At 62.6% G+C, this 53,004-nt stretch carries 62 protein-coding genes and 1 tRNA gene (1 of these 63 only partly in view); 24 read left to right on the plus strand and 39 right to left on the minus strand.

Annotated elements, in window-relative coordinates:
* The 4 genes from AC1D05_RS32855 to AC1D05_RS32870 form a co-directional block, all read left to right on the plus strand.
* A partial coding sequence (locus tag AC1D05_RS32855; protein WP_477446747.1) for a transposase occupies window positions 1-211 on the plus strand: 211 nt, incomplete at its 5' end.
* 88 nt (window positions 212-299) lie between these two features.
* On the plus strand, window positions 300-986 hold the full coding sequence (locus AC1D05_RS32860; protein WP_477446749.1) for a helix-turn-helix transcriptional regulator: 687 nt from the start codon (window positions 300-302) through the stop codon (window positions 984-986).
* 77 nt (window positions 987-1,063) lie between these two features.
* Window positions 1,064-1,459 (plus strand): VOC family protein, encoded by a 396-nt coding sequence (locus AC1D05_RS32865; RefSeq protein ID WP_477446751.1) that lies wholly within the window; start codon window positions 1,064-1,066, stop codon window positions 1,457-1,459.
* On the plus strand, window positions 1,456-1,899 hold the full coding sequence (locus AC1D05_RS32870) for an EVE domain-containing protein (RefSeq protein WP_477446753.1): 444 nt from the start codon (window positions 1,456-1,458) through the stop codon (window positions 1,897-1,899). The genes AC1D05_RS32865 and AC1D05_RS32870 overlap by 4 nt, the downstream gene beginning before the upstream one ends.
* Here the strand turns inward: AC1D05_RS32870 and lhpI are convergent.
* From lhpI to sppA, 4 genes are all read right to left on the minus strand, one after another.
* On the minus strand, window positions 1,889-2,854 hold the full coding sequence (gene lhpI / locus AC1D05_RS32875) for a bifunctional Delta(1)-pyrroline-2-carboxylate/Delta(1)-piperideine-2-carboxylate reductase (protein WP_477446755.1): 966 nt from the start codon (window positions 2,852-2,854) through the stop codon (window positions 1,889-1,891). The two genes, AC1D05_RS32870 and lhpI, sit on opposite strands and share 11 nt — an antisense overlap.
* Before the next feature lie 37 nt (window positions 2,855-2,891).
* Window positions 2,892-3,236, minus strand: coding sequence for a DUF1049 domain-containing protein (locus AC1D05_RS32880; protein ID WP_477446756.1), 345 nt, complete (start codon window positions 3,234-3,236; stop codon window positions 2,892-2,894).
* Window positions 3,237-3,272: 36 nt separating this feature from the next.
* Window positions 3,273-3,557 carry an integration host factor subunit beta gene (locus tag AC1D05_RS32885; RefSeq protein WP_006200394.1) on the minus strand — a complete coding sequence of 95 codons (285 nt, stop codon included), beginning with the start codon at window positions 3,555-3,557 and terminating at the stop codon, window positions 3,273-3,275.
* Between the two features lie 80 nt (window positions 3,558-3,637).
* Entirely contained in the window at window positions 3,638-4,594 is a 957-nt protein-coding gene (gene sppA, locus AC1D05_RS32890; RefSeq protein WP_477446758.1) for a signal peptide peptidase SppA, read from the minus strand.
* A gap of 359 nt (window positions 4,595-4,953) precedes the next feature.
* Between sppA and lptC the strand changes: the two genes are divergently transcribed.
* The 6 genes from lptC to ptsN all read left to right on the plus strand — a co-directional run bounded on the left by lptC (window position 4,954) and on the right by ptsN (window position 10,327).
* Window positions 4,954-5,667 (plus strand): LPS export ABC transporter periplasmic protein LptC, encoded by a 714-nt coding sequence (gene lptC / locus AC1D05_RS32895; protein WP_477446760.1) that lies wholly within the window; start codon window positions 4,954-4,956, stop codon window positions 5,665-5,667.
* Complete coding sequence (locus tag AC1D05_RS32900) at window positions 5,654-6,256, plus strand: LptA/OstA family protein (RefSeq protein ID WP_477446762.1); 603 nt, start codon at window positions 5,654-5,656, stop codon at window positions 6,254-6,256. Before lptC ends, AC1D05_RS32900 begins: the two co-directional genes overlap by 14 nt.
* Window positions 6,256-7,074, plus strand: coding sequence for an LPS export ABC transporter ATP-binding protein (gene lptB / locus AC1D05_RS32905; RefSeq protein ID WP_477446764.1), 819 nt, complete (start codon window positions 6,256-6,258; stop codon window positions 7,072-7,074). The genes AC1D05_RS32900 and lptB overlap by 1 nt, the downstream gene beginning before the upstream one ends.
* 253 nt (window positions 7,075-7,327) lie before the next feature.
* Complete coding sequence (gene rpoN, locus AC1D05_RS32910; RefSeq protein WP_477446766.1) at window positions 7,328-8,854, plus strand: RNA polymerase factor sigma-54; 1,527 nt, start codon at window positions 7,328-7,330, stop codon at window positions 8,852-8,854.
* A 364-nt stretch (window positions 8,855-9,218) separates the two neighbouring features.
* Complete coding sequence (gene hpf / locus AC1D05_RS32915) at window positions 9,219-9,803, plus strand: ribosome hibernation-promoting factor, HPF/YfiA family (protein ID WP_027043252.1); 585 nt, start codon at window positions 9,219-9,221, stop codon at window positions 9,801-9,803.
* Window positions 9,804-9,862: 59 nt separating this feature from the next.
* Entirely contained in the window at window positions 9,863-10,327 is a 465-nt protein-coding gene (gene ptsN, locus AC1D05_RS32920; protein WP_027031063.1) for a PTS IIA-like nitrogen regulatory protein PtsN, read from the plus strand.
* A gap of 125 nt (window positions 10,328-10,452) precedes the next feature.
* Here ptsN and AC1D05_RS32925 read toward each other — a convergent pair whose 3' ends face one another.
* Both AC1D05_RS32925 and AC1D05_RS32930 read right to left on the minus strand, forming a co-directional pair.
* Window positions 10,453-10,707: a BQ00720 family protein gene (locus tag AC1D05_RS32925; protein WP_013529590.1), complete on the minus strand. Its 255-nt coding sequence runs from the start codon at window positions 10,705-10,707 to the stop codon at window positions 10,453-10,455.
* A gap of 64 nt (window positions 10,708-10,771) precedes the next feature.
* Window positions 10,772-11,197 (minus strand): Hsp20 family protein, encoded by a 426-nt coding sequence (locus tag AC1D05_RS32930; RefSeq protein ID WP_013893014.1) that lies wholly within the window; start codon window positions 11,195-11,197, stop codon window positions 10,772-10,774.
* Between the two features lie 256 nt (window positions 11,198-11,453).
* Between AC1D05_RS32930 and AC1D05_RS32935 the strand changes: the two genes are divergently transcribed.
* Window positions 11,454-12,395 carry a nucleoside hydrolase gene (locus AC1D05_RS32935; RefSeq protein ID WP_477220147.1) on the plus strand — a complete coding sequence of 314 codons (942 nt, stop codon included), beginning with the start codon at window positions 11,454-11,456 and terminating at the stop codon, window positions 12,393-12,395.
* Window positions 12,396-12,551: 156 nt separating this feature from the next.
* Here the strand turns inward: AC1D05_RS32935 and AC1D05_RS32940 are convergent, their stop codons facing one another.
* From AC1D05_RS32940 to AC1D05_RS32975, 8 genes are all read right to left on the minus strand, one after another.
* Entirely contained in the window at window positions 12,552-13,166 is a 615-nt protein-coding gene (locus tag AC1D05_RS32940; RefSeq protein WP_477446768.1) for a LysE family translocator, read from the minus strand.
* Window positions 13,167-13,268: 102 nt separating this feature from the next.
* On the minus strand, window positions 13,269-14,717 hold the full coding sequence (locus tag AC1D05_RS32945) for an amidase (RefSeq protein ID WP_477446770.1): 1,449 nt from the start codon (window positions 14,715-14,717) through the stop codon (window positions 13,269-13,271).
* A 1-nt stretch (window position 14,718) separates the two neighbouring features.
* Complete coding sequence (locus AC1D05_RS32950) at window positions 14,719-15,624, minus strand: ribokinase (RefSeq protein ID WP_477446772.1); 906 nt, start codon at window positions 15,622-15,624, stop codon at window positions 14,719-14,721.
* Window positions 15,625-15,830: 206 nt separating this feature from the next.
* Window positions 15,831-16,271: a hypothetical protein gene (locus tag AC1D05_RS32955; protein ID WP_477446774.1), complete on the minus strand. Its 441-nt coding sequence runs from the start codon at window positions 16,269-16,271 to the stop codon at window positions 15,831-15,833.
* A gap of 16 nt (window positions 16,272-16,287) precedes the next feature.
* Entirely contained in the window at window positions 16,288-16,806 is a 519-nt protein-coding gene (locus AC1D05_RS32960) for a hypothetical protein (protein ID WP_477446775.1), read from the minus strand.
* On the minus strand, window positions 16,773-17,093 hold the full coding sequence (locus AC1D05_RS32965; protein ID WP_477446876.1) for a hypothetical protein: 321 nt from the start codon (window positions 17,091-17,093) through the stop codon (window positions 16,773-16,775). Before AC1D05_RS32965 ends, AC1D05_RS32960 begins: the two co-directional genes overlap by 34 nt.
* 92 nt (window positions 17,094-17,185) lie before the next feature.
* Window positions 17,186-17,656: a hypothetical protein gene (locus tag AC1D05_RS32970; RefSeq protein WP_477446777.1), complete on the minus strand. Its 471-nt coding sequence runs from the start codon at window positions 17,654-17,656 to the stop codon at window positions 17,186-17,188.
* A 221-nt stretch (window positions 17,657-17,877) separates the two neighbouring features.
* Window positions 17,878-18,756, minus strand: coding sequence for a methylated-DNA--[protein]-cysteine S-methyltransferase (locus AC1D05_RS32975; protein WP_477446779.1), 879 nt, complete (start codon window positions 18,754-18,756; stop codon window positions 17,878-17,880).
* A 115-nt stretch (window positions 18,757-18,871) separates the two neighbouring features.
* Between AC1D05_RS32975 and AC1D05_RS32980 the strand changes: the two genes are divergently transcribed.
* Complete coding sequence (locus AC1D05_RS32980; RefSeq protein ID WP_477446781.1) at window positions 18,872-19,714, plus strand: class I SAM-dependent methyltransferase; 843 nt, start codon at window positions 18,872-18,874, stop codon at window positions 19,712-19,714.
* Between the two features lie 58 nt (window positions 19,715-19,772).
* Here the strand turns inward: AC1D05_RS32980 and AC1D05_RS32985 are convergent, their stop codons facing one another.
* Entirely contained in the window at window positions 19,773-20,267 is a 495-nt protein-coding gene (locus tag AC1D05_RS32985; RefSeq protein ID WP_477446783.1) for a DUF2244 domain-containing protein, read from the minus strand.
* A 22-nt stretch (window positions 20,268-20,289) separates the two neighbouring features.
* Between AC1D05_RS32985 and nth the strand changes: the two genes are divergently transcribed.
* Complete coding sequence (nth, locus tag AC1D05_RS32990) at window positions 20,290-21,072, plus strand: endonuclease III (protein ID WP_477446785.1); 783 nt, start codon at window positions 20,290-20,292, stop codon at window positions 21,070-21,072.
* Between the two features lie 19 nt (window positions 21,073-21,091).
* Here the strand turns inward: nth and AC1D05_RS32995 are convergent, their stop codons facing one another.
* Window positions 21,092-21,547 (minus strand): DUF2214 family protein, encoded by a 456-nt coding sequence (locus AC1D05_RS32995; protein WP_477446787.1) that lies wholly within the window; start codon window positions 21,545-21,547, stop codon window positions 21,092-21,094.
* A gap of 210 nt (window positions 21,548-21,757) precedes the next feature.
* Between AC1D05_RS32995 and AC1D05_RS33000 the strand changes: the two genes are divergently transcribed.
* Together AC1D05_RS33000 and AC1D05_RS33005 are read left to right on the plus strand one after the other, a co-directional pair.
* The gene (locus AC1D05_RS33000) at window positions 21,758-22,297 is read left to right on the plus strand and encodes a GNAT family N-acetyltransferase (RefSeq protein WP_477446789.1); all 540 of its coding nucleotides are present in this window, start codon (window positions 21,758-21,760) and stop codon (window positions 22,295-22,297) included.
* An 88-nt stretch (window positions 22,298-22,385) separates the two neighbouring features.
* The gene (locus tag AC1D05_RS33005) at window positions 22,386-23,462 is read left to right on the plus strand and encodes an OmpA family protein (protein ID WP_477446791.1); all 1,077 of its coding nucleotides are present in this window, start codon (window positions 22,386-22,388) and stop codon (window positions 23,460-23,462) included.
* A gap of 26 nt (window positions 23,463-23,488) precedes the next feature.
* Here the strand turns inward: AC1D05_RS33005 and AC1D05_RS33010 are convergent, their stop codons facing one another.
* Both AC1D05_RS33010 and AC1D05_RS33015 read right to left on the minus strand, forming a co-directional pair.
* On the minus strand, window positions 23,489-25,981 hold the full coding sequence (locus tag AC1D05_RS33010) for an EAL domain-containing protein (RefSeq protein WP_477446793.1): 2,493 nt from the start codon (window positions 25,979-25,981) through the stop codon (window positions 23,489-23,491).
* 273 nt (window positions 25,982-26,254) lie between these two features.
* A complete protein-coding gene (locus AC1D05_RS33015; protein WP_477446795.1) occupies window positions 26,255-26,977 on the minus strand; it encodes an IclR family transcriptional regulator in 723 nt (240 codons plus the stop codon).
* On the opposite strand from AC1D05_RS33015, the gene AC1D05_RS33020 reads away from it, so the two are divergent.
* Entirely contained in the window at window positions 26,933-27,715 is a 783-nt protein-coding gene (locus AC1D05_RS33020) for a citryl-CoA lyase (protein ID WP_477446878.1), read from the plus strand. The genes AC1D05_RS33015 and AC1D05_RS33020 overlap by 45 nt on opposite strands.
* 8 nt (window positions 27,716-27,723) lie before the next feature.
* Here the strand turns inward: AC1D05_RS33020 and AC1D05_RS33025 are convergent, their stop codons facing one another.
* A complete protein-coding gene (locus AC1D05_RS33025; protein WP_477446797.1) occupies window positions 27,724-28,200 on the minus strand; it encodes an NUDIX hydrolase in 477 nt (158 codons plus the stop codon).
* A 127-nt stretch (window positions 28,201-28,327) separates the two neighbouring features.
* On the minus strand, window positions 28,328-28,636 hold the full coding sequence (locus AC1D05_RS33030) for a hypothetical protein (protein ID WP_477446799.1): 309 nt from the start codon (window positions 28,634-28,636) through the stop codon (window positions 28,328-28,330).
* 159 nt (window positions 28,637-28,795) lie between these two features.
* Between AC1D05_RS33030 and AC1D05_RS33035 the strand changes: the two genes are divergently transcribed.
* Entirely contained in the window at window positions 28,796-28,951 is a 156-nt protein-coding gene (locus tag AC1D05_RS33035) for a hypothetical protein (RefSeq protein WP_475457414.1), read from the plus strand.
* A 36-nt stretch (window positions 28,952-28,987) separates the two neighbouring features.
* Window positions 28,988-29,569 carry an invasion associated locus B family protein gene (locus AC1D05_RS33040; protein ID WP_477446801.1) on the plus strand — a complete coding sequence of 194 codons (582 nt, stop codon included), beginning with the start codon at window positions 28,988-28,990 and terminating at the stop codon, window positions 29,567-29,569.
* 58 nt (window positions 29,570-29,627) lie between these two features.
* Here the strand turns inward: AC1D05_RS33040 and coaBC are convergent, their stop codons facing one another.
* From coaBC to ubiE, 3 genes are all read right to left on the minus strand, one after another.
* Complete coding sequence (coaBC, locus tag AC1D05_RS33045; RefSeq protein WP_477446803.1) at window positions 29,628-31,097, minus strand: bifunctional phosphopantothenoylcysteine decarboxylase/phosphopantothenate--cysteine ligase CoaBC; 1,470 nt, start codon at window positions 31,095-31,097, stop codon at window positions 29,628-29,630.
* A gap of 94 nt (window positions 31,098-31,191) precedes the next feature.
* Window positions 31,192-32,766, minus strand: coding sequence for a 2-polyprenylphenol 6-hydroxylase (gene ubiB / locus AC1D05_RS33050; protein ID WP_477446805.1), 1,575 nt, complete (start codon window positions 32,764-32,766; stop codon window positions 31,192-31,194).
* A 67-nt stretch (window positions 32,767-32,833) separates the two neighbouring features.
* Window positions 32,834-33,610, minus strand: a complete 777-nt coding sequence (gene ubiE / locus AC1D05_RS33055) for a bifunctional demethylmenaquinone methyltransferase/2-methoxy-6-polyprenyl-1,4-benzoquinol methylase UbiE (RefSeq protein WP_477446807.1) — start codon at window positions 33,608-33,610, stop codon at window positions 32,834-32,836.
* Between the two features lie 134 nt (window positions 33,611-33,744).
* Here ubiE and AC1D05_RS33060 point away from each other — a divergent pair, with 134 nt between their 5' ends.
* The 3 genes from AC1D05_RS33060 (at window position 33,745) to AC1D05_RS33070 (ending at window position 36,181) form a co-directional block, all read left to right on the plus strand.
* Complete coding sequence (locus AC1D05_RS33060) at window positions 33,745-34,719, plus strand: adenosine deaminase (protein WP_477446809.1); 975 nt, start codon at window positions 33,745-33,747, stop codon at window positions 34,717-34,719.
* 152 nt (window positions 34,720-34,871) lie between these two features.
* Window positions 34,872-35,501, plus strand: coding sequence for a uracil phosphoribosyltransferase (gene upp / locus AC1D05_RS33065; protein WP_172234653.1), 630 nt, complete (start codon window positions 34,872-34,874; stop codon window positions 35,499-35,501).
* A gap of 116 nt (window positions 35,502-35,617) precedes the next feature.
* The gene (locus tag AC1D05_RS33070; RefSeq protein ID WP_477446811.1) at window positions 35,618-36,181 is read left to right on the plus strand and encodes a TIGR02281 family clan AA aspartic protease; all 564 of its coding nucleotides are present in this window, start codon (window positions 35,618-35,620) and stop codon (window positions 36,179-36,181) included.
* A 12-nt stretch (window positions 36,182-36,193) separates the two neighbouring features.
* Here the strand turns inward: AC1D05_RS33070 and deoA are convergent, their stop codons facing one another.
* The 6 genes from deoA to AC1D05_RS33100 form a co-directional block, all read right to left on the minus strand.
* A complete protein-coding gene (gene deoA / locus AC1D05_RS33075; RefSeq protein WP_477446813.1) occupies window positions 36,194-37,513 on the minus strand; it encodes a thymidine phosphorylase in 1,320 nt (439 codons plus the stop codon).
* Entirely contained in the window at window positions 37,513-38,322 is an 810-nt protein-coding gene (locus AC1D05_RS33080; protein WP_477446815.1) for a purine-nucleoside phosphorylase, read from the minus strand. Before AC1D05_RS33080 ends, deoA begins: the two co-directional genes overlap by 1 nt.
* A gap of 30 nt (window positions 38,323-38,352) precedes the next feature.
* Window positions 38,353-38,745 (minus strand): cytidine deaminase, encoded by a 393-nt coding sequence (gene cdd / locus AC1D05_RS33085; protein WP_477446817.1) that lies wholly within the window; start codon window positions 38,743-38,745, stop codon window positions 38,353-38,355.
* A 63-nt stretch (window positions 38,746-38,808) separates the two neighbouring features.
* Window positions 38,809-39,780 carry an ABC transporter permease gene (locus AC1D05_RS33090; RefSeq protein WP_477446819.1) on the minus strand — a complete coding sequence of 324 codons (972 nt, stop codon included), beginning with the start codon at window positions 39,778-39,780 and terminating at the stop codon, window positions 38,809-38,811.
* Between the two features lies 1 nt (window position 39,781).
* Entirely contained in the window at window positions 39,782-40,921 is a 1,140-nt protein-coding gene (locus tag AC1D05_RS33095) for an ABC transporter permease (protein ID WP_477446821.1), read from the minus strand.
* Window positions 40,918-42,450: an ABC transporter ATP-binding protein gene (locus AC1D05_RS33100; RefSeq protein WP_477446823.1), complete on the minus strand. Its 1,533-nt coding sequence runs from the start codon at window positions 42,448-42,450 to the stop codon at window positions 40,918-40,920. Before AC1D05_RS33100 ends, AC1D05_RS33095 begins: the two co-directional genes overlap by 4 nt.
* A 214-nt stretch (window positions 42,451-42,664) precedes the next feature.
* Between AC1D05_RS33100 and AC1D05_RS33105 the strand changes: the two genes are divergently transcribed.
* Complete coding sequence (locus AC1D05_RS33105; RefSeq protein WP_477446825.1) at window positions 42,665-42,874, plus strand: SlyX family protein; 210 nt, start codon at window positions 42,665-42,667, stop codon at window positions 42,872-42,874.
* Window positions 42,875-42,896: 22 nt separating this feature from the next.
* Window positions 42,897-43,292, plus strand: coding sequence for a hypothetical protein (locus tag AC1D05_RS33110; protein WP_477446826.1), 396 nt, complete (start codon window positions 42,897-42,899; stop codon window positions 43,290-43,292).
* Here AC1D05_RS33110 and AC1D05_RS33115 read toward each other — a convergent pair.
* The 5 genes from AC1D05_RS33115 to AC1D05_RS33135 form a co-directional block, all read right to left on the minus strand.
* Entirely contained in the window at window positions 43,287-43,727 is a 441-nt protein-coding gene (locus tag AC1D05_RS33115; RefSeq protein WP_477446828.1) for a GNAT family N-acetyltransferase, read from the minus strand. The genes AC1D05_RS33110 and AC1D05_RS33115 overlap by 6 nt on opposite strands.
* A 108-nt stretch (window positions 43,728-43,835) precedes the next feature.
* The gene (locus tag AC1D05_RS33120; RefSeq protein WP_477446830.1) at window positions 43,836-44,825 is read right to left on the minus strand and encodes a BMP family lipoprotein; all 990 of its coding nucleotides are present in this window, start codon (window positions 44,823-44,825) and stop codon (window positions 43,836-43,838) included.
* 212 nt (window positions 44,826-45,037) lie between these two features.
* On the minus strand, window positions 45,038-45,700 hold the full coding sequence (msrA, locus tag AC1D05_RS33125; protein ID WP_477446832.1) for a peptide-methionine (S)-S-oxide reductase MsrA: 663 nt from the start codon (window positions 45,698-45,700) through the stop codon (window positions 45,038-45,040).
* A gap of 38 nt (window positions 45,701-45,738) precedes the next feature.
* Entirely contained in the window at window positions 45,739-46,062 is a 324-nt protein-coding gene (locus AC1D05_RS33130) for a hypothetical protein (RefSeq protein ID WP_172224260.1), read from the minus strand.
* Window positions 46,063-46,171: 109 nt separating this feature from the next.
* The gene (locus tag AC1D05_RS33135) at window positions 46,172-46,891 is read right to left on the minus strand and encodes a hypothetical protein (RefSeq protein WP_477446834.1); all 720 of its coding nucleotides are present in this window, start codon (window positions 46,889-46,891) and stop codon (window positions 46,172-46,174) included.
* A gap of 372 nt (window positions 46,892-47,263) precedes the next feature.
* On the opposite strand from AC1D05_RS33135, the gene AC1D05_RS33140 reads away from it, so the two are divergent.
* Window positions 47,264-47,353: transfer RNA gene (locus tag AC1D05_RS33140), tRNA-Ser, on the plus strand.
* A 94-nt stretch (window positions 47,354-47,447) separates the two neighbouring features.
* On the opposite strand, the gene AC1D05_RS33145 is transcribed toward AC1D05_RS33140, so the two are convergent.
* From AC1D05_RS33145 to AC1D05_RS33165, 5 genes are all read right to left on the minus strand, one after another.
* The gene (locus AC1D05_RS33145) at window positions 47,448-48,359 is read right to left on the minus strand and encodes a DUF2806 domain-containing protein (protein ID WP_477446836.1); all 912 of its coding nucleotides are present in this window, start codon (window positions 48,357-48,359) and stop codon (window positions 47,448-47,450) included.
* Window positions 48,360-48,433: 74 nt separating this feature from the next.
* A complete protein-coding gene (locus tag AC1D05_RS33150) occupies window positions 48,434-49,582 on the minus strand; it encodes a hypothetical protein (RefSeq protein WP_477446838.1) in 1,149 nt (382 codons plus the stop codon).
* Window positions 49,583-50,606: 1,024 nt separating this feature from the next.
* Window positions 50,607-51,188 (minus strand): hypothetical protein, encoded by a 582-nt coding sequence (locus AC1D05_RS33155; protein ID WP_477446840.1) that lies wholly within the window; start codon window positions 51,186-51,188, stop codon window positions 50,607-50,609.
* A gap of 1,310 nt (window positions 51,189-52,498) precedes the next feature.
* Window positions 52,499-52,762 carry a hypothetical protein gene (locus AC1D05_RS33160; protein ID WP_477446842.1) on the minus strand — a complete coding sequence of 88 codons (264 nt, stop codon included), beginning with the start codon at window positions 52,760-52,762 and terminating at the stop codon, window positions 52,499-52,501.
* On the minus strand, window positions 52,752-53,004 hold the 3' portion of the coding sequence (locus tag AC1D05_RS33165) for a hypothetical protein (protein WP_141700863.1). 68 nt of this gene lie beyond the right edge of the window; 253 of the gene's 321 nt are visible here — the last part of the coding sequence; its start codon lies off the right edge, out of view — the gene reads right to left on this strand; it ends in the stop codon at window positions 52,752-52,754. The genes AC1D05_RS33160 and AC1D05_RS33165 overlap by 11 nt, the downstream gene beginning before the upstream one ends.

The following is a 53,004-nucleotide window of genomic DNA, read 5'->3' on the forward strand; positions in this document are numbered from 1 at the left end:
CGTCGAGAACAGCCTCCATTGGGTGCTGGACATGGTCTTCCGAGACGATGAATGCCGCCTGCGTACCGATCATGCTCCCGCAAACTTCACAACCATAAAGCACATCGCTCTCAACCTGATACGAAAAGCCCCCGGAAAGGATTCCTTGCGGCTGAAACGAAAGGTCGCCGCATGGGACGATGACTTTCTGGCAACCCTCATCACACGATAATTAACTCACCCGATTCCCCTGCCACTACCCCTCCTGTTCATGTCGGCCAGTGATGGACCAATGTCAAAGAAACAGGCAAATCTGCTTGATGTCCCGCTCCGAACGCCTGCTCGACCTCATCCAGTGCCTGCGCCGGCATCGCCGGCCGGTGAGCGGACATGTGTTGGCCGACGAGCTTGGGATTTCGATCCGCACACTCTACCGCGACATTGCCACGCTGCAGGGGCAAGGCGCGCCGATCGAGGGCGAGGCGGGTCTGGGCTATGTGCTGAAGCCCGGCTTCATGCTGCCGCCGCTGATGTTCACCGATGAGGAGATCGAGGCCATCGTGCTCGGATCGCGCTGGGTCGCCAAGCAGCCCGACCAGCGCCTGTCGGCCGCTGCCACCAACGCGCTGGCCAAGATCGCAGCCGTGCTGCCGGACGATCTGCGCGAGGATCTCGATGCCTCGACGCTGCTGGTCGGGCCACCGGCGCATGCCATCGAGGGCATCGATCTCGGCACGGTGCGGCAGGCCATCCGCAACGAGCGCAAGCTCGGCTTTCTTTATCGCGACGCCGGGGGTGCTACTTCGCAACGTGTGGTCTGGCCGTTCGCGCTCGGCTTCTTCGACAAGGTGCGGGTGGTGGTGGCGTGGTGCGAGATGCGGCAGGATTTCCGGCATTTTCGCGCCGATCGCATGTCCGGCCTCAACGCCATCGATGCGCGCTATCCGCGTCGCCGCCAGGCGCTGCTCAAGGAATGGCGGGCGACACTCGACAAGCCGCGTGGGTGATGACGGCTACTGCCAGAATCTGACAGTAATCTATTCTAAGTTCAGTACATCGAAACGCTGAACTTTGGAGAACAGATATGACCACGCCGAATTTCGTCATCCTCTACGTCGACCAACCGCTGGAGAGCGGCGCCTTCTACAGTGCGCTGTTGGGGCGCGAGCCGGTCGAAAGCGCGCCGACCTTCGTGCTGTTCGTGCTCGACAACGGCTTCAAGCTTGGCCTCTGGTCGCGCCATACGGTCGAGCCGACGGCTGCCGCGGCAGGTGGCGGCGCCGAGATCGTGTTTGCCCTGGAGACGCCTGACGCGGTCGATGCCACCCATGCCGACTGGTCGGGGCGCGGATTGAAGATCCTGCAGACGCCGACCGACATGGATTTCGGCCGCACTTTCGTTGCGCTCGATCCCGACAATCACCGCCTGCGTGTCTACTGGCTGTCTGACGGGCAACAGGCCAATGGGGAACAGAAATGAGCGCGTATTGGATCGCCGTGGCGTCGGCGCAACATGTCCGGCGCGGCCGGGAGGGCGGCTTCATGCAGGTCAACCACGGCAAGGCGGCCCCTCTGCGCCGTGTCAAACCTGGCGACGGCATCATCTATTATTCACCGACCACAATTTTGGGCGAAAGGGATGGCCTGCAGGCTTTCACGGCAATCGGCACGGTGCGGGAAGGCGAGCCCTATCAAGGCGAAATGGGCGGCGGCTTCACGCCGTTTCGCCGCGATGTCGAGTGGATGGCGGCCGAGGAAGCGCCGATCAAGCCATTGCTCGACCGGCTGGACTTCACCGCCGGCAAGTCGAACTGGGGGTATCAGCTTCGCTTCGGCCTGTCCGAAATCACCGATCACGATTTTCGTCTGATCGCAGAGGCAATGGGCGTCGCGAAGAAGCCTGCAGAGGCTACGGCTTGAGCGCCCTGTAGACGGCGATGCCTGCGGCAAGGTCCTCGAGTGCCGCGCCAACCGACTTGAACAGCGTGATCTCATCAGTGCTCGCGCGGCCCTTCTTCTGGCCGCGCGCCAGTTCATGCAGGTCGGCGAGGATGGCTTCCGGCTTCAGCACGCCCGACGCAAGCGGGATGACGATGTCGCCGGCCTCCTTGGTGGCGCCGGCGCGGGTGTCGACATAGACGCTGGCGCGTGCGATCGCATCGTCGTCGCTTTCGCGCATAGTCGGCGTGAAACCACCGACCATGTCGACATGGGCTCCCGGCTTCAGCAGCGCGCCTTTGATCAGCGGCGTGGTGGCGATCGTTGCCGAGGAGATGATGTCGGCCTCGCCAAGTTCGGCATCGAGATCGGTCGCGGCACTTGCCGCGAAGCCATCGGCGCGCAGATCGGCCGCGACCTTCTCGGCATTGGCCAGCGTCCGGTTCCAGATGCGGATGGTCTTGATCGGGCGCACGGCTGAATGTGCTTTGGCGAGAAAGGGTGACAGTGCGCCGGCGCCGATCACCAGCAGCCTGGAGGCGTCCTCGCGTGCCAGATAGGAAGCCGCCAGCGCCGAGGCGCAGGCGGTGCGCCACTGCGTCAGCCGCTGGCCGTCGATCAGGGCTTCCGGTTCGCCGGTGGCGCCGTTGAGCAGGAGATAGAGCCCCATCACCGCCGGCTTGCCGATGGCGTTGTTGTCTGGCGAGACGGTGACGATCTTGACGCCGATATAGCCGCCGGAAGACGTGCCGGCAGCGTTGAAATCGGTCCAGGCCGGCATCAGCAGCAAGGTCGAGGCCGCACCGTCCGGCCTCTCGACCGCGTGGTGATGCCTGACCGGCTGCACCGCGCCGTCGCGGAAAGCCGTGCGCAGCGTCTCGACCAGTCCAGGAAAGGTCAGCGCATGATCGACCTCGGCGGCCGAAATGGTCAGCATGAAAAGCTCCGTGGAAAGAAAGCCGGCGGCCGGCGGCTCAATTGGTCGGCTTTGGCAATGCTGATCCCTGGGCCGACCCCTGCGGTGCCGATGGCGCGCGGCTGACGGCCTGGCGCAGGTTGTCCGCCTCGACGCCGCGTTGGCGCGCCAGCTTGCGGTAGCGGCCTTGCTTGACCCAGGTCGCCAGGCTGCCGACGACCATGCCGATGGCGAGCGCCAGGAACAGGAAGATGAACAGCGGCAAGGTGAGCGTCAGCTTCGGATTGCCGGGATTGAACGGGTCCAGCGTGAAGGCGACGAGTTCGCGGTTGGCAACGGCCAAGGCAATCAGAATGATCGCCAGGGGCACGAAGACCACGATGAGCATGAAACGATTGAGCATTATGTTTTCCGTCGGAAGCTGGCGCTGAAGCCGCGCTTACTTGCCGCCGTTCAGCCTTTCGCGCAGTTCCTTGCCGGTTTTGAAGAACGGCACCCATTTCTCCTCGACCTCGACGGACTCGCCGGTGCGCGGGTTGCGGCCGGTGCGGGCGGGGCGGTTTTTTACCGAAAAAGCACCGAAGCCGCGCAGCTCGACCCGGTTGCCTTCAGCAAGGGCGTCGGTGATCTCGTCGAAGATCGCGCCGACAATGTTTTCGACGTCGCGCAGGAAAAGATGCGGATTGCGCGTGGCAATAATCTGCACAAGTTCGGACTTGATCATCAGACGGGTCCCCGTGAAAGCAGTGCGGTCGAAATTATGAGGATGATTTTATTGGTTTTTTTAGCTGTCCCAAACGGCGCTCAAGGGTGCCAGACGGAAACGAGGCCGTCAAGAAACAAGCGGTCGGCGCCAAGTTCGTGGATGACATCGCTGCTGGAGTCCGGCAGGCCGAGCGCGCTGCCGGCCATTTTCACCATGGCTTTTGACCACAGGAAGCTGCCGCGCCGGTCCGTGTCCTTCCATTCGACCACCTTGAGCTTGGCATCGACCCCCTTGGTCGCGAGCCAGTCGATCGCTTCGGTCTCCCCGCCGACGGCATCGATCAGGCCGTTGGCGACACCCTGGCGGCCGGTGAAGATCGACCCGTCGGCAAGCGCCAGTGCCTGTTCGTGGGTCATCTTGCGGCGTTCAGCGACGATGCCGACGAACCAGTCGTAGCTGTCGAGGATAAGCTTGCGGACCATGGCGCGCTCGTCGTCATTGGTCGGCTTGAAGGGAGACGGCGAGGCCTTGAGCGGCGAGGATTTCACCTCCTCCAGCTTGACGCCGAGCTTGTCCATCAGGCCGCTGACGTCAGGATACTGGATCAGCACGCCGATCGAGCCGACGATCGAGGTCTTGCGGGCGACAATGTGGTCGGCCGCACTGGCAATCATGTAGCCCGCCGATGCGGCGAGCGTGCCGACTTCGGCCACGACCGGCTTGTCGGCGGCCACCTTGCGCACTTCCTCGTAGATCGATTCACCGCCGACAGTGGTGCCGCCGGGTGAATCGATCGCCAGGATGACGCCTTTCACCTTCGACGACTTGCGGATGTCCTCCAGCCGCTTGATCAGTTCCTCGTCCTCGGTGATCGTGCCTTCGATCCTGACCTTGGCGATGTGGTCGACAGTCGAGCCGCCGAGATCGTCGCGATAAAACCAGGCCGACAGTGCAATCACCCCGAGGGCGACAATGCCGATGGCCGCAACACGCCAGAATGTCAGCTTGCGCCGCAAACGGCGGCGGTCGATCAGGTCGTCGGCTCTCAATGCCATGGTCAGCCTCACAGTCGGCGGGAACGGACGCTTTTAGACCATGATGTCCTTATCGGGAAGCAGTTCCGTCTTCCATATGGCGCGGCAATCCGCCCAAGGCGATCCCAACACTGTCAGTTTTGTGACTGGCCTGCGCAAGGGACGCAAGGTAAGGGGAGAAACGGCGGCGATGAAAAAACGGCGCAGGCGCGTCCATTTCTGCTATGAAGTACCGGCTGTTGTGCTGACCTCGTTTTCGTTTGTACAACGTCTGTTGTCACATTTTTGCGGTTTTCGTGGGCTTGTGCTTGCTTGAGGGCACCGGCCCCCCACCTATAGGCGGTGCTCCCTGGCGGGCAGGGGTTTAGAAGAAAGCAGTCATGTTAGCGCGATCGAATGAACCGACCAGCCCCGAGACGGAGTTGGCTCCCCCGGCGGATGGCTGGACGCGTGGCGATGCGTTCGACCGCGCCCAGCGTCATTCGCGCCGCGTGCGCGTGCTCAAATTCGCCGTGCCCCTGGCTGCGGCGCTGATCGCCGTCGCCTTCCCGGTCTATTCCTATCTCGCCGCACCCGTCTCCGTCGCGGTGCAGGCGGAAGGCGCCGCTTTTTCCAACGGTAAGCTGGTGATGGCCAATCCCAAGCTCAACGGTTTCACCAAGCAGAAGCAGCCCTATTCGATGACAGCCCTACGGGCGATACAGGATGTCGCCACGCAAGGCATCATCGAGCTTGAAGGCATAGACGCCAAGGTGCCGGTCGGGCCGGACAATGTCGCTGCGATCAAAGCCTCGCGCGGGACCTACGATCGCGACGGCAACACGATGAAAATGACCAGTGACGTCACGATAACCACGACCGATGGCATGCAAGCCAAGTTCAAATCGGTCTTCCTCGACATGGGCAAAGGCACTATGAAGACGGATGATCCGGTCGATGTCAGCCGTGGCGGGTCGCAGATCACAGCGAATTCCCTGTCGGTCCAGGACAATGGCAAGGTCCTGGTGTTCGAGAACAGGGTGCGCGTCAATATCGATCCCGCCGCTCTGAAGGCGGCTGAGGCAAAGGGCGAAGAAGCGAATGTGGCTCAATAGTTCAACACGGCTTGCGGCCGCAACTTCCACGCTGCTCCTGCTGGGGATGGCGCCCTCGCTGGCACAGTCCGGTGCCAGTGGCCAGATGTCCGGGCTCAAACTGTCCGGCGACCAGCCGATCCAGATCGAAAGCGACAAGCTGGAGGTCCGGCAAGCTGAGAGTCTCGCCGTGTTCACCGGCAACGTCACCGTCGTCCAGGGGCCAACCCTGCTCAAGGCCGGCAAGATGATGGTCTATTACGTCAAGGATCCCAAAGCGGCGGCCAAGGGCACCGAAGCCGCGGGCGCCGCGATGACCGGCTCCGCCAACATCGACCACCTCGAAGTCAGTGGCAAGGTCTACATCAAGTCGAACGACCAGGTTGCGACCGGCGACAACGGCACTTTCGACATGAAGACGCAGGTGCTGGTCCTGTCCGGCAAGGAAGTGGTGCTGTCGCAAGGCCCCAACGTGCTCAAGGGCTGCAAGTTGACCGTGCAGATGAAAACTGGCCTCGCTAATGTCGATGGTTGCGGGGGACGTGTCATCATGTCGATGACGCCCCCGCCGAAATCGGATGCGCCGAAATCTGGAGCGACGAACCCCTGATGGTCAGCCTGTCATCGCTGACGGCGCGTCTTCCGGGACGAGCCGCAAGCAAGATTTCGGCCCCGGCCACGATCACCGTCGACAAGGCGAAGTTCAAGGGAACCTTGATCGCCAAGGGCCTGACCAAGAGCTACAAGGGCCGCAAGGTGGTCAGTGGCGTCACGTTGGGCGTGCGTGCCGGCGAGGCCGTCGGGCTGCTCGGCCCCAACGGCGCCGGCAAGACGACCTGTTTCTACATGGTCACCGGCCTGGTGCCGGTGGATGAAGGCACGATCGAGATCGACGGCTTCGACGTCACCTCGATGCCGATGTATCGTCGCGCGCGCCTCGGCATCGGCTATCTGCCGCAGGAGGCGTCGATCTTCCGCGGCCTCAACGTCGAGCAGAATATCCGCGCCGTGCTCGAAGTGGTCGAAAAGGACCGCAAGGTGCGCGAGCGCAATCTCGACGAACTGCTCGAGGAATTCCACATCAGCCATCTGCGCAAGGCGCCATCCATGTCGCTCTCCGGCGGCGAGCGACGGCGCCTGGAAATTGCGCGCGCGCTGGCGACGCGCCCGGCCTACATGCTGCTCGACGAGCCCTTTGCCGGCATCGATCCGATCGCCGTCGCCGACATCCAGCAACTGGTGCGCCATCTGACGGCACGCGGCATCGGCGTCCTCATCACCGACCACAATGTGCGCGAGACGCTCGGGCTGATCGACCGCGCCTACATCATCCATGCCGGCCAGGTGCTGACCCATGGCCGCGCCGACGAAGTGGTGGCAAACCCGGATGTGCGGCGGCTTTACCTCGGCGAGGGTTTTACGCTCTGAGCGGTTCACCGTTTCACGGAAATGCCAAATCGCTCGATCGTCCTGGAATCGCTCTGAGCGTGAAATTTGTTTCCTGACACGATTTTTTACGCTTTGCGGCCTGATTTTCGGCGATTTTGCTCCGGGATAACGCTCCGGTAAGCGGCTTTTGCTAGGCTTTGCCTTGACAAGCAAAAGCCGGGCCAGTTTCTATGGCCGGCCGCGAAATTCATTTCCGGTAAGTCTGCGTAGAGGAGGCGTTTGAAACCGAACCATGGCGTTGGCGGCGAAACTACAACTCCGACAGTCGCAGTCGCTGGTGATGACGCCGCAGCTGATGCAGTCGATTCGGCTGCTGCAGTTCACCCATGTCGAACTCGAGCACTTCATCGACGAGGAGATCGAGCGCAACCCGCTTCTGGAGCGCGCCGAGCCGCAGGACGACGCCGCGAGCGACCAGGCGCAGAAGACCGAGGCCGAGCCGCAAGCGGCCGCCGACGGCGACTGGTTCGAGAACGAGGCCGGCTGGAGCGCCGAAGCGATCTCGGACAAACTCGATACGTCACTGGAGAACCTGTTTCCCGACGATCCCGGCACCAGCGAGCGGCTCGGACCCGACCTGACGGCGCAATGGAAATCGGCTTCCGGCAATGGCGGTGGCTCCTCGTCCGAGGGGCTTGACGCCGGCGACATGGCGGCGGGCGCCATCACCTTGCGCGACCATGTCGGCGAGCAGGTCGCGCTCGCCTTCGCCGATCCCGTGGCGCGGCTGATCGCGGCCGACCTCGCCGACGGGCTCGACGAGACCGGTTATCTACGCGCGGACCTGGCCGAGGTCGCCGCGCGCCTGGGCACCGACGCTGCCACGGTGGCCAAGGTGCTGGCGGTGTGCCAGGCCTTCGAGCCGGCCGGGCTGTTCGCCCGCGATCTTGCTGAATGTCTGTCACTGCAGCTTGCGGTACGAGACCGTCTCGATCCGGCGATGAAGGCCCTGGTTGCCAATCTCGAACTCCTGGCGCGGCGCGATTTCCAGGCGCTGAAGCGGATTTGCGGCGTCGACGAGGAGGATTTGCTCGACATGCTGGCCGAGATCCGGGCCCTCGATCCGCGCCCGGGCATGGCGTTTTCGGGCGGCGCCAGCGACGCCATCGTTGCCGATGTCGAGGTGCGTGCGGCCAATGACGGAAGCTGGACCGTCGAACTCAACGCCGAAACGCTGCCGCGTGTGCTGGTCGACCATATCTATTTCGCCCAGGTCTCGCCGCACGCGAAGAACCAGGCGGAAAAGGATTTCCTGGCCGAGTGCCTGCAAAACGCCAACTGGCTGACGCGCAGCCTCGACCAGCGGGCAAAGACGATCCTCAAAGTGGCCTCGGAGATCGTGCGTCAGCAGGATGCGTTCCTGGTCCATGGCGTGCGCCAGTTGAAGCCGCTCAATTTGCGCACGGTGGCGGACGCCATCGGCATGCACGAATCGACTGTCAGCCGCGTCACGGCCAACAAATACATGCTGACCCCGCGCGGCGTGTTCGAATTGCGCTATTTCTTCACCGCTTCGATCGCCGCGTCGGGCGGCGGCGACGCGCATTCCTCCGAAGCGGTGCGGGATCGCATCAAGCAGCTGATCGACGAGGAGAAACCCGTCGATGTGCTGTCCGATGACGCGATCGTCGACATGCTCAAGGAGAGCGGCGTCGATATCGCACGGCGCACGGTCGCCAAGTACCGGGAAGGCATGAATATTCCGTCTTCCGTGCAGCGCCGGCGCGAGAAGCGCGCGTTGGCCAGCGCCGGCCGCTAGAGGAATTCCAGGAAAAGTGTGGTTTTCCATGCGGAATTGCGTCAAGACAAAGAGATGGAGCGGTTCGGCGTTTTCCGTGAAACGATGAACTGCTCCACGAGCTTGCGATTTTCCACAGCTTTCGAGCTTCATTGACAAGCCGTGGGGAAGTGGCTAGAAGCCCGCCCGCATGAGACGGGCCCGATGCCCGCTAGCGGATGGTCCGTCACGACAATGGCCTCGGGACGGTCAAAAGGGCGGCTTGTGATCAACCGGAAAGTTCGGATTTAAATCGGCGCGAGTGACGCCGCAAAGCTTGTGCGCACGGATCACGAGTATAAACTCAGGCCAGTTTGAAGCCTGAGCAAGGAAGGTCAGTTTTCAGATGAATCTGCGCATATCGGGAAAACACATGGATATCGGCGATGCGTTCCGCACACGCATCAACGATCGTGTCGGCGAAGCGATCGGCAAATATTTCGATCGCGGCTTTGCGGGACACGTCACCGTCATCAAATCGGGCTCGCGCTATTCGGCGGACTGCATGATCCGGCTGGATTCCGGTGCCTCGCTGCAGGCTACTGGTGATGCCCAGGATCCGACGCTTGCCTTCGAGGCCGCAGCCGATCGGCTGGAGACCCGGCTTAGGCGCTACAAGCGCCGTCTCAAATCGCACAATTCGGGCAATGGCAATGGCGAGTTGACCGACATCGCCTATACGGTGATGGCGCCACTTGCCGATGACGACGAGGAGATCCCGGAGGATTTCGCGCCGGCCATCGTCGCCGAATCGACCATGACGCTGAAGACCATGTCGGTGGCCTCGGCGGTCATCGAACTCGATACCAAGGACAGTCCGGTGTTCGTTTTCCGCAACGCCGGAACCGACCATCTCAATATCGTCTATCGCCGGCCCGACGGAAACATTGGCTGGATCGACCCGTCCACGACCAAGGTCGCACAGGGATAAAAGCCAGCCGCACGAGGGGTGGGGACTGGTGACGGCAGGCGAACAAGGGATTTTCAAGCATGGATCTGAGCGATCTTATCAGCGTTCCGGCGATTTTGCCGGCGTTGAAGGCGAACTCCAAGAAGCAGCTTCTGCAATTGCTGTCCGAACGGGCAGCGGCGATTTCGGGCATTCCGGAGAGGGAAGTGTTCGACACCATCCTGCAGCGTGAGCGGCTGGGCTCGACCGGCGTCGGCAATGGCATCGCCATTCCGCATGGCAAACTCGCCGGCGTGAAGCGGATCGCCGGGGTTTTCGCCCGGCTGGAAACGCCGGTCGATTTCGAATCGCTGGACGACCAGCCTGTCGATCTGGTGTTTCTGCTGTTGGCGCCGGAAGGGGCGGGCGCCGATCATCTCAAGGCGCTGTCGCGCATCGCGCGCGTGCTGCGCGACGCCGACACGGTGGCCAAGGTCAGGGGAACGCGCGACGCCACGGCGATCCACGCGCTGTTGTCGGACACGCAGGCCTCGCACGCCGCCTGAAGCCGGATTTTTGGATGAGATCGCCAAGGGCCGCCGTGAGCGGCCCTTTTCGTTTCAGCCAACCGATCGCCAATTTTGACGCAATTCCGAACGGAAAACCGCCAAACACTTTTCCTGGAATTGCTTTAGTGAATAGCGACCGTGGTCAAGTCGTTTTCCATGGCGCCGGCCAGAGCGCGGTCACGCGCATCGGACAGCAGGATCGGCTGGCCATTGGCGGCAAACAGCGCCCACAGCTCCATGCCGGGCGCGATTTCACCGAGATTGGGGAAACGGCCGAGCAATTCGTCGCTCGAGACCTTGCGCAGATAAGCGACCGAGCCCTCGCCGAGATGGGCGAATTCGCCATTGGTCATGGTGATCGTTTCAGTTCTGGTCATTTCAAGCCTCCTTGGCGCGAGGACGCCGCTCAAGGCCATCCCGCATGAGAGCCATCGGTAAAGATCAGTCTTTCACCGATATGTTTATTTTCCGTACCAGCCGTTCGGACTCCGGCCGATCGAGGTCGATCGACAAAAGGCCGTTTTTCAACTCCGCCGCGATCACCCGCATGCCGTCGGCCAGCACGAAACAGCGCTGGAACTGCCGCGCGGCGATGCCGCGATGAAGAAATTCGCGCTCGGTGTCGTCGGTCTGACGGCCGCGCACGACCAGCTGGTTCTCCTCCGTTGTGACATCGAGATCGCTTTCGGCGAAGCCGGCGACGGCGAGCGTGATGCGCAGCCTTTCGGCCTTGCCGTCGGCACCGCTGAGCCGTTCGATGTTGTAGGGAGGGTAGCTGTCACCGGATTTCGCCAAGCGCTCCAGGGTCTTTTCCATGGCGTCGAAACCAAGGAGAAGCGGGCTGGAGAAAGGCGTCATTCGGCTCATGTTACACTGTCCTCTCAAGAGCGACATAAAGTGGAAAAACCCAAGTGGCATTTTTCCCGATGCTCTTGATATGGTCCGCCCCGCGACCAAGTTCAAGCCATCAGAAGACCCGCCCAAAAAGACCAGGCCTTGGACTCACAGGAATAATCGACATGGCGCTTGAAACGACGCGCGGATGCAAGGAGAAGCGCTGGGGTCGTCCTTCAGGCGTGCTCTCGATCCGGTGAGCTCACGGCCAGCCAAACAAGGAATTGAAATGCCCCAACCACGCAAGATCATCATCGACACCGATCCCGGCCAGGACGATGCCGTCGCCATTCTGCTGGCGCTCGGCAGCAGCGAGCTGGAGATCGTCGGCATCACCGCCGTTGCCGGCAACGTGCCGCTGAAATTAACCGAAAAGAATGCCCGCAAGATCTGCGAACTGGCCGGCCGGCCGGAAATCAAGGTCTATGCCGGTGCCATCCGTCCCCTGGCACGCACGCTGGTCACCGCCGAGGAAGTGCATGGCAAGACCGGCCTCAACGGGCCGCAACTGCCCGAACCGACGATGAAGCTGCAGGAGCAGTATGCGGTCGACTTCATCGTCGAGACGCTGATGAAGGAAGAGAGCGGCACCATCACGCTTTGCCCGCTCGGGCCGCTGACCAACATTGCGCTGGCGCTGATCCGCGAACCGCGCATCGCGCCGCGCATAAAGGAAATCGTGCTGATGGGCGGCGGCTTCTTCGAGGGCGGCAACGTCACCCCTGCGGCCGAATTCAACATCTATGTCGATCCGCAGGCCGCCGATCTGGTGTTCAAGGCCGGCATTCCGATCGTGATGATGCCGCTCGACGTCACCCACAAGGCGCTGACCACCACCAAGCGCACGCAAGCCTTCCGCGCGCTCGGCACCAAGGTCGGCATCGCGACCGCCGACATGCTGGAGTTCTTCGAGCGTTACGACGAAGGCAAATACGGCACCGATGGCGGGCCGCTGCACGACCCCTGCGTCATTGCCTATCTGCTGAAGCCTGAGTTGTTCAAGGGCCGCAACTGCAATGTCAGCGTGGAGACCGCCTCGGAACTGACCATGGGCATGACCGTGATCGACTGGTGGGGCGTGACCAAACGTCCGAAGAACGCAATGGTGATGCGCGACATCGACCATGACGGCTTCTTCGCGCTGCTGGTGGAGAGGCTGGCGCGGCTGTGAAAACTCCCTTCTCCCCGTTTACGGGGAGAAGGCCCCGGCAGGGGGATGAGGAGCGGCACAAACGTTGATACCTTGCCTGCATCCTCGGCGCTGCCCCTCACCCGATCGCTTCGCGACCACCCTCCCCCCGTAAACGGGGCGAGGGAAGGGGCGATGTTACTTCGACCTTGAAAAGGCCAGCCACAGGCCGCCGCCGACCAGGAAGCTGCCGCTGATCCTCGACATGAGCTTGATACGGCTGGCCGACAGCAGGCGACCGGCGCGGCTGGCGGCGAGCGCGTAGGTCGAATCCGACAGGGCGGCGAAGATCATGGCGGTCAGGCCCATGACGACGATCTGCAGTGTATAATTGCCCTGCGGCGCGATGAACTGCGGAAAGAAGGCGCCGAAGAACACCAGCGTCTTGGGATTGCTCAGCGCCACAGCCAAGCCCTGCAGGAAGAAGCCGCCGCGCGGCTTCCTCGCGGTGCCATCGGCGTTCAACGTGCCCTTGGAGCGGAACATCTGTACGCCCATCCAGATCAGATAGGCGGCGCCGATCAGCCGCACCCATTCGAACCAATGGCCCATGCCCGCGATCAGCGTGTTGAGGCCGATGCCGACAATGGCGATCATGACGGCAAGGCCTGCCTGTGTGCCGGCGACATTGGCGAGACCGGCGCGGGCGCCATGGCGAATGCTGTTGGCGATGATCAGCGTGACCGTCGGACCGGGCACAAGGATGATGACGATGCAGGCGAGGACATAAGCGGCGTAGAGTTCCAGCGACATGACTTTTCCCTTGGAATGCTGTCGATCCAGCAGGCGACAATCAATGCATGGCGACAGCCTCCGCGCAAGCCATACGCGAAGCGCCGGGCCGTTACACGCGCGTCAAGCGCCGGTTTGCCAGGGCAGCGTCGCCTCATAGGCGGCGGCCGCCCTCAGCACGGCGAGGTCGCCGCGCGGCCGGCCGATCAGCTGCATGCCCATTGGCCGCCCTTTGTCGTCGAAGCCGACCGGCACATTGGCCGCCGGGCAGCCGCCCAGCGTAGCAAAGGCTGAGACCTGCATCCAGCGGTGATAGCTGTCCATTGCCCGTCCGGCGACCTCGCTTGGCCAGTGCATGCCGACATCGAAGGGGAAGACCTGCGCGGTGGGCAGGGCAATGAGGTCGAAGCGGTCGAAGATCGACAGCAGCGTGCGGTGCCAGGAGGTGCGGATGACCGAGGCCGCGCGGATCTGCGGCGCCGTCAGCCGCATGGCGTTCTCGACTTCCCAGATGGCTTCCGGCTTCAGCAAGCGGCGCCTGTAAGGGTCATCGTAGTGGACCTTGAGGGCGCAGCCGCTACTCGCCTGGCGCAGCGTCACGAAGGCTTGCCACAGCGCTTCGAAATCGAAATCCGGCAGCAAGGGTTCGGCTGGGAAGGATGCATCCGCAAACCGGCCAAGTGCCGCCTCGCAGAGATCGAGGATGCCCGGTTCGACCGGCAGATGGCCGCCGAGATCGCCGAGCCAGGCGACGCGGCCGCCCGTTGCCGGCGTTGCAAGCCCTTCGAGGAATGAGCCTGGTTTGTCATAGGACAGGGGCGCCTGCGGATGGTAGCCGGCCTGCACGTCGAGCAGCAGGGCCATGTCGGCGACGTTGCGGCCCATCGGCCCCTCGACGCCCATCTGCGCATGAAAGACCTCGAAGTCCGGGCCGCCGGGCACAAGCCCCTGCGACGGGCGGAAACCGTAGATATTGTTCCAGGCGGCGGGATTGCGCAGCGAACCACCAAAGTCGCTGCCGTCGGCGACAGGCACCATGTCGAGCGCCAGCGCCACCGCCGCACCGCCGCTCGAACCGCCGGCGGTGAGTGCCGGATCGAAAGCGTTCAGCGTCGGGCCGAAGACGTTGTTGTAGGTGTTGGATCCCAACCCGAATTCGGGAACATTGGTCTTGCCGATGATGATGGCGCCGGCGTTGCGGATGCGCTCGACGAAGAAATCGTCTTCCTGCGGCACGAAATCGGCAAAGATCGGCGAGCCGAAGGAGGTCCTCAGCCCCGTGGTCGAGGCAAGATCCTTGATGGCGATCGGCAGGCCGAAGAGCGTGCCGGCGTCGCCATCGGCCCGCCTGATATCGACCGCATCGGCTTCGCGCAGGATGTCGCCGCGGTCGCGCAACGAGACGATGGCGTTGACCAGCGGGTTGACCGCCTCGATGCGGTCGAGGAAGGCCGTCACCACCTCGCGCACGGACAGTGTCTTGCGACGGATCGCGTCGGCAAGCTCGATGGCCGACAGGCGGCAGATATCGCCAGCCGGCTGCACGGCATGTTTCGTCCGGGGGCGCGTCATTTCAGCTGGCTTCCTGCAAGGCCTGATCGACATCCTTGGCCAGCGGGATCGCTGGTTGAGCACCGGGCTTCAGGCAGGCCAGCGAGCCGGCCGCACCGGCGCGCGCCAGTGCCTTGTCGAGCGCAAGGCCGGACGACAGGCCGGCAGCGAAGTAGCCGCAAAAGGTGTCGCCTGCGCCGACCGTGTCGACAGGCGTGATCTTCATGGCCGCAACGGTCAGGAAATCACTCGGCGTCGCCGCCATAACGCCGTCGCCACCGAGCGTGACGACGATGGTGCTGCCTGTTTTCGCGGCGAAGTCGCGCATGCGTGCCGCCCGGTCGCGGCCCTTCAACGCCAGCGCCTCGCCATAGAGGTCGAACTCGGTCTCGTTGGCGACGGCATAATCGGCCTTGCCCAGGAAAGCCGCCGCATCGCCCTGGAAAGGAGCGGTGTTGAGCACAGTGATGGCGCCGGCAGCCCGTGCCTGGTCGAGTGCGGCTTCTACGGTTGCCAGCGGGATCTCGTGCTGGAGCAGCACGACATCGCCCTTTTTCAGAAAGGCCTTGGAGAGGTCGCCGGGCACCACGGAAGCATTGGCGCCGGGAACCACGGCGATGATGTTCTCGCCGTCGTCGCCGACCATGATCAGTGCCGTGCCGGTCGAGGCGAAGGTTTCTCCCACGCCTGATAGGTCGACCTTGGCCTCGCGCAGCAATGACAGCGCCTCGGCGGCGAAACTGTCCTTGCCGACGGCGCCGACCATGCGCACAGGGACACCGGCGCGCGCGGCAGCCAGCGCCTGGTTGGCGCCCTTGCCGCCCGGCGCCGTGGCGAAACCGGAGCCGCTCACCGTTTCGCCGGGGCTCGGCAAGCGGTCGACGTTGGCGATAAGGTCGAGGTTGATCGAGCCGATGACGACTATCAAGAAAGTGCCTCCCTGCCAGCGCTGGCCGGAAATCAGGATCGACTTTCGGAAAGCACGATGTGGATCGAGATCCACGATGTGGATCGAGATGGCGAGGTGCGCCGGTGCATCAGTATGAATGCACCGTCACCCCGGTTGCCCGGGAAGCTAGCGCGTCATGCGATGACTTGCCAGACCATGTGGATATCAAAAGGTGATTTGTCGCCTCACTCGCAGCGCACGGTGACGATGCCCTGATAGGTGCCGGCGGGAAAGATACCGCTCGACTTGGTGGCGGTGAGATCGACCTGCATGGGGTGGGTGCCGTTGACGACCCTTTGCGGTACGCTGCCGTTGACATCGACCCCCGAGCCATCGAGGCGGAAGACCGAGGCGAAAGTGACATTGGTGCTGCCGCCGCTCGGCGCGGACGAGAATGCGGCAGGTGCCGGCGCTGAAACAGAATAACAGTCAAGCAAGTTAAGTAGCGAGCACAGCAGCGAGTTTGCCACCACGGTGGCGCTGGCGCTTGATCCGCCTGCCTGCTTGGAGCCCAGTATGCCGATGGCGGGATTTGCGGTCATTGTTCCCGATGCCCCGACCATGATGGTGCAGGTGCCGATGATCGCCGCTTGCACCGGAAGGCAGAAGCCGGCAAATGCTGCCATCGCAAGCAGCGCGCGGTTATTTCTTCTTCTTCTTTTTCTTGCCATCGCTATTTCCGGTCCTGAGGCTCCAGCCTTCGTTGGCCCATCCGGGTGATGCGGCCGTGGGAGCAGTGGTGGCAACGCTTGCCGTCGTGCCGCCGTCGACATTGACGCCCATCTTCAACAGCTTCAGTTCCATTTGCAGGCGCTGCACCTCGAGTTCATAGAGTCGGCTGCAGTCGAGACGCTTTGGTGTGCGGCCGATCGGGATCACCACGCGGCCGTAGGTGGCGACGTCGTTGTTGGACTGGCTGTTGCCCCTGATGACGCCGAGATCGAGATAGGCGCCCGATCCGGAGACCGCGGAACGGCAAGTGGTGCCGTCGGCAGCGTGGACCTCGTCCTGGCCCTGGGGCAAGGTGACGCCGGGCAGATTGAATCCGGTCTCGTTCTGGTTGAGGTTGTAGACATCTTGGGCCAGAGCCGGCGCAGCGCTTGCCACGGCAACCGCGAGTGCCAGCGTCAGGACTTGCGATGTCCAAAGAACTTTCCGCATATCTGTGCCTTTATCTGGGTCTGCTGATTGGGAAAGGGGATGCTTTCGGTACAGATACGCACTTTACGGTCCGGGGCGCCGTCGAAGGGCACGACCACAAGGACGGGACGGGACGCCTGCGAAGCCAGCTGGAAGACACTGGGAGAGATTTTGGCTTCCACCGGCTGAAAGTCCTGATCATAGACGTGAACTTCGATCTTGATCTTCTGGTCGTAGGGATTGGCCGGGAAAACGCGGACCGCGAAGACGTCGGTGAAACTGTTGACCTCGCCGCGCATCGGCGACATCGACTGAGCCGCCGCGGCAACAGGGATCAGGCCGACGACCAGCGCCGTCGCCAAGGTTCCAGAAAATGTCAAGGATGCCTCCTTCCCGAGGGCTATTCGCAGCGCACCGTCACGGTTGCCTGATAGTTTCCGGAGGCGAAGCGGTTGCTGCCGCCCTTGGTGCCGGCGAGGTGGACCGTGACGAGATCGGCGCCGGGCGCGGTCAGGCTGGTGGCCGAGCCTGTCTCCGCGATCGTGTGGGCACCGCTCGCCGAATAGGTTGGTGTCCAGGTGATGGCCGTGGTGTCGGCGGCCGGCACTGTGGTCGTGGTGACCGGATCGACGCTCAGCGACACACCGCCGGTGGTGGTGAGCGTGACCGTCCCCGCCGAGCCACCGCTGTTATGCGAGCTCAGTGATTGGAGATCGGGACTCACCGTCATCGTGCCGTTGGTGACGACCACCAGCGTGCAGGTCGCGGTGATCGTGCCGTTGAAAATGACATTCTGCGTCGTGGCCAACGCCGCCTGATTCACACAGACGACCAGCATGGCTGCACCGACGACAGTGCGAAACAACCTCATCGAGACCTCCTATTAAGCCGGATTGCCCGAATTAATATGGGTCATCATCGCTTTATCGTGGTTAATTTAGGGTAAACTAAAATGGTTAGTTGAAGTAGCTGTTGCGCAACCCGTGGGTTGTCGTTGGTTGCAATAAAGAAAAACGACACAGAATTATTATAAATACTTCCAGTTTATAAGGGATATATAGATTTATACGGCAATAACTGGAAAATCGATATTCACGACGACACTTGCCCCGCCTCCCAACCCAGGATGGCGCGCTTGCGGGTCAGGCCCCAGTGGTAGCCGGTGAGGTCGCCGGACTTGCCGATGGCGCGATGGCAAGGCACCACGAAGGAGAGCGGGTTGGCGCCATTGGCGGCACCGACCGCGCGGCTGGCGCTTGGCGCGCCGATGCTGGCGGCGATCGAGGAATAGGTGCGGGCCTTGCCCATCGGAATCTGCAGCAGCGCCTCCCAGACACGAACCTGGAAGTCGGTGCCGATCATGACGACATGCAGCGGCTGGTCGGGGCGCCACAGTGACTGGTCGAAGATGCGCGCGGCGTAGGGCCCGGTGGCAGTCATGTCCTCGACATAGGTGGCGTTCGGCCAGCGGCTGGACATGTCGGCGAACGACGCACGTTCTTCGCCGGGGTCGCTGAAGGCGAGGCCGGCAAGGCCGCGGTCGGTGGCCATGATCAGGGCGGTGCCGAAAGGCGAGGGGTGATAGCCGTAGCGGATGGTCAGCCCGGCACCGCGCGTCTTGTAGTCGCCCGGCGACATCGCCTCATGGGTGACGAACAGGTCATGCAGCCGGCCGGGACCGGACATGCCCAGTTCGAACGAGGTTTCGAGCAGCGGCATGCCGGAATCGAGCAGCCGGCGCGCATGGTCGAGCGTCACCGCCTGCAGGAAGGCTTTTGGCGACAGGCCAGCCCAGCGGGTGAAGAGCTTTTGCAGGCCGGTCGGCGTTTCGCCGACCTCCTCTGCAAGCTCCTCGAGCGAAGGCTGGTCGCGATAATCGAGGCTGATCTTCTCGATGGCGCGGCGCACGATCTCATAGTCGCTGCCTTGCGGCGTGATGTCCTTTTTGAGGACTGCTGTCTGTGTGCTCATCGAACTGTCTCCTTGCCCAGGAATATCGCCCCTTGGGGCGCCGTTCGCCACCCGAAACTTGCCTTCTTGCCGCGCATACCCAGATAGACTCGGGTTTCGTGCCCAGGAGATGCCGATGGCTGGCGAGAAAGTGCATCTGACCGGGGCAAAGGAAACCTTGCTGATGACGCTCTACGGCAAGGCGCTGGAGAGCCGGCTGCCGCATTCGCTGCTTGGGGATCACTTCGCCGACGAGGCGGTGCGCAAGATCGACTATGATTTTGCGAGGCTCAAAGTCGACGAGAATCTCGGCATTGGCCTGGCGATCCGAGCCAAGACACTGGACGTTCGTGTTGAGGATTTTCTGGCCAGAAATCCCGGCGCCATCGTCCTGCATCTGGGTTGCGGGCTCGATACGCGCATCTTCCGTGTCGATCCGCCACCAGGCGTGGACTGGTTCGACGTCGACTATCCCGAGGTCATCGACCTCAGGCGCAAACTCTACCCGTCCCGCGACCATTACCACCTCATTGCTTCGTCGGTGACCGAGCCCGGCTGGCTGGCCGAAGTGCCCCGCAACCGCCCGGCCATCGTGGTGGCGGAGGGGCTGACGCCTTATCTGCCTGCCGACGAAGGGCTACGCCTGGTTTCGCGGCTTGTCGCGCATCTTGCCGGCGGCGAGCTGATGTTCGACGCCTACAGCCGTTTCGGCCTGACGCTGCTTCGCCTCAATCCGACCATCAAGGCGACGGGCGCCGCGGTTCACTGGGCGATCGACGATCCGCATGAGTTGGAACTGGCGATCCCGAAGCTGCGCTTCGTCGAGGATATTTCCGCCTACAAGCCGGAACATGCCGCTCGCATGGGCTGGTCGGCCAAACTGTTCGTCCGGCTGTGGAAACACATTCCGGCGCTGCGAAAGGTCGGCAGGCTTTTGCGGTATCGTTTCTGGGGCATTTTGTTTGCCGCAATTCCCTAGGGAAAGCGCTAAGCGCTTTTCCCGGGAAAACCGCTTCACACTTTTCCTGGAATTGCTTTCAACGCGCCTTGGCGGTCGCCAAGGCGCGCGAGAAGGCGGTGGCAAAGCTCTCGCGGGATTCAGGATCGAGAAAGCCGCCGATCGGCACGTTCTGGCCTTGTCCTTCCACCGTCATTTTGGTGATGCCGATCTCGGCGTGACGGGCGACCGAAAATCGCGTCCAGAACGGGTTGAAGCGATGCGCTTCCGATTTCCCCGAAGGGGTCGTCTTGCGGATGTCGAGGCTGGTGCGGGAGACCGAAACTTCCTCGCGGGCGCGGGCGGCGCGATAGTTGGCGCGGAAGGCGATGTAGACGGCGATCACGTCGAGGCCGAAGAAGCCGAACACCGGCCAGGCGCCACGCGACAGGAAAAACCCACCGGTCACCAGCCAGCCAAACAGCAGCGCGCCCATCAGGACCAGGAAGCCCGTCCTGCCCAGCGACCGGTGTGGGGTCAGCAATGCGTGAAAGAAGGGTTCGTCAGCCTGAAACGAGGCGTTTGTGTCGCTCATGACAGGATATTATAGGAGGGAAATGGCGAGCCCCAAGTCCAAAGATTCTTCCAAGCCCGAAAAAGAGCTGCCGCCCGGACGGCGCGATGGTTCGAATGCCAAGCCGCGCCCCCGGCCGGTGCGGCGGACTTCGCGCTACAGTCGGGCCGAAGTGCACGAGATTTTCCGGCGCTTTTCGGTGCAGCGGCCGGAGCCGAAGGGCGAGCTCGAACATGTCAACGCCTTCACGCTGCTGGTGGCGGTGGTGCTTTCGGCGCAAGCGACCGACGCCGGCGTCAACAAGGCGACGCGGGCGCTGTTCAAGGTCGCCGATACGCCGCAGAAGATGTTGGCGCTGGGTGAGGCCAAGGTCGGTGATTACATCAGGACCATCGGACTGTGGCGCAACAAGGCCAAGAACGTGGTCGCACTATCCGAGGCGCTGATGCGCGACCATGGCGGCGAGGTGCCCGACGACCGCGATGAACTGGTCAAGCTGCCGGGGGTCGGGCGCAAGACCGCCAATGTCGTGCTCAACATGGCTTTCGGCCAGCAAACGATGGCGGTCGACACACATATTTTCCGCATCGGTAACCGGCTTGGCCTGGCGCCCGGCAAGACGCCTGAACAGGTCGAGCAGGGGCTGCTGAGGATCATCCCGGACGAATATATGCGCCACGCGCATCACTGGCTGATCCTGCATGGCCGCTATGTCTGCAAGGCGCGCAAGCCGGATTGCCCGGCCTGCGTCATCGCCGACATCTGCAAGGCGGAGGAGAAGACGACCAGCGTTCCAGCGCCCCTGGTGGAGATTGCGGGGCGCTAGAGACGTCCGCCGCTGACGGTCAATAGCCGTAACCGCGCGCCATCGCCGCCGCGAAGACCGGGATCAGCAGGAAGACGAAGGCCTCGGCGCGGATATAGGTCTTCACCGAGGCCAGTTCGCTCGCGGGTACAGTGAAGGAGGGATTGGCGCTTGCCTGCCGGTTCCAGGAAATGAAGCGCACCGTCGGGATGATCGACAGTAGGCCGACAACGCCGAATGCCGCCATCTTGGCCCAGAACACCCAGTTGTAGACGTAGAACTCCCAGCCTTTGAGGCCCCAGACGACACGGCCAATGCCGACGATGATGATCAGCGTGGCGATGATGCCGTAGTGACGGTCGATGCCGGCGAGCCGCTTGAGTGTCATGGCGGGCAGGTCGCCACGGATCAGCACGAATTCGGCGCCGATGATCCCTGCCAGGGAAAACACCAGCAGATGATGGACAATGGCAAGCACAAGGTCGGTCGTGTCCATGTTTTTCCCTTGGGTTTGAGCACCAGCCGCGTCCGAAAAAGGCGCGTCGCGAGGTGCTGAATCAGCCTGCCGGGAAGATAACATCGCCGAACGGATTTCTCACTGCAGAACATTGCACATTGCGGTTCTGGATGATGGCGCATCTTCTGCTGGCCCTTGCACCGCGGGGGCGATTTGCTAAGCGCGGACACCATCAGCGAGGCAAGTCCCATGAACAACCGCCAAGTGACCGTTGCCCCCGTCATCGAGACGCAGCGAACTATCCTGCGGGCGCACCGGATGGAGGATTTCGACGCCTACGCCACGATGTGGGCCGACCCGGTCGTCACCCGCTTCATCGGTGGCAAGCCGCGCACGCGCGAGGAAAGCTGGATGCGCTTCCTGCGTCATGCCGGCCTGTGGTCGCTGCTCAGCTACGGCTTCTGGGCGATTGAGGAGAAGGCAACGGGCCGCTTCGTCGGAGAGGCCGGTTTTCACGACCTCAAGCGCGACATGGAACCGTCGATCGAAGGCATTCCCGAAGCCGGATGGGCGCTGGCTCCGGCCGTGCACGGTGCCGGCCTTGCCACCGAGATCGTCAGCCGCGTGCACGTCTGGGGCGACGAGACCTTCGGACGTACCAAAACCGTCTGCATCATCGATCCCGAAAATACGGCTTCACAGAATGTCGCCAGAAAGTGCGGCTACAGCGAGGTGACGCGGACCCTCTATCACGATGCCCCGACCATCCTGCTGGAGCGGCGGCCCTGAACGGCGTCATCGACTGGACATACCCGCTCTGTTAGCATCGATCATCAAATGAGGGGGATGATCGATGCATGCATTCAAGACGACAGTCATGAGGTTTTTCTGGGCGGGGCTCGTGCTTGCGCTGACATTGCGGCTCGCGGCGGCCGACGCAACGGTGCCGACCGCCGATATCAAGGGGGCCGCCGACAATCAGCTGGCCAAGCGCTACGAAGGCTCGTTCATCGTCTCCTATGTGAAATTGGCCTTCACCGATTTCAGTGTGCCGCTATCGCCGCTGAAGCCGAGCGCTGACCCGGACGCGCGTGATGCGATGAACAACCGCGTCTTCGCACCCGACAAGAAGGCCGAGGTCGAGGGTGCCTTGACCCGCATCGCCTATGTGCTGCCGGCCGAGCGCTCGCCGCTTGAAGTTCTGCGCAACTATCAGGATGTGATCAAGGCAGCCGGTGGCGAAGTCCTGTTCGAGTGCAAGAAGGAGGAGTGCGGCGGCGCTGCCGACCGTTCGTCGAGCGGCGGTGGCGGCGACATGAGCCTGACGATGTATTCTTTCCACGAGAGCGATCTCAAGGACGCGGCATTCTCCAATGGCGCTTGCGCGCTGGCCACCGGCATCAACGACCAGCGCTATTTCTCCGCCAAGGTGCCGCAGGACGGCGGCGATGCCTATGTCACGGTGCAGACCTATTCGCTGACCGACGATCTCTATTGCAAGGCGCTCAACGGCCGCACCGTCGCCGTCGTCCAGGTGCTGGAACCGAAGGCGCGCGACAAGAAGATGGTGGTCGTGGAGGCCGCCAAGATGGCGGATTCGCTCTCCGCCACCGGCAGCATTTCGCTTTACGGCATCTTCTTCGACACCGACAAGGCCGACATCAAGCCGGAGTCTGAGCCGACACTGAAGGAGATTTCGACACTGCTGGCCAACGAGCCGAAGATGGCTGTGATCGTCGTCGGCCACACCGACAATCAAGGCGCCTTCGATTACAATCTCGACCTGTCGTCGCGGCGGGCGCAAGCGGTCAAGGCGGCGCTGGTGGGGAAATACGGCATCGATGGTTCGCGGCTGACGGCAGCCGGCGCCGGCATGATGGCGCCCGTCGCCAGCAATGACGACGAGGCGGGCCGCGCCAAGAACCGCCGCGTGGTTCTGGTCAAGCTGAACTAGCGGGTCTCGCCGACAAGGGCATAGTTCTAGCCAGCCTTGCGGCGCAGCTTGCGCGCAAGGTCGGTCCAGGGATCGGCGGCATCGCCCGCGGCCGGCGTGACGTTCGGGCCAAGCAGCACCGTCGAAGCATCGAAGGGCTGCGGCATGGCGATCCCATAGCCCTGGGCGTAGTCGACGCCGATCGTCTTCAGGGCGGCGATGATGCCGTCGCTTTCGACGAACTCGGCGATGGTGCGCTTGCCCATGACCTTGCCGATGTGGTGGATCATCTCGACCATGGCGCGGTCGATGCGATCCTCCACCATGTCCTTGACGAAGCTGCCGTCGATCTTGAGGTAGTCGACCGGCAGGTGCTTGAGATAGGCGAAGGATGACATGCCGGAGCCGAAATCGTCGAGTGCGAAACGGCAGCCAAGCCCGCGCAGATCGGCAATGAAGCGCATGGCATTGGTGAGATTGGCGATGGCGCTGGTTTCGGTGATCTCCAGGCAGATCATGGCCGGCGAAATGCCATGGATGAGGAACTGCTCGCGCAGGAAGCCTAGAAAGGTCTCGTCGCCGAAAGTCGCGCCGGAAAGATTGATGGCGCATGTCGTGATCGGCGGCGTGCGCGGATCGGCTTGCCGTGCGGCCAGGACGCGGAAGGTGCTGCGCACTACCCAGCGGTCGATCGACGGCATCAGGCCGTAACGCTCGGCCGCGGGAATGAAGCTCTGCGGGGTGACGAAGCCGCCGTCTTCGTCGGTCAGCCGCAACAGGATTTCGATATGCGCTCCCGCCTCGGCGGCGGCGTCGTTGAGCGGCCAGATTTCCTGGGCATGAAGCCTGAAGCGGTTTTGCTCCAATGCGGCGTGCAGGCGCTGCACCCAGGCCATCTCGCCGAAACGCTCGCGCAAGGCCATGTCGCCGTCGCTGTGGATCTGGACGCGGTTGCGGCCCTTTTCCTTGGCCATGTAGCAGGCGACATCGGCGGCCCGCAGCGCTTCCTCGATCGTCACTTGCGCATCGGCGATCTGCACCATGCCAACACTGACGCTGGTGTTGAAAGGCCTGCTATCCCAGGCGAAATGCAGGTCCTGCACGGCCGCGCGCAGCCGTTCGGCGATGTCGGCCGCCTTGCCGGCTTCACAATCGATCAGCAGCACGCCGAATTCGTCGCCGCCCAATCGTGCCAGCACATCGCCGGGCCGCAATTCGCGGGTCAGCAGCGCGGAGATCTGGCGCAGCAGCTGGTCGCCCGCGGCATGGCCGCAGGTATCGTTGACCAGTTTGAACTGGTCGAGATCGAGATACATCAAGGCGTGTTGCCGGGGCTGGCCCTGCAATTCGACGATCGTCCTTTCCAGCCGGCTTTCGAAATCGCGCCGGTTGGCGAGCCCGGTCAATGCGTCATGCGACGCCTGCCATGAAAGCCGCTCGATATAGTCCTCTTCGCGCGTCATGTCGTGGAAGGCGAGCACCGCGCCGACGACCTCGCCGGAAACGAGCAGCGGCGCGCCGGTCAGCGCGACGGGAACAACAGAGCCGTCCGGCCGCTGCAGCAATTGCGGACGGGCGCTGGAACGGCGCGGCTCGCCAGCCAGCAGGCATTCAATCAGTCGGGGTTCTTCAACGCTGGTGTCTTTGTCCACCAGCCGGAACAACGAAGCGATCGGTTTGCCCTTGGCGCCGCTGAACGGGCAGGCCAACAATTTCTCGGCGACCGGGTTCATATAGTCCAGCCGTCCGTCAGCCCCGGTGCTGATCACGGCCTGGCCGATCGAAGCCAGCGTGATCTGGGCGCGCTCGCGCTCGGTATTGAGCGCCAGCTGGAAGGCTTGCCGCTGCGCCAGGAGCTTGCGGGTGCGCCACACGGCAAGCAGGATCAACAAGGCCGCGGTGACGAGATTGGCAAAGGTGAGCAGCACGCGGATGAAGCGCGATCCCTCGCCGAGACTGTCCGAGAAGGCCTTGGAAAGAGGGCTGATCTGACGATCCAGCTGATGGATATCCGTCTTCCAGGCGTTGATCTCAGCCGGTGACGCCTTCCCCTTGCTCAATGTCGCGTGCATCGCGTCGCCGAGCTGCTGGATGGCGAGGATCATCGTGTCGGCGGCGGTCCAGTGGCGGATGGCTGTGTCGAGATAGATGAAGCTGCGGAAATTCTGGAACAGCCAGATCATTCCGGCAACGTCGTCCGGATGGTTTCTGCCCTGCAGAAAGCCGGCGCGCGCCGCTTCAGTGTCGGGCTCGGGCTGCTCAAGTGCCAGGCGGGCCGAGCGGTCGGCCAGAGGAACGGCGATCGCTGCACGATACTCGCTGAAGAACTCCTCCTTGCCGGTGTCGGCATAAAGGCTGAGGAAATAGATGGCGTGCTTTTGCCCCTTCGACCATTGGCTCTCGCCGCCGACATAGGCGCGAACCGCCGACAGGGTGTAGAGACTGAGGCTGGCGACCAGCGCCTGGATGAGGACGACGGCAATGAACGGCCAGACCAACCCGAGAAGACGGGGGCTCGCGTTCCTCGATGACAGCTTCATCGAACTTCCATGGACTTGCCATGATCCTGTCAGCGCGTCCATCCGACTGTTTCATCCGTCGGTTCAGGACGCTGTTCTTCCCTCATGTCACTCAGACGGCGACAACAATCCGGTTATCACGGGCGGGCTTAACAGCGAATAAATAATTCCTTTTTTACAAAACCGATTCTTGTTACGAGAGAGTCGAATATTACGCTACGTCAAGCAATTGCTTCAAGTTTGATCAATTTGTATTTGAAACTTATCGAGCCTTCCGGGCCGCAAACTCGGGAGCTAGGATAGAGCCTCCGCCGCGAGACTGGCTTGCTCCAGCAAGGAGGCGTCTTCGCCGAAGGCACGCGTGGCGCGAGCCGCCGCCTCGAGCAGCGGACGTTTCATGCGCTGAAGGAAGGCAGCGTCGACGCGCGAGCTCGGGCCAGCCAGCGTCAAGGCGCCAAGCAGCACGCGTCCCGGCCCGAATACCGGCGCCGAGACGCCTGCCGTGTCGGGGTCGCGGTCACCGACGGCGAGGCAATTGCAGGTCCTGCGGATGGTCTCGTAGGGTTCGCCCGGCTGGCCGGAAAACGCGGCAAGCACGCGTCCGCCGGAGCCGACCAGAAAAGGCAATACGTCGCCCTCGCGTATCGTGTAGCGGATCGGATGCTTGGATTCGACACGATATAGGCAGGTGCGGACGTCACCCGAACGAACATAGAAGGCAACACTCTCCCAACTGTGCTCGGAGAGGTCGCGCATGATCGGCAACAGGATATCGACCGCCACGACCGAGCGCTGATAGAGCGCGCCGAGCCGAAAGGCGGCAGGCCCGACCCGGTAGCGTCCATCGTCCAGGCGCTCAAGCAGCTGCCCGCGCAGCAGCGAATTCGCCAGCCGCAGGATCGTGCTCTTGTAGAGGCCGGTACGCACCGCGATTTCGGCCAGGCTGAGCGAGCGTTCGTCGGTGGTGAAGGCATCGAGGATGGCGTCATCCGGCTGCGCGGCTATGAGATCCAGCACCTGATCGGCCGCGTCAGTTTCCCGGCGATGATCTGGCTGATGCTGCGCGGTGAATTGCCCAGCGAGGACCAGGCGGCACTGCTTGGCATTGCGCTGGGGGCGGCCGTCGACCACGGACCACAGGCGCCGTCGATCGCCATTGCCCGCATGGCCGCCACCTGTGGCGTCGGCATCAACAGCGCCATGGCATCGGCCATCAACGTGCTCGGTGACGTGCATGGCGGCGCCGGCGAACAGGCACTGTCCCTCTATGGCGATATCGCCGTGGTGATCGATGGTGGGGCGGCGCTGAATGAGGCGGTCTCGGCACGGCTCGACCGGTTCTTCGCCGAGGAAAAGTGTTATGTGCCGGGGCTCGGCCACCGCTTCCACCCGGTCGATCCGCGCGCGCCACGGCTGTTGGAATTGACCCGCGAATTTGCTGCGCGCAGTATCGTCAATGGACGGTTCGCCGATATCGCCGAAGCGATCGAGGCGGATGTCGCACGGCGCAAGGGCAAGAAGATCCCGCTCAACATCGATGGCGCCACGGCGGTCATCTATGGCGAGCTCGGCTTTCCACCGCCGCTGACGCGCGGCCTCTTCGTGCTGTCGCGCTCCGTCGGCATTCTGGCGCATGCCTGGGAGCAGTCGCAGCAGAGCGAGCGCAACAAGGGACCGCTGCCGCGCGAATGGCTGTGGGCCTATACCGGCACACCGGCGCGCCCTTTTCCCGAAGACGGCGGTACGAGCGGCTGAGGACGGCCTCAGCCAGCTTTGATTGGCGCAGGTCCTGGAATGGTCAAGGTCCCCACCAGCGTCGAGAGGTCCGGCTCGTCGATCAGCATCGCCGCGTCGGCCGGCGCCAGCCAAGCCCGCTGCCGCCGCTTGGCTTCCTGCCAGTTGGCGAGTTCCTCGGTGACCTCAAGCAGATAGACGATGACGTCGACACGAATGAAGTTGTTGGCCAGCCGTTTCCAATAGGAATAGGTGCCCGCCGGTTGCTTCAAAGTCTTGCCGAGCACGCCGGCTTCTTCCATCGCCTCGATGGTGGCGGCCTTGCGGCCGCTCTTGCCTTTCATCGGCCATCCCTTGGGGACGATGAAGCGCTGCGTCGTCCGCGAGGTGACCAGCATTACCTCGATGTCGCCATGCGCATTCCGCCGAAAGGGGATCGCCGCGACCTGGCGGATCCGCTCGCCTTTCTTGGCCTTGCGCACGGCCTTTTTCTTGGTGACTGCCATTCGTAACAATCCAGTCGGTGCAGTGCCCCATAGCGTGATGTGGCGCCTTTGCAAAACCCAAACTGCCGCAGGGGCACTCGAACGCCCCTACCATGTAAGTCGGCTAATTAAAAGAGCAGCCCGCCCGTCAGCGACAGGTGCTCACAGCGGTGTTGCCGATTATCTGCGTCTGGCAGCTCGGCCTGACCTGCGGCACCACCGGCGGCGGCTGCTGGACGATCACGCGGTCCTGGGCACGATATTGCTGTTGCTGCTGCTGAAATTGCTGCCGCTGCACCCGGTTCTGCAAGGTCTGCAGATCGTTCTGCTGGATCAACGCGTTACTTTTGGCATAGGGATTGAGCACCTGCGCCGAAGCGGGCAGCGCAAAGCCGGCCACAACCGCTGCGGCCAGCACCACCGATGCAAGACCCATCCATGGTCGCCGCGCTGACATTCGCTCATTCCTGCGAAAAACCCTGTTCATCGCCACTATATAGGGTGTTCGTCCGGCGATGCCATGGCCGCACATCGGTCGCCTTGAAATCGATCACGCCTTCGCCCTGGCCACCCGCTTCGCGGCGGCGGAGAATCTGCCGGCAACCCAGCATTGCACTTGACGGAAGCGATCGATTCGCCGCTCTATCGGGTCGGCGCCGGCCTCGAGCTGAATGGCGTCAATGGCGTCGGCATGTCCGTCAGGTATAACGGCGCCTTCGGGGAAACGGTCAAACAGAATGCAGTCAGCGCGTCTTTCAAGGTCAGTTTCTAGGCTGGCTCAAGACGGAGCCGGGCGGGAGAGGTCTTGATGAGGAAATACGCGTATTTCGCAGCGATGTTGGGTGTGGCCTGCATTGTCGGGCTGCCGGCCACGGCTGCGCAGACCAAGGGCGACAAGGTGGCGGCGACGCCCGCGCCCGCCGCCGATGCGCCGCAACTGCCCGGGGGTGCATCGGCTCTGTCCGAAACCCATGGCGACTGGACGGTCAATTGCCAGATATCGGGCACGAACAAGGTCTGCAGCCTGTCGCATCAGCAATTCAACAAGCAAAGCAACCAGCGGCTGCTGGCGATCGAGCTGTCGAGCAAGACCGGCGACGACGCGACCGGAACCCTTGCCCTGCCGTTTGGCCTGGCGCTGGCCAAGGGCGTTACCCTGACCATCGACGACCAGAAGCTCGACGGCCGCCTGGCGTTCAACACCTGCCAGGTGGTCGGCTGCCTGGTGCCGGTGGCTTTCGATGCCAATGTCACGCCGCTGCTCAAGAACGGCACCACGCTGAAGATCGATGCCTTCGCCGCCGACACCGGGCAAGCGGTGAGCTTTTCCATTCCGCTCAACGGTTTTGGCGGCGCGCTTGCCCGCACAGCGGAGCTTTTGTCCAACTGACAGCTGAGATTCATCGGCAGCAGCAGGGTGTTGGCGGAAGGGTTTTCCCGCCAACACGTCAAACGACGATCGTTTTCAGCCGCTCGGCAATCAGGGCGGCGAGCCGTGCCGCCACCTCGTCCTTGGTCATTTCGGGCCATTCCTCGACGCCGGCCTTCGATACGATCCGCACCCGGTTGCGATCACCGCCCATCACGCCTGAAGGGCCGATGCCGCTCTCGTGCGAGACATCGTTGGCGACGATCAGATCGGCGCCTTTCTTCCTGAGCTTGGCCTCGGCGTTGCGCAAAAGATCCTGCGTCTCGGCGGCGAAACCGATGACCAGGCTGGGCCGCTGGCTGTGATGGCCGACGCCGGCAAGGATGTCGGGATTCTCGACCATGCGCAGCACCGGCGGGCCTTCACCCGCTACCTTCTTGATCTTCTCACCGGCCGAATTCTCGCTGCGCCAATCGGCGACGGCGGCGACGAACACTGCCGCGTCCGCCGGCAGAAGCTGTTCCACCGCATCGCGCATTTCCTGCGCGCGCTCGACATGGATGGTCTTCACACCGGCCGGGTCGGCAATGCTTACGGGGCCGGAGACGAGGCGCACATCGGCGCCAAGTCTTGCCAAGGCCGCGGCGATGGCGTGTCCCTGTTTGCCGGAGGAGCGGTTGGCGATGTAGCGCACCGGGTCGATCGGTTCGTGTGTGGGGCCGGAGGTGACGATGATCCTGCGCCCCGCCAGTGGCTTTGGGCCGGCATCGAGCAGCGCCTCGATCGCGGCGACGATCTCCAGCGGCTCGGCCATGCGGCCTTCGCCAGCCTCATTGCTCTCGGCCATCTCGCCCCTGGCCGGACCGATGAAGGCAATGCCATCCTTGCCCAATGTCGCGCGATTGCGGCGGGTGGCCGGATGCGCCCACATTCTGGGGTTCATCGCCGGCGCCATCAAAACCTGCTTGTCGGTGGCGATGAGCACGGTCGAGGGAAGATCATTGGCATGGCCGTTGGCAAGCTTGGCCATCAGATCGGCGGTGGCGGGTGCCACCACCAGAAGGTCGGCCTCGCGCGACAGCCTGATGTGGCCGACGTCATGCTCGTCATTGCGGTCGAACAATTCGGTGAAGACATGATCGGCCGAGAGTGCGCCGACAGACAGCGTGGTGACGAATTCCTGTGCCGCTGATGTCATCACCACGCGCACCGCCGCACCGCGCTCGCGCAGCCGGCGGATCAGGTCGAGCGCCTTGTAGGCGGCGATGCCGCCGCCGATGATGAGCAGGACGCGCTTGCCTGAGAGGCTGCCCCGCGGAAGGATCTTGCCTGCGGGGACCGCAACAGGAGTCGCTGTACCGTGCGCAGTGGTCAACTCGCGGAGGGTCTTTTCGATCTGGTCGATACGGCCGGGTCCGATCTGACCGGCGACAGCGGCCCGGATCATCACCCGTGCCTGCTCTTCCATCGAGCGGTCGTTTTCCGCCGCCAACCGGCGCAGCAGCTCCTTGACCTCATCGTCGAGATTGCGGATCGTGATGCTGGCCATGTGATTGCACTCTGCTCATTCTGCGTGATAGCAATGATAGCAATGCAATCAAATTGTCGCAAGTTGACGAGCCAGATTCCGCTGTGGCCGGGCGTTAGATGATCTTCCAGGCGATATAAATCAGCGTCAGCGCGATCACCCATAGTGCCATGCGGCCTGAGCGGCTGTAGCGCGCCTCGGCCTTGCCGATGGCACGCGCCGTGGTCTCGTCGAAGCGCAGCCCGTGCTCGGCCATCAGGTCGATTTCGCGCGACAGCCGGTCGGTGCGCGCCGCAAGCTCGGGCACCTGGCGGGCCAGAGTCAGCAGCGCCTTGGCGCCATCCCGCGCATCGATCATCATGCCACGCGGGCCAAGGTTGCCGGCGATCCAGCCGCCGACCACCGGCTCGGCCGTCTTCCACATGTTGAAGGCGGGATCGAGCGTGCGCGCCACGCCCTCGACCACCACCATGGTCTTTTGCAGCAGGATCAATTCCGGCCTTGTCGCCATGTCGAAGAGTTCGGTCACTTCGAACAGCAGGGTCAGCAGCTTGGCCATGGAAATGGTCTCGGCTGGCTGGCCATGGATCGGCTCGCCGATGGCGCGGATCGCTTGCGCGAAGGCCGCGACATTGTGCTGGCGCGGCACGTAGCCGGCCTCGAAATGCACTTCGGCGACGCGCAGATAGTCACGTGTGATGAAGCCATAGAGGATTTCGGCGAGGAAGCGGCGCTCTTTCTTGCCGAGCCTGCCGGCAATGCCGAGATCGACGGCAACGATGGTGCCGTTGGCCTCGACGAACAAATTGCCGGGATGCATGTCGGCGTGGAAGAAGCCGTCGCGCAAAGTATGGCGCAGGAACGACTGGATGAGATTGGCGGCGATCGCCTTGAGGTCATGGCCGGCGGCTTCAAGGCCCGCGATGTTGTTCATCTTGACGCCGTCGACCCATTCCATGGTCAACACGTCACGGCCGGTGCGTTCCCAGTCGACGTAAGGTACGCGAAAGCCTGGATCATCCCTGGTGTTCTCGCCAAGTTCCGAGAGTGCCGCCGCCTCGAGGCGCAGGTCCATCTCGATCTTGGTGGTCTGCGCCAGCGTCTCGGTCACCTCGACAGGCCGCAGTCGGCGCGACGACGGGATGTATTTCTCCTGCAAGCGGGCGGCGAGGAAATAGCTTTCGAGATCATGGAAGAAGCGGCGGCGCACGCCGGGCCGGATCACCTTCACCGCGACCTTGGTGGCAACGCCGTCATGGACGGTTTCGGCGGCGTGCACCTGGGCGATCGAGGCTGCGGCGACTGGGTCGCCGAACTCGGCGTAGAGATCGCCCACCTTGCGCCCAAGCGAGGCTTCGATGGCGGCGACCGCCTCGGCCTTCGGGAAGGTGTGCATCTTGTCCTGCAGCATGGCGAGATCGAGCGCCATGTCGTTGCCGACGACGTCGGGCCTTGTCGCCAGGAACTGGCCGAGCTTGACATAGGACGGACCGAGCCGGACCACCGCCTTGGCCAGCCGGTCACTGCGTTCGTAGGCGAGCGCGCGGCGGCGCGTGAGAAGCCGCGCCAGCCGCCAGCCGAATTTCGGCAGGCCGGACAGTTCCTCGCCCGGCAGGGCGGCGATGACGCCCTCGCGCACCAGCACCCAGCCGGCCCGTGCGAGCCTGAAACCAGCGCCGATGCTGCTCATGGCTGCACCCAGGCCGGGCCTTGCGGCCGGCATGAGCTATATCGAGGATGGGAAATGCGATGCCGCCTCAAAGCTTCCAGCCTGAATGAAGCGCGGCAATACCGCCGGAATAGTTGCGGAAGGAAACGCGGTCGAAGCCAGCGCGGGAAATCATCGCGGCGAAGTTCTGCTGGTTGGGGAATTTGGCGATGGATTCGACCAGATAGGAATAGGGCTCGCCATCGCCGGTGACCATCTTGCCGATCCTGGGGATGGCGTTGAAGGACCAAGCTTCATAGGCCTTGTCGAGCAGCGGCATCTCGACTTCGGAAAATTCCAGGCACAGGAACCGGCCGCCGGGCTTCAGCACGCGGAACGCTTCGCTGAGAGCGACATCGATGCGCGGCACGTTGCGGATGCCGAAAGCGATGGTGTAGGCGTCGAAGGTGGCGTCGGCGAAGGGCAGTTCCTCGGCATTGGCCTCGACGAAATCGGTGTTGCCGGACAGGCCTTTCTTCTCGGCCCTGTCGCGGCCGACACTGAGCATCGAGCCGTTGATGTCGAGCACCGTGGCATGCGCGTTGCAATGGCTGGCATCGACGATGCGGAAGGCGATGTCGCCGGTGCCGCCGGCCACATCCAGGACCTTCCAGCCCGCGCGTTTCGGCGGATTGAGCCATGTCACCATGGCATCCTTCCACAGCCGGTGCAGGCCGGCCGACATCAGATCGTTCATCAGGTCGTAGCGGTTGGCGACCTTGTGGAAAACATCGTTGACCAGGGACTGCTTTTCGCCTTCCCCTACACGCTTGAAACCATAGGAGGTTTCCATGCCGCCCGCGGCCGTGGTTCTCTCAACTGACATTTTTTTGATCCGTCATAAAACCGGCGGGACCATAGCCGATCGATGCTGTGGGCGCTATTGTTTAAGGCGCGGTGTTCAGCCGCGCTTCCAGGTGGTGGGTTTTCAAGACCTGGACTGACCGACGGGATAAGTGAATGCCTTTGAAAGCGGAACTGCACTGCCACATTGAAGGGGCAGCGGCGCCCGAACTCGTAATCCGCCAGGCGCAGAAATACGGCAAGGACACTTCGCCCTATATCCAGAACGGGTCCTTCGTCTGGCACGATTTCACCTCGTTCCTCGCGGCTTACGATTTTTCCTCCGATCTGTTCCGCACTGAGGAGGATTATGCGCGGCTGGCCGACCATTATCTGACCAGCCTGGCCCGAGACGGGGCCATCTACTCCGAAGTGTTCACCTCGCCTGACCATGCGACGAAGGCCGGCCTGTCGCCGAAGGCCTATACCGACGCGCTCGGCGAAGGCATGCTCCGCGCCAAGGCCAAGACCGGCATAGAGGGCCGTATGATTGTCACTGGCGTACGCCATGTCGGTGTCGAGTCGATCGAAAAGGCGGCGCGCTTCGCGGCGCGTTGCGGGCACCCGCTGGTTACTGGCTTCGGCGTCGCCGGCGATGAGCGCATGGGCGAGATGGAGGACTATGTCAGGGCTTTCGAGATCGCGCGCGAGGCCGGGCTCGGCATCACCATCCATGCCGGGGAACTGACTGGTTGGGAGACCGTCAAGGCGGCACTCGACCACATCAAACCCTCCCGTATCGGCCATGGCGTGCGCGCCATCGAGAATCCGGACCTTGTCCGGCGTATCGCCGACGAAGGCATCGTGCTGGAATGCTGCCCCGGTTCCAACATCGCGCTCAAGGTGTTCGACAGTTTTGCCGACCATCCGTTTCCCGCCCTGCAGGCGGCCGGCTGCAAGGTGACGCTCAATTCCGACGATCCGCCCTATTTCTGGACGTCGCTGAAGCGCGAATACGATATTGCAGCGGAGCATTTTGCAATGAACGAGAAGGCGTTGGCAGCCGTCACCAAAACCGCTATCGAGGCCGCTTTCGTCGATCGCAAGACCAAGACAGCCCTTCTTGCCAGGCTGAACGGTGCGGCACGCTGATTTCTGCCGACAAAGCTGTGGTCGGTGGCGGCCAAGCGGTTCCTTGGCCGGTACATTGTCGCTAGGGTTCGCCCAGGCAGCTTGAAGCGCGACATATCCCCGGGGATCCATGCGCGCAGTTTCGGGCGACACGCATGCATCAGGAGAACATCATGAAGGGCGTCACCGTCGTCGACCATCCGCTTGTCCAGCACAAGCTGACCATCATGCGCAAGAAGGAGACTTCGACGGCCGGCTTCCGGCGACTGCTGCGCGAGATATCGCTGCTGCTCGGCTACGAGGTCACCCGCAATCTCGAACTGACGACTACGACGATCGAAACGCCGATGGAGACCATGGAAGCGCCGACGCTGGAGGGCAAGAAGCTGGTCTTCGCCTCGGTGCTGCGCGCCGGCAATGGCTTGCTGGAAGGCCTGCTCGACCTGGTGCCGGCGGCGCGCGTCGCCCATGTCGGTCTCTACCGCGACCATGAAACGCTGGAAGCGGTCGAATATTTCTTCAAGGCGCCAAGCGATCTCGCCGACCGGCTGGTCATCGTCGTCGATCCGATGCTGGCAACCGCCAATTCGGCGATCGCGGCGATCGACAAGCTGAAGCAGCGCGGCGCCACCAACATCCGCTTCCTCTGCCTGCTGGCGGCGCCCGAAGGCATCGAGCGCTTCACCAAGGCGCATCCGGATGTCCCGGTCTTCACCGCGTCCATAGACCGCCAGCTCAACGAGAAGGGCTACATCATGCCGGGCCTCGGCGACGCCGGCGACCGCATGTACGGGACGAAGTAGGGCAAAGTTGCCTGGTACGATTTACCAAATGTTTACGCAATGGCGCGGCTTTAGCGCCCGTTAAAGCGGTAAACACCATCCAGCGCTAATGAATCGGTTCTCACAAAGGCCGATCCATGCTGCGCAAGCTTCTCATCCTCAGCGTTTTTGCCGGTACATCGGCATCGATCCCGGTTGTCTACCAGTCGAATCCGCAGATGTTCGAAAACCTGCTGAAATCGGCGGTGACTGGCAAGCCCGAGGTCGAGACGCAACCTGAGGTCAACCTTGCGTCTGTGCCCAACAAGCCGGTGGCGCCGCTGCCGACCGGCCGCAAGGTCGTCGTCGCGGCGGACGGGCGCGGACATTTCTCGTCGACTTTCAAACTCAATGGTCGTCAGGTCGACGGCATGATCGACACCGGCGCGACACTGGTCGCGGTCAATACGTCAACGGCGCGCCGGATTGGGCTGTCGCTCAACCCGTCCGATTTCAACCGTGAGGTCAGCACCGCCAACGGAACGATCAAGGCGGCGGTAGTGACGATCGATCGCCTGCAGATCGGTAGCATCAGCATCGACGGTGTGCAGGCCATCGTGCTCGACGACAAGGCGCTGCAAACCAATCTGATCGGCATGAGCTTCCTCAACCGGCTCGGCAAGTATCAGGCCGAAAACGGCACACTGCTGCTCGTTCAGTAAAGCAAAGCCTGGTCAGCCACGCGGCAGGATCCGTCGGATGACGGTCTTGTCCGCCGGTGGTTTCGAAGCGCCGATCGCATAGGCCGAAAGCACGGCGGCGGCGGCCGCCTCTGCATCGGACGGTGAGCGGGCGTGGATCAGCGCCAGGGCATCTCCGGCTTTCACCTCCGCGCCTATCGGCTGCAGCTTGGTGATGCCGACCGCGGGGTCGATCTTGTCGTCAGGCCTAGTACGCCCGCCGCCCAGGGCAACCACCGCAAGGCCGATGTCGCGGGTGGCGATGCCGGTGACGAAGCCATTCGTCGTCGCCTTGACCGAGAATTCCGTTGGCGCCACGGCCAGATATTTTTCCGGCCTTTCGATGAAATCGGCGGGGCCGCCGAGTACGGCAACCATACGGGCGAAGGTGGCCGCGGCGCGGCCGCTGGTCAGCGTCTCGGTGGCGCGCCGCATGCCATCCTGATTGGACGACACCAGTCCCGCCGACTGCAGCATTTCGGCGGCCAGCGCCAGCGTCACATCCTCCAGGCGTCGGTCGCGCAGACGGCCGGTGAGGAAATCGACGGCGTTGCGCACCTCGACGGCGTTGCCGGCGGCCGAGGCCAGCGGTTCGTTCATGCCGGTGATCAGCGCCGAGACTTTCAACCCGGCGCCGCTGGCGACCTCGACGAGGCTGTTGGCGAGCGCGGTGGCGTCGCGCGACTTCTCCATGAAAGCGCCGTTGCCGACCTTGACGTCGAGCACCAGCGAGCCCAGGCCGGCAGCCAGCTTCTTCGACAGGATCGAGGCGGTGATCAGCGGCACCGATTCGACGGTTCCGGTGACGTCGCGGATCGCATAGAGCCGGCGGTCGGCCGGCGCCAGATCGGTAGTCTGGCCGATGATGGCGCAGCCGGTTTCCAGCACTGCCTTGCGGAACAGCTCAATATCGGGCTGGCTGGTGTAGCCGGGGATCGCATCCATCTTGTCCAGCGTGCCGCCGGTATGGCCAAGGCCCCGGCCCGAGACCATCGGCACATAGGCGCCACAGGCGGCGACGATCGGCGCCAGCATCAGCGAGACATTGTCGCCGACGCCGCCGGTCGAATGCTTGTCGGTGACCGGGCCGGGCAGGTCCGACCAGTCGAGCACATCGCCGGAGTCGCGCATGGCCAGCGTCAACGCCACGGCCTCGTCGCGGTTCATGCCATTGAAGAACACCGCCATGGCAAAAGCCGCGACCTGGCCATCGCTGACGGTGCCCGAGGTCACGCCGTCGATGAAGGCGGCGATTTCACCAGCCGAGAGCCTGTGGCCGTCGCGCTTGTGGCGGATGATTTCCTGCGGAAGCATCAGCTCTCCAGCAGCCCGTCGCGGAACACTCTGTGCAGGACCGTTGCCAGCCGCGACCCGCCAACCGGCGCCATGTCCTTGGTTTCCTGGTGCGAAAGCTCGGCTCCGGTCATGCCGGCTGCCAAATTGGTGATGACCGAGCAGGCGGCGACGCGCAGGCCAAGGAAGCGGGCGAGAATGACCTCCGGTACGGTCGACATGCCGACGGCGTTTGCACCCATGATGCGCGCCATGCGGATTTCGGCGGGCGTTTCGAAACAGGGGCCGGAAAACCACATATAGACGCCCTTGTGCAGCGCGGTGCCGGTCGCCTTCGCCGCGCTTTCGATCGCCTTGCGGATGCCGGCATCATAGGCTTCGGTGAGGCCGACGAACCGGCGGTCGCTAGGCTCGCCGATCAGCGGATTGCTGCCGGAGAAATTGATGTGGTCGGTGATCAGCATCACTGAGCCCGGCGGCATCTCCGGGTCGACCGAGCCGGCGGCATTGGTGAGGATCAGTTTGGTGATGCCGACGCCGGCGAGCACTTCCAGCACCGGGCGCATCGCCGCCGCGTTGCCATGCTCATAGTAATGCGCGCGGCCGGACAGCATCAGCACCGGCACGCCGGCAAACAGCCCCGCCACCACTTCGCCGGCATGGCCGCTGACGCCGCTTTTGGGAAAACCAGGCAGGTCGGCATAGGGGACGCGGATCGGGTGCTCGATCCGGTCGACCAGGACACCAAGGCCCGACCCCAGCACCAGTGCCGTCGACGGCGCTAGGCCGTCCAGCCTTTCGATCAGATGGTCCACCGCCTTTTGCGTCATTGCAGCCATCTCTTCATTTGAGCCAATTCTTCACTTCAAGATATCGCCGCGAAAACCATAAGGCAGCATGTCGCCCATGGTCACGGTCTCGGCCACGCCCGCGTTGTCGCAGAGGTAGAGTTTTGTCTCCGGCCGGCAGAACTCGGCCAGGCGCTGACGGCAGCCGCCGCAAGGCGAGCATTTGGCCATGCGTTCGGCTATGACCGCGATTTCGACGATTCTGCCGCCGCCGCCCATGATGTAGTGGCCAAGCGCCGTCGTCTCGGCGCACCAGCCCTCCGGATAGGAGGCGACCTCGATGTTGGCGCCGGTGAAGACGCGTCCGTCCTCGGTGCGCAAGGCGGCGCCGACCGGAAATTTAGAATAGGGCGCATAGGCCTTGGCCATGGCGGTCTTGGCCGCTTCGAACAGATCATGCGACATTCAGTTGTTCTCTCCGAGGATCGTGTCCAAAACCCGGCGCGTCCTTCGCGCCGAGCCGTGACCTCAGCGTTCCTTGACGTAGGGCACGCCGCCGGCGCGCGGCGGGATTGCCTTGCCGATGAAGCCGGCGAGCAGGATGACGGTGAGGATATAGGGCAGCGCCTGCATGAACTGTACCGGCACCTTGCCGATGATCGGCAGCGGCGAGCCTTGCAGGCGGATTGCAGCCGCGTCGAGGAAGCCGAACAGCAGGCAGGCGAACATGGCGTTGACCGGCTTCCATTTGGCGAAGATCAGTGCTGCCAGCGCGATATAGCCCTTGCCGGCGGTCATGTCCTTCACGAAGCCGCCGTTCTGCACCATCGACAGATAGGCGCCGGCGACCCCGGTGAGGATGCCGGTGCAGATCAGCGCCCGGTAGCGCAGCCAGGCGACCGAAATGCCGGCGGTGTCGACGGCGGCCGGATTCTCGCCGACGGCGCGCAATCTGAGACCGAAGCGGGTGCGAAACAGCACCCACCAGGTGAACGGCACCATCAGGAAGGCGATGTAGACCAGTATCGAGTGGCCGGAGATCAGCTCCGCGTAGATCGGCCCGATGATCGGCACGTCCCTCATTGCATCGGCGCCGGGCCAGACAATCGCCTCGAACCGCTCGCCCGGTTGCAGCGCCGGCGTGCGTCCGCCCTGGCTGAACCAGGCCTGGCCGAGCATGACGGTCGAGCCGGCGGCGATGAAGTTGATCGCGACGCCGGAAACGATCTGGTTGCCGCGATGGGTGATCGAGGCAAAGCCGTGGATCAGAGCGAAGGCGACCGAGACCAGGATGGCCATGCCGAGGCCGAGAAGGGCCGAATGGAGGACCGACGCGGCGGCGGCGCCGGCGAAGGCGCCAACCAGCATCTTGCCCTCCAGCCCGATGTCGAAGACGCCCGCGCGTTCCGAATAGAGGCCGGCGAGGCAAGCCAGCAGCAGCGGTACCGACAGGCGGATGGTGGAGTCGAGTATCTGCACGATGGCGATGAAGACATCCATCTCAGGCGCCCTTTCCCTTGACCGCTTCCATGCCGACCGAGCGCGGACTGAACGAGGCGAACACCGCCTGGATGTAAGGCCTGAACATGTGTTCCAGCGCGCCGGCAAACAGGATCACCAAGCCCTGGATGATGACGATCATGTCGCGGCTGATCGCCGGCATCTCGAAGGCGAGTTCGGCGCCGCCCTGATAGAGCATGCCGAACAGGATCGCCGCCAGCACGATGCCGACCGGGTGCAGGCGACCCATCAGCGCCACGGCAATGCCGACGAAGCCGGCGCCGGAAACGAAATCGAGCGCGACATTGTGCTGGTCGCCCATCACCGGATTGAGCGCCATCATTCCGGCCAGCGCGCCCGAGATCATCATCGCGGTGATGATGATGCGGGTTTCCGAAATGCCGGCATAGCGCGCCGCCTTGGGGCTGTGGCCATAGGTGCGCATCTCATAGCCGAGCTTGGTGCGCCAGATCAGCAGCCAGACCAGGAAGGCCATCAGCAGCGCCAGCAGGAAGGTGATGTTGAGTGGCGCCGAGCGGATCTTGGCGCCGAACAGCTCGATGATCCAGTTGAGCTTCGGCAATTCCGCGCCGGCGAGGAAGTTGCGCGTCTGCGGCGCTTGCGACGCCGCCGGCTTCAATGGCCCCACCAGCAGATAGACCATGATCGAGGCGGCGATGAAGTTGAACATGATGGTGGTGATGACGATGTGCGAGCCGCGCCTGGCCTGCAGATAGGCGGGGATGAGCGCCCACAATGCGCCCACAAGCGTCGAGGCGACGATGGCCAGCGGAAATGTCAGCCACCAGGGCAGCACGCTGTCAAAGGACAGGCAGACGATGGCGATGCCGAGGCCGGCAATATAGGCCTGTCCCTCGGTGCCGATGTTGAACAGGCCGCAATGCGCCGCCACCGCCACCGAAAGCCCGGTGAAGATGAAGGTGGTGGCATAGAACAAGGTGAAGGCGATGCCGGTTCCCTTGCCGAAGGCGCCCTCGACCAGGATGACGGCGGCGCGGAACGGATTTTCGCCGACCAGCAGCACGACGAAGCCGGCGACGATGAAGGCCACTGACAGGTTGATCAGCGGGATCAGCCCATAATCGGCCCAGGCCGGCAGTTTGGCGTAAGGCGTGCTCATTGCGCGGCCTCCTGGCGCTCGACGCCCGCCATCAGCAGGCCAAGCTCGCCCTCGCTCGCCTCCGGGCCGCGCTCGCCGACGATGCGGCCGGCAAACATCACCAGGATGCGGTCGGAGAGCGAACGGATCTCGTCGAGCTCGACCGACACCACCAGCACGGCCTTGCCCTGGTCGCGCATGGCAATCAGGCGCTTGTGGATGAATTCGATGGCGCCGACATCGACGCCGCGCGTTGGCTGGCCGACGATCAAGACGCCCGGGTCTTGTTCCATTTCCCGCGCCAGCACGATCTTCTGCTGGTTGCCGCCGGAGAAATTGGCGGTCTTCAAGCGCGGGTTGCCGGGACGAATGTCGTATTTCTCGATCTTGTCCTTGGCGTCGGCCATGATGGCGTCGACGTTGAGGAACGGCCCTTTGAGATAGCGGGGGTCGTCGTGATAGCCGAGGATGGAATTCTCGTTCTCCTCGAAGGCCAGCACCAGACCGACATGGTGGCGATCCTCCGGCACATGGGCCAGTCCGCGGTCGCGCAATTCGCCGGGGTCGGCGGCACCCGTCAGGTCGATCGGCTTGCCGTCGAGCATGACCGAACCTGAAACGGCGCGCCGGATGCCGGAAATCGCCTCGAGCAGTTCGGATTGGCCGTTGCCGGCGACACCGGCAATGCCGACGATCTCGCCGGCCCTGATGTCGAAGGAAATGTCGTCGACCATGGTGACGCCGCGCGAATCCCTGACAGTCAGGTTCTTGACCGCGAGCTTGACGGCGCCGGCTTCGGCTTCGCCCTTCTCGACGCGAAGCAGCACGCGTCGTCCGACCATCAGCTCGGCCAGTTCCTCGACGGTGGTCTTCTTCGTTTCCCTGGTCGCCACCATCGTGCCCTGCCGCATCACCGACACGGTGTCGGTGATGGCCATGATTTCGCGCAGCTTGTGGGTGATCAGCACCACTGTCTTTCCCTGCTCCTTCAACTGCTTGAGGATGCGGAACAGGTGGTCGGCCTCGGCCGGTGTCAGCACGCCCGTCGGCTCGTCGAGGATCAGGATTTCGGCGCCGCGATAGAGCGCCTTGAGAATTTCGACGCGCTGCTGCAGGCCGACCGGCAGTTCCTCGATGATCGCGTCGGGATCGACCTCGAGACCGTATTCGTGTTCCAGCCGCTCCAGCTCGGAACGCGCCTTGGCGATGCTGCGCTTCAGCAGCGCATCGCTTTCGGCGCCGAGGATGATGTTTTCCAGCACCGAGAAATTGTCGACCAGCATGAAATGCTGGTGCACCATGCCGATGCCGAGGGCGATGGCGTCATTGGGCGTCTTGATCGATGCCGGTTTGCCGCCGACGCGGATCTCGCCGCTGTCTGCCTGGTAGAAACCATAGAGGATCGACATCAGCGTCGATTTGCCGGCGCCGTTTTCGCCGACAATGCCGTGGATGGTGCCACGCGCGATCTCGAGATTGATGTCGCGGTTGGCGCGCACGGCGCCAAAACTCTTGTTGATGCCGATCAGTTCGATTGCGGCTTGCGCCATGCGGCCAGTCCCACTCTTATTTTTTTATCGCTTGGTCAAAACGCCTAGCATGACGCTCCGCCCGTGCCAATTGGCGGAGCAGCGTCCACTCTCGGCAAATCCCGGTGCGCTTGTCAATTTCCAACGTGTCCGTAGGCTTCTTATTCGCTAATATGACGACGTCGAAATTCGCATCACGATGCAAGGCATTGGGGTGCAAGATCAGGGATTGCGAATGATCATGCCCGTCGACCGGCTGACGACGCTGGAAATCCGCGCCGCCGAGCAGGAAAACACCATCGAGGAGCTGTCGGGCCAGATCGCCGAGCAATGGACGGTGATCGAGCGCATGCAGCGCAAGCTCGATGCGCTGACCGACCGCTTCCTGGCGTTGGAGGAGCAGGCCGCATCCGATGTGCCCGTGACCAAGCCGCCGCACTGGTGAGAAAAAGGGGAGGGCACAAATCATGAGCGACCGCATCGCAAGGGCCGGTGACTATGTGCTTGGCCTGATGAACGACGCGGAGCGCGAACGGGCCGAGCGCGACCTGGAAATAGACCCCGCCTTCCGCGACGCCGTGCTGCAGCTTGCCGAACGCATGCATATGTTCGACCGTGCCGAAAAACCGGGTGGCCTGCCAGCCAATCATTGGGAACTGGTCACCCAGCGTATCGCCGAATTGCCGCAGATGCGCAGCGTTGGGCTGGGTGGCAATGATGCCAAGCCGCGCCCGATAATCCGAAGCCTGTCCCGGTCACCGTACGGTGTTGGCGTGCATTCGCTCGGCGGCCGGCGCGGATTTGTCGTCGCCATCGTGCTGATAGCAGTCTTTGCGCTCGGCTATCTGGTGGGCCGACTATAGCTGGAGTTCGCGCGCCATCAGCAGCATTGGGTGTCCGTCCTGCTTGAGCCGCTCGACGACCACCCAGCCGAGCCCAGCATAGAAATCACGCGCTTCCCACGTATAGAGGTACAGCCTCTCCACTCCGATCGACGCCGCATGCGCTTCGATGGCCGCGACCAGCGCGCGACCGATCCCGCGGCCTCTGTGCGCGTCATCGACGACCAGCCCGGCCAGCCACGGCGTCAGGTCATGCGCGGGCTCCAATTCGTGGCGAACCAGCAGGCATGTGCCGACCGATACATCGCCGATACGGGCCACAAGCGCCGTCTCGAAGCCGTCCCCGGCCAGCAGCAGGCGCAGCCCGGCGGCGTCCTCGTCCGCTGTCCTTGCGCTGCCCTCGAAAAAGGTGGCAACGCGCAGTCGTGCCACCGCCTCGACGTCGCGTTCGGTCATGGGTTCTATGATCGGCATCACCCTTGCCTCGGTGCCTCGCTTGCAGAGTCTTTCAAAAAACAAAACCGCCGGGACAGGGCCCGGCGGTTCGCAATTAGTGTTCGTCGATCAATAAGGGCAGGCGTTGTCGGCGGTGTAGTCGTGCACCTGGATCTTGCCGGAGATGATGTCGGCCTTGGCCTTTTCGACGGCCGCCTTCATCTCAGGGGTGACCAGCGCCTTGTTGTTGTCGTCCATGGCGTAGTCGACGCCGCCTTCCTTGAGGCCGAGGTTCTCGAGGCCGCCCTTGAAGGTGCCGTTCTTGCCGTCCATGAAGGTGGTGTAGACGGCAACGTCGACGCGCTTCATCATCGAGGTCAGAACCTTGCCGGGCTGCAGGCCGTTCTGGTTGGAATCGACGCCGATGCCGAGCTTGCCGGCATCAGCCGCCGCCTGCAGCACACCGACGCCGGTGCCGCCGGCCGCGGCGTAGACCACGTCTGAGCCCTGGTCGATCTGCGTCTTGGCGATTTCACCGCCCTTGGCCGGATCGTTCCAGGCAGCCGGCGTGTCGCCGGTCATGTTCTGGATGACGTCGGTCGCGCCGGCCGACTTGGCGCCGCCGACATAGCCGCATTCGAACTTGCGGATCAACGGGATGTCCATGCCGCCGATGAAGGAGACCTTCTTCGACTTCGATGCCATCGCGGCCATGATGCCGACGAGATAGGAGCCTTCGTTCTCCTTGAACACCAGCGAGCGGACATTGGGCAGGTCGACGGCATCGTCGATGATGGCGAAGTTGAGATCGGGATATTCGGCCGCGACCTTCTTCAGCGCATCCTCCCAGGCAAAGCCGGCCATGACGATCGGGTTGTGGCCGTCCTCGGCGAAGCGGCGCAGCGCCTGCTCGCGCTGCGAGGCGTTGGACACCTCGAACTCGACATAGGCGACGCCGGTCTCGGTCTTGAATTTCTCGGCGCCATGGAAGGCAGCCTCGTTGAAGGATTTGTCGAATTTGCCGCCCAGATCATAGAGGATGGCCGGCTGGACATCCGCGGCGAAAGCCGGAAGAACCATTGCGGTTGCGGCCAGGAGGCCGAGAACGATACGTTTCATGTGATCCACACCCTGTCGGTTATTTTTTCCGTTACGCACCGCCTGGCTGCCCGGTTCACCGGCAGCCACGCGACGTCAGCCAGGAGTGTATTCCCCTCCCGCTCCTGGGCAATCTGGCACGGCCCGAAACAAAATTCACGCGGAATTTTGACCTTTTGGAAAAGCGCGCCACGGGCAGACCGCGCCGCGGTCCGATCCTTGCGCGATAGCCACTAAGCGGTGGCGGCCGGCATGGCGCAGGCGATGCCGGTGCCCTTGAGGTTGCAATAGCCGTAGGGGTTCTTGGCCAGATATTGCTGGTGATCGGCTTCGGCGAAGTAGAAGGCGGGCGCCGGCGCGATCTCGGTGGTGATCCGGCCGTGGCCGGCACCGCGCAACTGGGCCTGATAGGCATCGCGCGAGGCGCTCGCCGCCTGGAATTGCGCATCGCCCGATGTGTAGATCGCGGAGCGGTATGCGGTGCCGACATCATTGCCCTGGCGCATGCCTTGCGTCGGGTCATGGCTTTCCCAGAACAGCCGCAGAAGCTCGGCATAGGAGATGACCTTGGGGTCGAAGACGACCAGCACCACTTCGGCATGCCCGGTCAACCCGGTGCAGGTTTCCTGATAGGTCGGGTTGGGCGTGATGCCGCCGGCATAGCCGACGGCGGTGACCCAGACGCCTTCGATCTGCCAGAACAGGCGCTCGGCGCCCCAGAAGCAGCCGAGCCCGAACATCGCCGTCTCCAGCCCCTCGGGGTAGGGGCCCTTGAGCGGCCGTTTCAGGACTTGGTGTCTGGATGGTGTCGGGATCGCCTTGGCCCGGCCCGGCAAAGCCTCGGACGGCTTTGGCAGATTGAGCTTCTTGTTCAGCATGTCGCTGAGAAAGAACATAAGCGGCCTTCCTTCCCGTCAGGATGCAAGAAAATCGATCAGTTGGCGGCGAATTGTCCTGTGCGCCGCTGGCGGCGGTAGCCGATGGCGTAGAGCAGGAAGGCCAGCACCGCGAACACGGCAAAGCCCGGCTGGTTGAGCACCCAGGCGATGGCGCCGTCCCACAGCAGCGGGCTGGCCTTGGCGCGGACGAAGGTTTCGAAGGCCGCCCGCGTGTCCGGCGAGACCGCCAGCCAGCTGGCGTTGAGCGGGGTCAGCACGAGCGCCGAAGCGGCCACCGTGCGCGTCGTGTCGAGCACCGCCATGATGACGGAGACTGACAGCGCGACCATGGCGGCAAGACGAAAAATGAAGCGAAACATCAAGCTCTCCCCCGGCCGATCCTGGACGGGATCTCCGGCACCAGCGAGAAATAGAGTGCGCATGGCTTGCCCGCAACCGCGATACGCGAATTTGAAGGGCTTCCTCTCTTTATGCCACCGGCTTGCGCCTGCGCCTGTGAACGAGCCAGACGGCAAGAATGCCACCGACAATGGCGCCGACCACCAGCCCGCCCAGGCCGAAGAAGGCAGCGAAATAGCCGCAACCGCCTTCAAAGCAGCTTACCTCGGCGACATCGGCGATGACTGAACCGGCGAAGAAACCGCCCACGGCGCCGATGGCGGCGCCAAGGACGATGCCGAGCAAGGCGGCGGCAATGGAAACCAGGACCGGCGGCGCCTCGGTTTCCGGTTTGGCGTAGACGGTCTCGGCGCCGGAACCGCCGCGCAGCAGATAGATGCAAAGCAGGCCGACGCCGATCTCGATGGCGGTGATGCCCAGGCTCCTGGCGGAGAAGACGAATTCAGGCACGGTGAGCACATAGGCCTGCCTTGCCAGCACCCAGACGATGAGGGCGATCTGCCAGATGGTGAACTGGCGGGGGAAGCGGCCTGAGCGGCCAAAGGCGAGGCCGAGCAGGTAAAGCCCCCACAGGATGATGACGACATTGGCGACGAGCCCGCCAAGCAGGAAATAGAGAACCTTGTCCGGCACGCCGGAATTGCCGACCAGCCACCAGACCGACGCCAAGCTGTAGACCGACCACGCCATGACGAAGATGAGCCAGCCCACCGGGACATAGGACAGGTCGTTGCCCGGGCGCCCGACTGGCGCCTGTCCACTGCTGGGTTGTTCGCTGCTGGATGTCATGTCTGGACAATGCCCCCGCAAAGCCTCTGCTGTCACTCGACAGCCGGCCGGCGGCGAAGTCAAGCACGGCGGGTCCTGCTGCCTTGCCTGTGCACATCATTCGGGGTGCGGGCACCCCGGAAACGGGCGCGGCGGCGGCTTCGCGAAACACCATGTGGCCAGCAAAGCGAATAGAGCACCGTTATGGCTTGGCATTCGGCGCCGGATCGACTAGATGAGCCCCGCGCCTGTTGCTTCGACGGCTCAGGTGCCGGGGAAGGATGTCCGCTGGTTGGGTGGCGTCCATGGTGCGGAAATTCCGCGCCGCAGCCCCAAAGGAGATGCATCTCCCCAACCCGCGCGGCGAAACCGGTCGGCGCGACATGCAAGGACGGAGAGGTGGCCGAGTGGTTGAAGGCGCACGCCTGGAAAGTGTGTTTACGGGAGACCGTAACGCGGGTTCGAATCCCGCTCTCTCCGCCAGCTATTCCGTTTATACGCAAGTTATTGCTTTTTAAGCACAAAATCTGCCGCAGTTTTGGGCCGGTGCCCCACGGTGGTGCCCCAAAAACCTCTACTAAGTCCTCTTCTGGACAAGCATTTCAACGTATTCCTGGCCTGAAACGAATTGCAAACCTTGGCCTTCCCATGCCTTCAGAACCTGTGCGTGGTAAGCTTCGTTCTTCTGCGGGTCACATACTTTGCAAAGTTGGACGCCCGCCCTCGTCAACAGTGCTCTGCCCAGAGAGAGCCTGTTATCAACAGATTGCGCACCACCTTCCGGAGGCGCCGGGAACTTTAAGAAAGTCGCCTGATTGAAGTAGGTAAGCACCACGACAGGTCCAAGTCCTTGCCTCGAATAGCCGCCCAGTGTCTCAAGGGAAATTAGTCCTGCACTCTCCATGTGAGCCAACTGAGAAAAATTGACCCCCGCAATCATCAAATCAGAAGGATCGAGACCGGGAATGATCAGGATAGGGTCATTGCTTCGGTTCCAGACGCATGAGCACAACGCCGTGAACATTTGTGCATCGTCGGTATCCATCGAAGCAAGGATATCAATGGTTCGCCTAGAGAAGCTTTTGGGGCTGTTGGCTTCGCCGGCAAGAATCTTGGCCCATATGGTGCGGGTATCTTCGTCACTGTAAGACCGAGAGCGTTCAAAAAAATGAGTCAGCCAATCCTCTTCAATCTTTTCGGGCTGTGCCTCCTGCGACAGGTATTCCAACGACTTCATAGTAATGGCTTCAATGTTTTCTTGCTTTCTGCCCTCCTCTCGAACCATTCGAAGGATCGCTCGTTGCTCAATGTCTGAGACTGCGACTTTCGATTGAGCTTGGATGATTTCAGCCTTGGCCTCCGCCTTTGCTACGCGTTCGATCTGCCAGGGTCTTGCAACACCGCCGACAGCATCAGAGACTCTATTGATTAAAGCCTCCGCTGCCTTGCCCAGGTCGCCAACATTTATGAGTCCGCCACCGCCCGACATATCGTTTCTCGTCAGCTATGCATGCAAGACTTGGTACAACATCTGAGCGTGAGTCGCGACGGAGGACTTCGGTGTCATTTATGAATCACCGGAATAGTCAGCCCGATTTGGTGTGCCGCGATCTTCATCGCTTCAGCAGCGGTTTCACCGTGATTGCATTGAACCATTATCCCGTCATGCATCGGGAGGGCCGCTATCCCCATCCGCGCCAGCCGCAGCAACACGGCAACCAAGATGGTGCTTTCGGTGAACATCAGGTCCATGGCGATGTCCTTGCCGAAGAGCGGCACCAACGCCGGATGCTTCTCAGCGATGGCTTCGCGGAACCTTGAAGCTGTCCATCCAGCCGGCAAGGCTTCCTTCACTTTAGTGGGCAATCGGGTCATCTCTGTCTCAGTCGAGAGAAGAGCGGAAAGCCCCGCCTTGACCCCTGACCGATGGTCCTCAAGGCCTGGGATGGCGTAGAGGTCCCCTGTTGGCGGCTCGGTGCCCACGCGGGCATAAGCTAGCCTCGGGAACATGCTGGCATAGTCGAGGTCCGCGATGGGCTCCCCATTAATCGTTAGACCACCTCGTTGGACCTTAGGCATCGATATCCAGAAGGCACCGTAGAGCCGCCCATGGAGGTTGTACGCCCTTGGGTCTGATGGCGACCGCAAGAGGAAGCGCCGGGTCAGCTTGTAGGCAGCCTGAGGCTCCCCACGGACCTCAATGCGTTGGATGGCGAGGAATGCATTGATCTCGTCCATCTCCCCCCTCAGCCTTAGGGTCTCCTCAGCGTCCTCATAGTCGACCAAGACGGAAGGTAGCCTGTTGCCGTAAGGGTCCCTGCCTGCCCTAGCTGAGAGCCTGATGACTTCCTCACCATCGGCACGCCCTATGTCCCCAACACGAACCTCAGGAGCCATCAGGGCAGCTTTCAGCCACCCAGTGGCCTCTATGCCAGTCCTCCGCACATGGGTCACAGGTGGATGCTGCATGATGAGCCCGGCTCTCTCCATACCCTCCACCACCTTGGGCATGATGCCGAAGCCAGGGCGATCATGGCGGGTCAAGGCGGTGTGCTTCATGGGCAAGGCGAGATACTGCCCCCACCGATGGTCGACATGAAGGAGCATTAGGTTGGCGACGATGGAGGAGACAATCATTGCAGTCCTCTCCACCACCTCGGCCTTGGGCTTCCTCACGCGGCTCCCGGCTTCCTTTGAGGTGGCATCAAGCACGGCCTGCGTCACCTCGGCAGCGATGGCGGAAAGCTTAGGGCCGCTTGAAGTCGCCCAAGGGTCGAACAAAATGTCTGGGGTGGTGAGGGGAGCTATCAATTCATCCCCAACTCCCTTGGCTCTGAGGCGTGCCTTTGCTCGGCTGCTAAGAGGAGGCACTAGGGAACCACAAGGCATATGGGGGGACTTAAGCTCACTCTGGGCAACCGTTGGCTTCCAACATGTGAGCACCCGGATGGCTCAACCACATCACTCGATTGTTTGCATTCGCCCACCATCCGCTACCGCGCTCGCGTGTCCCAAGGTGGCCGCCAACCGGGAAGATGAGAGGGGTGAACGCCAAACCGGTTTGCCTTAATGGCGATGATTTCTGGGACTGCTTCGCGAGCAAGTGGCTCCCCAGCCTTTTCCAGTGTTTCCCCAATCTTTCGGAGCACGATGCCGGATGATCGCGGGTAAGCATGAAGCTCCGTATGGACCGCAGGACCCAACGGGTTGAACATTTCCCACCGCCTATGCGTGCCGCTCGCTAACCGATGGACCGCCTTGGCCGCCTGGACGATTCTGAACTCGCGAGTGCGATGAGACCCAAAGTCATCCTCAATAAGGGCACTCACGCCCAGATAGACGGCCAACAGGCGGCGGGGCTCAATGCCTGCCTCGCGCAGCCGCGCGAATGCGACATGCGCCCTGTAGGCGGCTGGCTGCCCACGCAAGTTCATAGCGGGGTCAACTCGACCCGAGAACGCTAATGCCCGGCTAAGCTCGGCCCATGCTGTTGCCGTTGCAAAAGCGTTTCGTGGGTCAAGAAGCCAGTCGGATGCGGCTATGGCATACGGTCTAAGGTCCCTCGCTAGGTAGGTCTTGCACCAATGGGACCCATGACGGGCCTTGTGCTGCACGTGGTAGCGACAATGAAACGGCGCACGTCCGGTCCCAGTTGCCAGCGCTGTTGGCCGCCGACATCCCGGAACCGAACAATGGGCGACGCCATCGCCAAAAGGTCCGCCCGCGATACTCAAGGCTATTCGGCGGCGTCCTGCCAAACTTGCTCACCAGCGTCCAGGGCTTCGAGTAGTTCGGCAAGATTTGCTAGGTATGCTTCGGCCTCGTGCGCCGAAAGGCGAGATTGCGCGAGGGCTTTGACATGCACCATGACTTCGTCACGAGCAGCCCGTTTGGCATGACCATCAGGCACAAAGTAGCCGTTGGTGGCGCTATAGTCGGTTTGGATTTCTAGAGCCTTTACGGCACTGCCCTCGTCCGCACCGGACAGATACCGCCTGACGGTTGGGTTGCGGTCCGCCGCATCCTTCAAGGACAACTTTGCGTATGTTCGGGCACCCGGACGGTTGCCGTTTGCATTGGTCACTACGCCGTGGCCAAGGCGTGTCGTCTCCGCGAGCACCGCCAGTTCTAGGGGCGGCAGAAGCATTGGGATTCGATGCTTGTTGCCCACGACAACGGCCACACGGTCGGGCAGAAAAACATGAAAGCTAGCCCATTCTGGAAGGATTGCCAGAGCCTGCGCCCAGCCAGCTTTGAGACGGTCGAGGGTAATTAATGGCGCGTCCCTGAAGGACGCGACCGGTACGGTAGATTCCATAATGAATTTCCTTTCTTATGGAGGGTGGACCCTCAAGAAAGCAATATATTAAGTCATAATTAAGGTCGTTTTCGAGAGAATTTCTGATCTATTCAGTAAAAGTCGGGATACCGCCCATCACTGTCCACCATATAGAGAAGGTGTGGGCTGCACCTCAAGGCAACACACCCCCTTAACCTCAGGTATGCACCTCCCTAAGGGCGCCAACTGGCACAGCATAGTCACTACCAAGGGGTACGCCATGGTCTATACTTAGTCTCACCCCAACAGCACCCCCTAAGAGCACCCATCAAGAGCACCCCCCAACAGCACCCCTAAGAGCACCCATCAAGAGCACCCCCCAAGAGCACTCCCGACCATCCCCCCAGAGACCACCTCTCGAAGACCCCCATGCCCACCCCCTATCCTCCGCTTGGCGCAGGGAGTCGTAGAACATCGCGCAGGGGCACGGCACCTGCATGGCAGCGGGCAGCATCACCGTCCGCCCCCGAGGGGTCAGCCAGTTCCCGGGCTAGCGCGAGGGTGTCGGCGCTCACGCTGGCCGGACGGTTCATCGCCAGCCTTCGACAAGCAGCAGGCCCAACCCAGCATCGACATGGGTGTGACCGGCATGTTTGACGATGGGAGAGCGAGGCCATCACGGAACACAGGACTCAGAGCACTTCCGGTTCACCATAGGGACAACCGCCGCACACACAGTTGGCAGCGACTCCAAACTTCGGTAAGCCTCCTCCTGAGCGCAGACGCGGCGTTCCGGGGCGTGGAAACCCTGAGCCTAGCGGTACGGCATCGACCGGAATGATGCCGACCTCGACTTTTGGGTCGGGGAGCCTGCGGCGTATGTCCAGGTTCTTCGGAACTAAAGGCCGTAGGGACCGGCCTAGGCTTGGTTTTCCAACTCCCCGATCTCGGGTCAAGGAAGTTTGCGGGGGCGAACCGCAGGCGGAGTTGGGAGGATGGTTGTGATATCCAGAGGTCAAATCATTTGGAAGGGAATAGCGGGTTGCGCAGTGATCGCCATAATGGGAGTGGCATTTCTCCCTCGCTATGCAGTGTCATCCGCCGGCAATGGGTTTGTTTGGCGGGTCAACACGTTGACGGGCAACGTATCGTTGTGCAGAGGCGGTGAACTTCTAGTTGGGCCCGTATGCGGACCTTGGGCCATCACAACAGTTCAATGGCAAGCCAACCAACCAGCGCCTAGCCAACCCCCTGCAAAGCCTCAGAAGAAAATCTCCGACGAGGAATTTCAAAGGTTATTGGACAACGTCAAGTAGGGCCAATGTTAGGCTCCTTCGTCCACTCGTCCATCACTCCATGTCCGGCACGTCGCCGCCCACAAAGAGCGTCGTGGGTTCCCCGTATTCGCCAAGCGAGGGATTGGCATCACGCGACCACGCAATGACGCCGGCATGCTTCGTCGCGAGGCCTTTTGCGGTCCTTACGGCCCGCTCCTCGGTCTGCTGCTCGGCTGGCCCAAAGACAGGCTGAAGGTCGCCGGTCTCGTCGCGATCGAAGGCGGTGACGACAATTAGCTTCGGTGCCTTCTGCTGGGGCATCAAGTTACCTGACATGAAGGCTCTCTTTCCGCTGGACTAGAAGCCCGTTTAAGTTGAGCGGTGGAGGAGGAAGAACCTCAGTCATCTCGAATAGAGGCACCGTAGAGGCGTCTGGCTCAGGCGCTTTCTGCCTAGCCTTGAGGTCTGTGATTTCCTCGTCGCGCCGCGCAATTCGGCTTTCTAGATTGGCAATGCGCTCCGTCAAGAAATAGCGCCCAACGGCAAAGCCGCCGCCGCCGAACAGCACGGCAAACGTG

This window comes from Mesorhizobium sp. P2_E9 (assembly GCF_056403815.1).

Excerpts from the sequence above, each read along its gene's own strand:
- AC1D05_RS33100 (WP_477446823.1), bottom strand. The coding sequence starts at position 42,450 with ATGGCGCAAGCCGCAATCGAACTGATCGGCATCAACAAGAGTTTTGGC.
- AC1D05_RS32965 (WP_477446876.1), bottom strand. The coding sequence starts at position 17,093 with ATGTCGCCGATGCGCGGCGAGGTCAACAGTTTCACCGACGTCTTCGCG.
- AC1D05_RS32900 (WP_477446762.1), top strand. The coding sequence starts at position 5,654 with ATGTGGCTCAATAGTTCAACACGGCTTGCGGCCGCAACTTCCACGCTG.
- deoA (WP_477446813.1), bottom strand. The coding sequence starts at position 37,513 with ATGCTTCCGCAGGAAATCATCCGCCACAAGCGCGACGGCCACAGGCTC.
- AC1D05_RS32925 (WP_013529590.1), bottom strand. The coding sequence starts at position 10,707 with ATGACCAGAACTGAAACGATCACCATGACCAATGGCGAATTCGCCCAT.
- nth (WP_477446785.1), top strand. The coding sequence starts at position 20,290 with ATGGCGAGCCCCAAGTCCAAAGATTCTTCCAAGCCCGAAAAAGAGCTG.
- AC1D05_RS33120 (WP_477446830.1), bottom strand. The coding sequence starts at position 44,825 with ATGAAACGTATCGTTCTCGGCCTCCTGGCCGCAACCGCAATGGTTCTT.
- ubiE (WP_477446807.1), bottom strand. The coding sequence starts at position 33,610 with ATGTCAGTTGAGAGAACCACGGCCGCGGGCGGCATGGAAACCTCCTAT.
- upp (WP_172234653.1), top strand. The coding sequence starts at position 34,872 with ATGAAGGGCGTCACCGTCGTCGACCATCCGCTTGTCCAGCACAAGCTG.
- lhpI (WP_477446755.1), bottom strand. The coding sequence starts at position 2,854 with ATGCTGACCATTTCGGCCGCCGAGGTCGATCATGCGCTGACCTTTCCT.
- AC1D05_RS33010 (WP_477446793.1), bottom strand. The coding sequence starts at position 25,981 with ATGAAGCTGTCATCGAGGAACGCGAGCCCCCGTCTTCTCGGGTTGGTC.
- AC1D05_RS33090 (WP_477446819.1), bottom strand. The coding sequence starts at position 39,780 with ATGGATGTCTTCATCGCCATCGTGCAGATACTCGACTCCACCATCCGC.
- AC1D05_RS32975 (WP_477446779.1), bottom strand. The coding sequence starts at position 18,756 with ATGAGCACACAGACAGCAGTCCTCAAAAAGGACATCACGCCGCAAGGC.
- AC1D05_RS33105 (WP_477446825.1), top strand. The coding sequence starts at position 42,665 with ATGATCATGCCCGTCGACCGGCTGACGACGCTGGAAATCCGCGCCGCC.
- AC1D05_RS33130 (WP_172224260.1), bottom strand. The coding sequence starts at position 46,062 with ATGTTTCGCTTCATTTTTCGTCTTGCCGCCATGGTCGCGCTGTCAGTC.
- AC1D05_RS32880 (WP_477446756.1), bottom strand. The coding sequence starts at position 3,236 with ATGCTCAATCGTTTCATGCTCATCGTGGTCTTCGTGCCCCTGGCGATC.
- rpoN (WP_477446766.1), top strand. The coding sequence starts at position 7,328 with ATGGCGTTGGCGGCGAAACTACAACTCCGACAGTCGCAGTCGCTGGTG.
- AC1D05_RS33060 (WP_477446809.1), top strand. The coding sequence starts at position 33,745 with ATGCCTTTGAAAGCGGAACTGCACTGCCACATTGAAGGGGCAGCGGCG.
- AC1D05_RS32860 (WP_477446749.1), top strand. The coding sequence starts at position 300 with ATGTCCCGCTCCGAACGCCTGCTCGACCTCATCCAGTGCCTGCGCCGG.
- msrA (WP_477446832.1), bottom strand. The coding sequence starts at position 45,700 with ATGTTCTTTCTCAGCGACATGCTGAACAAGAAGCTCAATCTGCCAAAG.
- AC1D05_RS32955 (WP_477446774.1), bottom strand. The coding sequence starts at position 16,271 with ATGGCAGCATTTGCCGGCTTCTGCCTTCCGGTGCAAGCGGCGATCATC.
- AC1D05_RS33160 (WP_477446842.1), bottom strand. The coding sequence starts at position 52,762 with ATGTCAGGTAACTTGATGCCCCAGCAGAAGGCACCGAAGCTAATTGTC.
- lptB (WP_477446764.1), top strand. The coding sequence starts at position 6,256 with ATGGTCAGCCTGTCATCGCTGACGGCGCGTCTTCCGGGACGAGCCGCA.
- cdd (WP_477446817.1), bottom strand. The coding sequence starts at position 38,745 with ATGTCGCATGATCTGTTCGAAGCGGCCAAGACCGCCATGGCCAAGGCC.
- AC1D05_RS33030 (WP_477446799.1), bottom strand. The coding sequence starts at position 28,636 with ATGTCAGCGCGGCGACCATGGATGGGTCTTGCATCGGTGGTGCTGGCC.
- AC1D05_RS33110 (WP_477446826.1), top strand. The coding sequence starts at position 42,897 with ATGAGCGACCGCATCGCAAGGGCCGGTGACTATGTGCTTGGCCTGATG.
- coaBC (WP_477446803.1), bottom strand. The coding sequence starts at position 31,097 with ATGGCCAGCATCACGATCCGCAATCTCGACGATGAGGTCAAGGAGCTG.
- AC1D05_RS33145 (WP_477446836.1), bottom strand. The coding sequence starts at position 48,359 with ATGTCGGGCGGTGGCGGACTCATAAATGTTGGCGACCTGGGCAAGGCA.
- AC1D05_RS33025 (WP_477446797.1), bottom strand. The coding sequence starts at position 28,200 with ATGGCAGTCACCAAGAAAAAGGCCGTGCGCAAGGCCAAGAAAGGCGAG.
- ptsN (WP_027031063.1), top strand. The coding sequence starts at position 9,863 with ATGGATCTGAGCGATCTTATCAGCGTTCCGGCGATTTTGCCGGCGTTG.
- AC1D05_RS33040 (WP_477446801.1), top strand. The coding sequence starts at position 28,988 with ATGAGGAAATACGCGTATTTCGCAGCGATGTTGGGTGTGGCCTGCATT.
- AC1D05_RS33070 (WP_477446811.1), top strand. The coding sequence starts at position 35,618 with ATGCTGCGCAAGCTTCTCATCCTCAGCGTTTTTGCCGGTACATCGGCA.
- AC1D05_RS32960 (WP_477446775.1), bottom strand. The coding sequence starts at position 16,806 with ATGCGGAAAGTTCTTTGGACATCGCAAGTCCTGACGCTGGCACTCGCG.
- hpf (WP_027043252.1), top strand. The coding sequence starts at position 9,219 with ATGAATCTGCGCATATCGGGAAAACACATGGATATCGGCGATGCGTTC.
- AC1D05_RS32995 (WP_477446787.1), bottom strand. The coding sequence starts at position 21,547 with ATGGACACGACCGACCTTGTGCTTGCCATTGTCCATCATCTGCTGGTG.
- AC1D05_RS33005 (WP_477446791.1), top strand. The coding sequence starts at position 22,386 with ATGAGGTTTTTCTGGGCGGGGCTCGTGCTTGCGCTGACATTGCGGCTC.
- AC1D05_RS32865 (WP_477446751.1), top strand. The coding sequence starts at position 1,064 with ATGACCACGCCGAATTTCGTCATCCTCTACGTCGACCAACCGCTGGAG.
- AC1D05_RS33080 (WP_477446815.1), bottom strand. The coding sequence starts at position 38,322 with ATGACGCAAAAGGCGGTGGACCATCTGATCGAAAGGCTGGACGGCCTA.
- AC1D05_RS33095 (WP_477446821.1), bottom strand. The coding sequence starts at position 40,921 with ATGAGCACGCCTTACGCCAAACTGCCGGCCTGGGCCGATTATGGGCTG.
- AC1D05_RS32940 (WP_477446768.1), bottom strand. The coding sequence starts at position 13,166 with ATGTCGCTGGAACTCTACGCCGCTTATGTCCTCGCCTGCATCGTCATC.
- AC1D05_RS32980 (WP_477446781.1), top strand. The coding sequence starts at position 18,872 with ATGGCTGGCGAGAAAGTGCATCTGACCGGGGCAAAGGAAACCTTGCTG.
- AC1D05_RS32945 (WP_477446770.1), bottom strand. The coding sequence starts at position 14,717 with ATGACGCGCCCCCGGACGAAACATGCCGTGCAGCCGGCTGGCGATATC.
- AC1D05_RS33115 (WP_477446828.1), bottom strand. The coding sequence starts at position 43,727 with ATGACCGAACGCGACGTCGAGGCGGTGGCACGACTGCGCGTTGCCACC.
- AC1D05_RS33155 (WP_477446840.1), bottom strand. The coding sequence starts at position 51,188 with ATGGAATCTACCGTACCGGTCGCGTCCTTCAGGGACGCGCCATTAATT.
- AC1D05_RS32870 (WP_477446753.1), top strand. The coding sequence starts at position 1,456 with ATGAGCGCGTATTGGATCGCCGTGGCGTCGGCGCAACATGTCCGGCGC.
- AC1D05_RS33000 (WP_477446789.1), top strand. The coding sequence starts at position 21,758 with ATGAACAACCGCCAAGTGACCGTTGCCCCCGTCATCGAGACGCAGCGA.
- AC1D05_RS33135 (WP_477446834.1), bottom strand. The coding sequence starts at position 46,891 with ATGACATCCAGCAGCGAACAACCCAGCAGTGGACAGGCGCCAGTCGGG.
- AC1D05_RS32885 (WP_006200394.1), bottom strand. The coding sequence starts at position 3,557 with ATGATCAAGTCCGAACTTGTGCAGATTATTGCCACGCGCAATCCGCAT.
- AC1D05_RS32970 (WP_477446777.1), bottom strand. The coding sequence starts at position 17,656 with ATGAGGTTGTTTCGCACTGTCGTCGGTGCAGCCATGCTGGTCGTCTGT.
- AC1D05_RS32935 (WP_477220147.1), top strand. The coding sequence starts at position 11,454 with ATGCCCCAACCACGCAAGATCATCATCGACACCGATCCCGGCCAGGAC.
- sppA (WP_477446758.1), bottom strand. The coding sequence starts at position 4,594 with ATGGCATTGAGAGCCGACGACCTGATCGACCGCCGCCGTTTGCGGCGC.
- lptC (WP_477446760.1), top strand. The coding sequence starts at position 4,954 with ATGTTAGCGCGATCGAATGAACCGACCAGCCCCGAGACGGAGTTGGCT.
- AC1D05_RS32930 (WP_013893014.1), bottom strand. The coding sequence starts at position 11,197 with ATGAGCCGAATGACGCCTTTCTCCAGCCCGCTTCTCCTTGGTTTCGAC.
- ubiB (WP_477446805.1), bottom strand. The coding sequence starts at position 32,766 with ATGAGCAGCATCGGCGCTGGTTTCAGGCTCGCACGGGCCGGCTGGGTG.
- AC1D05_RS32985 (WP_477446783.1), bottom strand. The coding sequence starts at position 20,267 with ATGAGCGACACAAACGCCTCGTTTCAGGCTGACGAACCCTTCTTTCAC.